The sequence below is a fragment of the Sphingobium abikonense NBRC 16140 genome (assembly GCF_001598335.1).
Lineage (GTDB): Bacteria > Pseudomonadota > Alphaproteobacteria > Sphingomonadales > Sphingomonadaceae > Sphingobium > Sphingobium abikonense.
The window spans coordinates 1-57,671 of the sequence record NZ_BCYT01000010.1; the positions used below are offsets into that span (position 1 = coordinate 1).

Below are 57,671 nucleotides of genomic sequence, written 5' to 3' on the forward strand. Positions count from 1 at the left end.
CGGCTTTGCGGCCTTTGGCGATGATCTCGACGCTTTCCGCGAGGCGGCGCGCGCCACGGATCCTGAAAAGGCGGACAGTTTCGAACTGGGGATGAAGTCGCAGTTCCTCGACAATCGCGTGCGATTTAACCTGACCGGCTTCTACGTTAAATATAAGGATCTCCAGAAGCAGTTGAACGTCCCCATCGTCGTCAACGGTCAGCCCAATCAGGTCACTCTGTTCGTGAATGCCGCCAGCGCGACCGTGAAAGGGATCGAGGCGGAACTGTCGGCGACCCCGGTGGAAGGCCTCACGCTGCGCGGCGTTCTGGGGTATCAGGACGGCAAATATAACAGCTATACCGCTGCCAATGCCGGTTATGACCTGGCGTCAGCGCCGCTCGACCGCGCACCGAAATGGCAATGGACGTTGGACGGCGTTTATTCGGTACCCATTGGCGACTATAAACTCACTCTCAATGCCAACGCTGCCTACACCGGCCGCAATCTTAATACGCAGGCGATTGACGATCCTTTGGGGAATACCTTCCTCAATGCCCGGACGCTCGTAAATGGTTCGATTACGCTCTCGCAGATCGATGACAAATATTATCTGCGTCTGGTGGGCAAGAACCTGACGGACAAACGCTATCGGGTGGGTATCCAGAATGTCGCGGGTTTGTGGCTCAATTCGCAATATGGTCCGCCGCGCTATTTCGGGCTGGAAGCGGGTCTGTCGCTGGGCAGCAAGCGCTAGCCGATGGTCATGCGGCCGGCAACCATGCCGGCCGCACCCTTTTTAAGGATGATATGGTGAAGACGGTACAGCGTCACTCGCGCCGCGTGATAGCGGTTAGTCTCGTTGCGATCCTGCTAGGTTGCAATTCCACCAGCCGCCAGGAAAACGATGCGGCGCGCAAGCCTGAACCATGGGAACAGCAATTGGATGATGCCAGCAATGGCGACGATTGGCCCGCCTTTGGCCGGACCTATGGCGAGCAACATTACAGCCCCTTGACCGATATCAATCTCGATAATGTGAAGGATCTTGGCCTCGTCTGGTCTGTCGATCTTCCGCCCGGCAATCCTGCGACCGGACCGATAGAGGTCGGTGGGACCGTCTATCTCGCGAGCGGCTATTCCGTAGTGCGCGCCATCGATGTCGAAACCGGCAAGGTCAAATGGACCTACGATCCCAAGGCTCCGGAGGCATCAGGCATAAGGCTGAGGCAGGGCTGGGGTAGCCGGGGTATCGCTTATTGGAATCACAAGGTCATTACTGCGACCCAGGATGGTCGTTTGATCGCGCTCGATGAAAATTCGGGCCAACCGGTCTGGAGCGTTCAGACACTGCCGGATGGCGCGCCCATGTTCATTTCCGGGCCGCCGTGGGTGTTCGATGGCAAGGTGATAATCGGAAATGCCGGCTCTGACGAAAGCGCGGTGCGCGGCTTCGTCACTGCTTTTGACGCGGATAGTGGGCGTCCGCTCTGGAAATTCTTCACCGTGCCGGGCAATCCCGCCAATGGGTTCGAGGACGCGGCGCAGGAAATGGCGGCGAAAACCTGGAGCGGCGACTGGTGGAAATATGGCGGAGGAGGATCTGTCTGGAACGCCATCACCTATGACAAGGCCAATGATCAGATATTGATTGGCACCGGCAATGGCGCGCCGTGGAATCACAAGATCCGATCCATGGGCAAGGGTGACAATTTGTTTGTCTGCTCCATCGTCGCCTTGGATGCCAAGACCGGCAAATATAAATGGCATTATCAGGTCAATCCGGGCGAAAGCTGGGATTTCAATGCCGCGATGGATATGGAACTGGCGGACCTCGTCATAGGCGGCAAGCCGCGGCAAGTGGTCATGACCGCGCCCAAGAACGGCTTTTTCTACGTCATTGACCGGAAGGACGGCAAACTCATTTCGGCCGAGCCCTTTGTCGACGTGACCTGGGCCAAGGGCATTGATATCAAGTCGGGCCGACCCATCGAAAATCCCGGTGTCCGTTATGAAAGCGGGAAGACGACATTCCGGCCAACACCCTTGGGTGCGCATAGCTGGATGCCGATGGCCTATAATCCGCGGACAAAGCTGACATATATCCCAGCGATCGACCTTCAGGCGACGTTCGACGATACCGGCATTACGCGGGAAAATTTCGAATTCGCCGGCGGCATGGGCCTGTCACCAGGTGTGGGCTATTCCATCGATGCAGGCGGCAAGAGCGTGACCGGGTGGCTGATCGCATGGGATCCTGTGGCGCAGAAGGCGCGCTGGAAATTGCCAATGGAAACGCATGGCAATGGCGGTATCATGACCACTGCGGGTCAGCTGGTGTTTCAAGGCCGTCCCGATGGCGGATTTTCTGCCTATGACGCGACAAACGGCAAGCGTGTCTGGAATTTTGACGCGCGTGCGGGTGTCGTGGCTCCGCCGATCTCCTATCGCCACAAGGGTCGGCAATATGTCACAGTCGTTGCTGGTATCGGCACCAGCGTCGGTCTGTTCGGACCGATGTTCGCGCAATATGGCATCGATTACCGCACCCAGGCACGCCGGGTGCTGACCTTTGCCATTGGCGGCAAGGAACAATTGCCGCCGCGTACGCCTTATCGGGCCATCGCGTTCAATGATCCCGATTTCAAGCTTGATCCGGCGCTGGCCGAGCGGGGCGAGGGCATTTTCGGCGGACGCTGTGCGGTCTGCCACGGAACCGGCGCAATCGCTGGTGGCACGGCACCGGATTTGCGTGGTTCTGCCGCCGTTGCGGACGCCGATACCTTTCGTCAGATCGTCAAGGAAGGCGCGCTCGTCGCCAACGGGATGCCCCAATTCGGCGAATTTCGCCCTGACCAGATCGAAGCTTTGCGCCATTATCTGCGCAGTCGGGCCGCAATTCTTCGCAGCGGAAAGCCGGATGATGCGGTGGGATCAGCGCACAAAAGTGGGGAATGAAATTGTCATTTGACCATTGCTTTATCCGACCGTCCTGATGGGTCGGTCATGCGGCGCGCCTGCATGATTTTCTTTTGCAATACTGCGAGGTGCTTTAGACAGGCTTCCCGCGCTTCGCCCGTCAGCACGAGAGTCGCGGTCTGTAGGAAACAGGCATGCAATTCCATGCGGCACAGATCGGCATTGCACTGGCCCAATGACCAGCGGCGATAGACCAGAAATTCCTGCATGACATGCGTGTCCACCACATAATCCAGGTCCAGTGCCTCGCAAATGACCCCGGCTTGCTGCTGCAGGGAAAGCCAGGCGCACAGCCGCGACCGGGCGACAGAAGTCAATTCCCGGACCTCTACCTCGCGCGGCTCGGGCGCGAAGACGAAATCTATGACCACTCGGGCATAGAGGCAGTCCCGCTCCAATTCACTGACCATCCAGTCTAGTTCGGCGAACACGACATCAAGCGTGTAGGTCGCCTCGCGACGCGCGATATGGTCGCGCACTTCCACCATTCGATCGATGACAGTCGCGCTCACAACCCCGTCCTTGTCGCCAAACAGGCGATAGAGGGTCCGTTGAGCGACTCCCGCTTCCTCGGATAGTCGTCGGATCGTCAGAGCCGAAACACCCCCTTCGCCCAGCAATCTATGCGCCGTATCAACGATCCGAGTGCGCCGCTCGGTCATGGCAGGGCTGGTATATGGGCGGCGCTGGACCTTTTTTTTCAATAGCTGTTCCTGCACCGCACGATCTTTCCCATTTCGTTATTCTGCCTGAAATTTATGGCGTTTCTAGGCGCTTTTATCCTCGCCGTCGACGGCGGCAAAGCCGCGAATGCTGCATCGCGACAAAACAAATCATACATGACTGTTTTTTATCTCTTCACAAAAATGATCATATGTACTCATTTATACGGGTCGAGCGAAAATGCCGATACTGATTCGAACTGCCACGCTGTGAGATGGCAGTCGGTTGGAGGGGAAGACCATGATCAGCAAGACACAGGTAAATTGCGCCTTCATACCATTCGCCGCAGGCTTGCTCGCCAGCGTCAGCACCACGGCGCTTGCTCAAAGTGAGCCTCAATCGCAAGCATCGGCGCCCCAACAATCTGTTGGACTTGAGGACATTGTCGTCACGGCCCGCCGCGTGTCGGAATCGCTTCAGGATACGCCTGTTGCCGTTTCGGCTTTCACATCGGCGGCGATCGAGAACAAATTTGCCACGGATATTCGCGCTCTTGCCGGGGATGTGCCCAACGTCGTCATCACCAATGTGCCAGGGTTCAATGCAGCATCTATCGGTATCCGTGGCCAGTCGACCGGCGATATCATCCTGACGTTTGAACCGGCAGTCGCTGTGGTCGTGGACGACTTTGTCCTGGCGCATGTTCAGACCCAGCTGTTCGATCTGTTCGACATCGAACGGATTGAGGTCCTTCGCGGCCCGCAAGGCACCTTATTCGGGAAGAATACGGTAGGCGGCGTTGTCAATGTCATCACCAAGCGGCCCGAACCTGGCTTCAGCGGGGAAGTGAGGCTGGGCTATTCCAGTTTCAATACCAAGGACGTGAAGGCTGCGATCAACATCCCCTTTACGGACAATCTCTATTTCCGCGCAGCCGGCTCCTTTCAGGAAAGCGACGGCTTCTATCGTCTGACCAAGAATAATGACGTAGATGGCATCCAGGGCGTGCCGGGACGCGGCCAGCGCTGGCCGGGCACGCGCTATTTCAGTGGACGGGCCAAATTGCTGTGGGAGCCGTCGCCAGATACGGACATCATGCTGACATATGAATTGCTGCGTGATCGCGGCGATTCACCCCCTTCGGTCAACGAAACGCCTGCCGGTTTTCTATTTGATGTCATCGGCTTCCCCGGCATCCAGACGACTGGTGGAAGCCCGTTCGATACCGGGACGACCCTGTGCGAAGGCTCTGCTTCAGCGCCGACATGCGTCGGCACGCTCAGCGGTCACCGCGTTGATGTCGATGGCATCTATCTGCGCGGCGAACATAATGTTGATGGCACCGGCAGTTTCACGATGGTTGGCGGCTGGCGCCGGGTTCGCTCGCAATTGCCGTCTGACTATACCGGCGAAAATGCCTATCTTTTTGTCTCCACGCGTGAAGACACGCGCAAGCAATATAGTCTGGAGGGGCGTTTCAGCTCGGATTTCTCGGACGTTCTGAAATTTACGGTTGGTGCCATGTATTGGGGCCAGACGTTGGATGCCAACGCCACCAGCTTTCTAGGCTTCCTGCGCTTCCTGGGTGATCCGACAGCGTTGACGGACCCGAACCAGTCGACCGCTTATTACAAGGTAGACTCCTACGCGGCTTTTGGCGAAGCGGAATATAAGCTCGCTGACCCGTTGTCGGTGTTCCTCGGTGCCCGCTATACCAAGGAGAAGAAGGATTTTTCGGTTCAGCCACAGGTGCGCCGATCATTGATCGAAACCGGATTCTGGCCCGAATATAGTGACAGCGCCAGTTTCAGCAAACCTACGTTCAGGGCCGGTTATCGCTGGGAAATCGGGCGGGGCATCAACAATTATTTCACCTACAGCCAGGGATACAAGTCCGGCGGCTACAATGAACAGGCGATGTCGGCGACGTCGGCCTTGCCCTTCAAGGCGGAAACGGCGGACAGTTTCGAACTGGGCTTCAAGACCGAAACCGCCGATCGCCGGCTGCGCGTCAATGTCGCTGCATTTTACGTCAAGTATAACGATCTGCAACGCGATGCGGTGGTGCCATTCATCGACCCGATCACCGGATTGCCAGGGCAGGAAACGCGCACGACGAATGCCGGCAAGGCCGAGGTCAAGGGGATCGAGCTTGAAATTTCGGCAGCCCCCACCGCCGGATTGACGCTTGGCGCAGCGGTGGGATGGCAAAAGGCCAAATATAAGGAGTTCAGCACTGACGTGGACGGTGACGGCGTCAATGACGATGCATCGTACCTCAAATTGCGCAACGCGCCCAATTGGACTGCCAGCGCCAATGCCCGCTACGAATTTCCCCCGACATCCTGGGGCACGGTATCGGTGAACGCTGATGTCAATTATCAGTCGGAATATGAATCGACGACGCTGAACGCTGCATTCTCCCAAGGCCAGGCACGCACGCTTGTGGGCGCCAGCATCGGCTGGACCGATCCGACCGAGCGGTATCGCGTGTCCGTGTTCGGTCGCAATCTTCTCGACGAAGTCTATCGCGTCTCCGCCAATTCCGTCGCTGGACTGTTCAACTTCACCAATTACGCCCCGCCGCGCAGTTTCGGCGTCGAAGGCGCGGTGAAGTTCTGAGGCGATGGCGGCGGTGCTTTCCCAGTGGGCAGGTGGGGGACACCGCTCCCGCACCCTCCCCCCGGCCTTGGCCTCTCGCCGGGGGGAGGGTTCATTTCAGACGATGCGGGCGGCCGACGCCTTCGGGTACGAGGTCAAAGGCGAAACTGATCCGCTCGCTATTCCCGCCAAAAGCCAGCGTCGCATGCCAGAGGAAAGACGGGAACAGGATCATGCGCCCCGGCCGGGGACGAATGACCGTCACGTCGCCGCCGCCCCCCAGTTCCGACGGGATCATGCCGATGCCAAATGCCCCTTCGTCTCCTTCGGTGTCAAATGGGAAGCCCGGATAATATACCCCCGACAGCCAATTGGGCGCGTGGATATGCGGGGCGACTTCTCCCCCGGCGCGCAAGATCGTGCCCCACATCGTCACGGACCATTTATCTGGAACCGCTTCCAGAAACGGATGGTCGCGGGGCAGGGCGGCGAGCCGATCTCGCTCCTGCGTCAACCGCTGGGTCACGAGCCCCACCAAAGCACCGATCGCCCCCGTTCGATCCTGCACAAGGTCATCGCTTTGACGCCCCTTTTTCGTCACCAGGCCTTCTGGCTCGAACGTGAGCGATGGATGCGCGGCGAGTTCTGCGACCAGTGCACGGTTGAAGCTATTCATATCTGCATAGCCGGGAACGGCATCGATATCGTGGATCGTCACGAACCGATCCAGAGCCATGAGGCGGGTGCGTTCTTCTGCGTCCTTAAGCCGCGTCAATGCCGCGATCTTGAGAGCCAGGGGCGTGGTCATGCCCGGCCGCGCAGCCATCAGGCGATCGCATATGGCGACGGCCTCCTGAGCCCTGTCCGCCCGGATCAGGGTGCGGGCGAGGTTGACGCCCAGGACGTGGTTGAGCCCGTCCGCGTCAAAGGCCGGCCTCAATATGGCAAGCGCCTTGTCAAAATCGCCCCTCTTCTCCTGCAACAGAGCCAGTTGATTGGCGGCGCGAGGATGTTGCGGATGATCGCGCACGATCGCCGCCAAAAGACCTTCGGCCTCCGCAATTTGGCCGATATGGGTCAGCGCGTCCGACAGATTGATCATCGTATCGACATGGCCCGGCCTCTGTGCAAGCGAGTGCCGGTAACTGGCTATGGCATCGTCCGTCCGCCCCAGTTCCCCCAACGCGATGCCAAGATTTGCAAGCGCGTCGGCATGGTCGCCCGCTTGGCTCAGGACATTAACCGCTTCCTTCGCCCTGCCGCTTTCGATCAAGCACGATCCCAGATTTGCAAGAGTGGCAGGGTGGCCCGGCCGCAACTGCAAGGCCGCGTCAAAGGACGCGCAAGCCGCTTCAAACCGGCCCTGCCTTTTAAGAGCCACGCCCAGATTCTGGTGATAAGCCGGGTTGCCGGGATCGGAGGATACCGCGCGGCTGAAACTGACAATAGCGCCTTCATTGTCGCCCGTTCTTTGCGCCACGATCCCGGCGAGCGTCAGCGCGTTGCCGTCCAAGGGCCGCTCCTCAAGCAGCCGCGCGATCATTCCGTGGGCTGCTGCGGGGTCGGGCCCCTGGGCCAGGCGCGCGGCCTTGTTCAGCAACTCCCCCCACATGACGAAAGGTCTCCCTTATGATTGGTGTCATCATGCATGTTCGCACGAAAGCGGACAAGACAGACGAATTCATCGCGCTGACGACTCAATTGCAACGCGACGTGCGCGACAATGAACCCGAGACGTTGCTCTTTCAGATCCTGCGGTCGCAGGATGACCCGAATATATTTGCTTTCATGGAATTGTTCGTGTCGGAAGATGCCCGCAAGGCGCACGCGCGGCAGCCCTATCATGTCGCCATGTCGGCGGCTGGTTATGCCTGTCTTGATGGTGATCCGGATATCCGCACCTTTGATCCGGTCGGTGCACCGGCTTTCGCAGGAGTTATGGCATGATGGCCGCTCTGGAAGGGCGCGTGGCGCTGGTCACTGGCTGCACGGGCGGGATCGGCAGCGAAATTTGCCGACAGTTAGCCGGCGCTGGCGCGATTGTCGTTGGAGCCGATCTCCCACCCACGCCATCCAGTTGGTCGGGCGCAGGATATCTTCAACTCGACGTTACCGACGAAACATCCTGGCAGGATGCTATTGCCGCTGTCGATCGCGACCATGGGAAGCTCGATATTCTCGTGCATGTCGCGGGCATCGTGGTCGTCGAGAAAATGGAGACAACCACGCTTGCCCAGTGGCGTAAGCAGATGGCGGTCAATGTCGATGGCGTTTTCCTCGGCACCAAAGCGGCGACGGCCTTATTGCGGCGATCGGGCGATGCGCTGCCGCATGGGGCTTCTGTCGTCGTCATTTCATCCGTGGCCGGGAAAATCGGCTCTCCGCTTCATGTCGGCTATTGCACATCAAAGGGTGCCGCCACGCTGTTCGTGAAGGCGTGCGCGATGGAATTTTCGGCGCTCGGCTACAAGGTCCGCGTCAATTCGGTCCATCCCAGCGGCGTGAAGACGGGCATGGTCGACCATATCCTGCAACGGATCGTCGACAATGGTTTCGCCGCGAGTGTCGAGGAAGCAGCGGCCGGACTCGCGCCAGCGCATCCCATCGGCCGGATGGCCGACCCTATCGACATTGCCAAGACCGTCCGGTTCCTGGCGTCCGATGAGGCAGGCTATATGCATGGTTCTGAGCTTATCGTCGATGGCGGGTTCACGGCACAATGAGCAGCGTGTCGGGTCAGGTGGCCATCGTGACCGGGGGGACCAGCGGCATTGGCGCTGCCGTCACCGCGCAACTCACGGCGCAAGGCGCGCGCGTTGCTGTGTTGTCCGACGTGCCGCAGTCTGAACTCAATTCGGAAAAAGCACATGGGCGCATTGCGCATGGCGTGCAGGTAGATATCGCCGATGCTCAGGCGGTGGGCCAAGCGGTTGAGACCGTTGGCCAGACGCTGGGACCAGTGACGCTCCTGGTGAACAATGCGGCGATCTGGGCGCCCAATCCTGTGCCCGAAAGTCCGATCGCCCTGTTCGACCGGCATATCGACGTCAATCTGAAGGGCAGCTTCTACGTCACTCAGGCTGTGCTACCGGGGATGATCAATGCGGGGACGGGAGCGATCGTCTTCATCGGATCGGTCAGCGGGACAGCCGGGCGGGCGGGTGACAGCGCCTATAGCGCTTCCAAGGCGGGCGTTGCCATGCTGTCGCGCACGCTGGCGGCGGAACTGGGGCCGCACGGCATCCGCATCAATTGCGTATGTCCCGGTGCGGTCGCAACGCCATTGACGGCAGGATTGCGCACGGCGGAGGGCGAACAGGCGATCGCAGCCTTGATGGACGGACACCCAAGCCCGCGCCGTAAATTCTTCATGGAGCCCGATCAGATCGCCGACCTGGTCTGCTTCCTCCTCGATGACCGCTCCAGCGCCGTTCACGGTGCAGTGATCCCCGCCGACGAGGGCCTGACGGCCACGATGTAACGACCAATGATGAGAGAGGATTGCACAATGACCATAGCGCATGATCCCGGGAAGACCGGCGACCTCATCGTGAACATCAAGGATTGCCAGGCAGTAACCCTGGGGGCCGGCACGAGCATCCGCTTGCTGCGATACAGCGAGGAAACCGGCGACTGGGTCTTATGGGTCCAGATGGAACCGGGAGCCACATTCGCCCCTCACTGGCACCTTGGCCATGGTCAATATTTCGTGACCAAAGGCGAACTGATTTACGATGTCGGATCGGCGCCGGCCGGCACCTATGGCTATGAACCGATTGGTTCACGTCATAGCGAAGCACGTTGCGAGGAGCCTACCGAATATCTGTTCATGGGCCATGGCGCGGTCGCTTTCACGGACGAAAGCGACGGCATACGCTTCATTCTCAATCATGAATATTTGCGCGATGTAGCGCGCGGCAACGTCACGTCCGACATTTCGAACGACGCGATGGAGGCTGCGGCATGACGTCCTCATCCAATCCGCGCGCCGATCGGATACGCGCCATGATGGTGCGGGAAGGGCTGGACGCGATTGTCCTTAGCCATCCGCACGATGTGCGCTATGCAACCGGCTATCATTCGATCCTGGAGCGCTGGGGTCAGATGGAGGCGATGGCCGCGGCGATTGTCTACGCTGATGCTGAAAAGCCGCTCACCCTTGTGATCCCTGAAGCGAATCTGGGCCTGGTCGCCGTCCTCAATCGGGAGGAGGAGGCTTGCAGCTTTGGCGAGATCCGCACGTTCGACATGCTCAATTTCTGCCAGGTCAGCCGGTTTATCGATCCTGACCGGCCAGTCACCCGGCTCGCGCAGGATGCGACCGCCATGGCATCAGCCATCGCAGGAATTTGCCAGCCAGACATAGCGACTGCTGTGGCCGCCGCGCTGGCCGATCATGGAATGGCGGGCCGGCATATCGGCTTTGACGAACATCGCCTGTCGGCCAGAATCGCGCCCAGCGTTGCGCACCATTACAGCGATGTCCTTGACCTGATGATGCAGGCGCGGGTCGTCAAGACAGCCGATGAGCTGGCGCGATACCGCAAGGTCGGTTTGCTGGCGGACCGCATCATTGATCACGCGGGATCGCTGCTGCGCGAGGGCGCCGACTGGAACGATGTGCAGGCGCGAATTTGCGATTTCATGGTGCGACACGCGGTCATCCCCGTCGACGAAGGCGCAATGTTGTTCGGTGGCGCGTATGAGGCCGATGAATTCATCCCCGATCTTTTCCGCACGCGCGGCAATCGTGCGTTGCGGGCGGGGGACATCGTCATCCTGGAAACCCAGGGCATTCATGATGGCTTCTGGGTCGACATCAACCGCACGGCCGTGATCGGGCCGCCGAGCACATCCTATCGGCGACAGCATGACATATTGCGCGACGCATTCCTGAAGATGGTCGATCAGTTACGGCCAGGGGTTTCGACGGCCAGCCTGCCTCAGATCGGCTATGACCATCTCAAGGCACAGGGCGTCGCTACGCCCGAAAAGCTGCTGGTCGTGGCCCATGGCATCGGCCTCATGCCGCTGGAAATTCCATTGCCCTATCCTGCCGCCGGTCTCGCGGGGGTCAAGGACGGCTTCGTCATGGAGGAAAATATGCTGATCTCTCTCGACAGCCTGTATTTCGGTGCAAAACTCGGGCCGTGTCATATGGAAAATGTCTATGCGATCACCGCGCATGGTGCGGAACCCATGTATGCAGCGCCGCTGGAACTGATCGAAGCCCCCCTGACCCGGGAGCTGGCCCATGCATGACGCGCAATCATCGATTGGCGACAATGACCGCCGGCTCGAAAAATATCGGCGGATGCAGCGTATCCGGCAATTTGAGACCAAGGCCGAGGCCATTCACGCAGCGGGCGAGATACCGGGAGCACTCCATACCTATGCCGGAATGGAGGCGTCAGGCGTCGGCGCCTGCATGGCGCTGCGTCCGGACGACTATATGGTGGGCACCCATCGCAGCCATGGTCATCCGATCGCGAAGGGCGCGATGCTGCGGCCGCTGATGGCCGAATTGCTGGGCAAATCCACGGGCATCTGCCGCGGGAAGGGTGGCTCCATGCATCTCTCGGATTTTTCCGTCGGTAGCCTGGGCGAAACCAGCATCGTGGGCTCAGGGGGTCCCGTGGCCGCCGGCGCGGCGCTGGGCGCAAAGCTCCAGGGCCTCGACCGCGTCGCGCTATGCTTTTTCGGCGATGGCGCGTCCAGTGAAGGCGCCATTCACGAAGGCATGAACCTTGCGGCCGTGTGGAAGCTGCCAGCAATCTTCGTTTGCGAAAACAACCGCTTCGGCATGTCGACGCCAACCAGCGATGCGGTGGCAGGCGAGCATGTGGCCGACAGGGCGCACGGATATGGCATCCCCGGCGTCATCGTCGATGGACAGGATGTCGATGCCGTCGAGCAGGCCGTACGCGAAGCCGTCGATCGCGCGCGTGCGGGCAAGGGGCCTACGTTGATAGAGACCAAGACCTATCGCTATGCGGATCACGCGGTGAACATGGGTCGCGACCTGACGCCGCGTGGCCCCGAACATGACGAGTGGGTCGGCCGCGATCCGATACGTCTGTATCGCGCCAGATTGATCGAAGAGGGTGTGGGGGATGACGCTTTGTCCGCCATCGACGAAGCCGTGAGGCAGGAGGTTGCCGATGCGCTGCAATATGCCCGTGACAGCGCCTACCCCGATTTTGAGGAGGCATTCGACCATGTGTTCGTCGATCGCCTGCCTATCCCTGCCGATGTCCGCGCGCACGCCTGAAACAGGAGACGATAATGGCCAAGATCACCTTTCTGGAAGCGATCCAGCAGGCACAGGCGGAAGAACTGGCGCGGGACCCAAGCGTATTCATGATGGGCGAGGATATACGCTGCAACGTCTTCGGCACGACGACAGGCTTTGTTGAACGCTTTGGCGAAGAACGCATCCGCGACACGCCCATTTCGGAAAATGGCTTCATCGGCGCGGCGGGGGGCGCTGCGATGGTGGGCATGCGGCCGATCGTCGACGCGACGCTGTCATCCTTCCTTTATCCCGCCATGGACCAGATCTGCTCGATCATTGCCAAATCGCGCTATATCTATGGCGGCCAGGCCCGGCTGCCACTCGTCATCCGCTCCTGCATGTTTTACGGCAACAGCAATGCGGCGCAGCATAGCGACCGGCCCTACGCTATGTTCATGAACATGCCCGGGCTGAAGATCATCGCGCCATCGGACCCGCGCGACATGAAGGGGCTGCTGAAAGCCGCTATCCGTGACGATGATCCCGTGCTGTGTTTCGAGGATGGGACCTGCTGGATGGCGAAGGCGGAGGTGCCGGACGATCCCGACTTCCTTATTCCGATCGGCAAAGGCGATGTGAAGCGCGAAGGGACCGACGTGACCATCATCGCCATCGCCGGCGGCGTGCCCACTGCGCTCAAGGCCGCCAAGCGGTTGGAGGCGGACGATATTTCGGCAGAGGTCATCGATCCAAGGACGCTGGTTCCGCTGGACCGGGACCTCATTCTCCGGTCGGTGCGCAAGACGGGCCGGGCAATCTGTGTCGATCCCGCGCATCTAACCTGCAGTGCGGCCAGCGAAATTTCCGCGACGATCGTGGAGCAGGCCTTCGATGCGCTGCGGGCGCCGGTCATTCGCGTGACCACGCCGGACACGCATCTGCCTTTCAGCCCGCACATCGAAAAGCCACTGTATCCGACGGTCGAGCGCATCGTCGATGCCGCCAGGCGCATTGTCGGTGCGCCGGTCGCGCCGCAGACAGTTTGAGGAGAAGGATTTTGGCTGAACATGTGATGGTGCTGCCCCAATATGGCATGGGGATGCAGGATGGCGAAATCGTGCGCTGGCTGAAGGCTGAGGGCGATCGCGTCAGTGAAGGCGAAACCATCGTGGAAGTGGAGGCGGCCAAAACGACGGTGGAAGTGCCCGCACCGGTGGCCGGAACCTTGAAACGGATTGTCGCGGGCGAAGGGGAAACCGTCGACGTACGGGCCGCCATTGCCATCATCGAAACGGCATGATGGCCAACCGGCGATGACGGGCGGGCCTGGCGAAGGACACAAGCGGCGCTGGCCACGATGGCTGATCGGGGTCGTTCTGGTTCTGATCGGCGCGCCCTTGCTCGTGGGCGGTCTTCAGTTGGTCAGCCTTGGCGGATCGCCTTATTATGTGCTTTCTGGGCTTGCCTGCGCAGCCGCGGGCGTTCTCATTGCGCGCGGCAACGCCAGCGGGCTGTCACTTTACGCCGCTATGGTGGTGGGCACGCTGCTTTGGTCCTTGTGGGAAGTGGGCGGTCAGTTTTGGCAGTTGTTGCCGCGTCTGGCCGGTCCGGCGGTCATCGCCCTGCTGTTGGCAGTCCCGGCGGTCCGTCGTTCCATGGCAGGGGCCCCGGTGCCATGGGCGCGCCACGCATGTCTCGCGGCGGGCATCGCCTGTGTCCTGACGCTGGCAATCACTTTCATATTCGTCCCGGTTTTCGATATACAGGAAGAGGCGCCAGAGATTACGGCGCCTGTCAGCGGTGCTCCTACTGATTGGCGCAGTTATGGTGGGACGTTGGCGGGGCTGCGGCATTCCGGTGCAACGCAAATCACGCCTGGGAATGTAAGCGCCCTAAGACCGGTCTGGTCGTTCGAGACTGGCGACACCCGAGCAAAACGACCCGAAGTTCAGAGCATCAGCTTCATGGCAACGCCACTGATGGTCGATGACCGCGTCTTTTTCTGCTCGCCCACTGGCAAGGTTTTCGCCCTTGATGCTGATACTGGGCGTCAACTGTGGCTCCGCGATCCCCATACCGTGATCGGCAACGCTCAAATGCTCAACTGCCGGGGCGTATCCTATCATGCCGATCCTTCAGGCGCCGGCCTTTGTGCGGCTCGGATCATCAGCATGACCGTCGATGGTCGCCTGCTGGCGAGCGACGCAGTCACGGGCCGCCCCTGTCCTGACTTTGGCCAGCACGGAAGCATCAACCTCAACGAAGGATTAGGGACTACCGACCCCCTGCGCTCCTACACATCGTCTCCGCCTGCAATCGTGGGTGATGTGGCGATCCTGGGTTCCTATGTTCGCGATAATTATGACAAGGATGATCCCTCCGGCGTCGTTCGTGCCTTTGACGTGAAAACGGGGCGGCTGCTTTGGGGCTGGGACAGCGGCCGTCCTGACGATGCCCCGATGCCCGGCGCAGGCGAGCGCTGGACGCGCGGATCGGCCAATGCCTGGAGCGTTTTCAGCGCCGACCCGGCCTTGGGTCTTGTGTACCTCCCCACCGGCAATGCCACGCCCGATCATGTCGGCACTCATCGATCCGCGATGCTTGAACGCTATGCCAGCTCGATAGTCGCGCTGGACGTTCGCACCGGCCGCGTGCGCTGGCATTTCCAGACCGTCCGTCATGATATCTGGGACTATGACGTTCCGGCCCAGCCCGTGCTGTTCGATTATCCGGTGAATGGGCGGACCATCGCCGCGCTCGCCGCACCGACCAAGCAAGGGGATATCTATATTCTGGATCGCGCCACCGGGCGGCCCCTGACGCCGATTGTCGATCAGTCGGTACCAAGGGGCGCAATTCCCGGTGAACGCTATGCTGCAACCCAGCCGCGGGTGAAGGGCTTTGCCAGCTTTACGCCGGTTGACCTCAGGGAGGCGGACATGTGGGGCGCAACGCCACTTGATCAGCTCTGGTGCCGCATCCGGTTTCGATCACTTGATTACAAAGGGCTTTTTACGCCTCCATCGGAACGGGGGACGCTGCAATGGCCGGGCACCTTCGGTATCCTCAATTGGGGTAGTGTCAGCATCGATCCGGCCCGACGCCTGATGGTCGTCAATTCGGCCGCCATCCCGCAAGAGGTGCGCTTGTTTCGCCATGGCGCAACGAATGATCGGCCGGCCTTGGCCAAAGATAGTCACGCGCCCGGCTATCTTCCCCAGATCGGCACCGACTATGGCGTCAGCCTGTTGCCGATGCTGTCGCCCTTGGGAATTCCGTGCCAGGCCCCGCCCTGGGGCAAGCTCTCCGCTGTCGACCTCGCCACCGGCGAGCGCGTCTGGCAACGGACCTTCGGCACGAGCGCGGATGTCGCGCCGCTGGGCATAGCGGTCCCCGGCGCGTTCAATCTAGGCGGGTCGGTCAACACGGCCAGTGGACTGACTTTTATCGGCGCCGCGCTCGACAATTACTTGCGTGCGTTCGATACTCGGACGGGCAAGCTGCTATGGCAAGGCCGGTTACCGGCGGGCGGTCAGGCGACACCCATCACCTATGTGTCGCGGCGCACAGGGCGGCAATATGTTGTCATCGCCGCTGGTGGGCACGCCTATATGGGCACAACGCCTGGCGATTTCGTCGTCGCCTTCGCGCTGCCTTAGCCGTCAAAGAGATCGGCGGGGCACCGTGCCGTCCCATTGCGCTGCGGTCGTTCTGATCATGTCAAACATTTCCAGCATTGGCGGCAGGGGAGAGATTAATTCCACAAGCGGGCCAGCTCCATTCTGGCTGGTATCGAGATAAGCGAAGCGCGAGAGGGGCAGACTGCCCTCCAGAACAACTGGCACATTAGCGCTACGGGCATGGGCCATCGCAGCATCATAATCGTCGACAAAAGTCCCCAGATGATGGACGCCGCTTCTGCCGCCGGTCATAAAGTCGCGGTAGGTCGATGGTGCGCTACCTGGCTCGATCAGCTCGATCATCATGTCGCCGCTGTAGCTGACCGCGACACCGTTGAAGATCGGATGGTCGCCTGGCACGGTTTGGCCGTCAACCTTGAGCCAGTCGAATGCCAAGGGTAGCGGAAATTCATAAAATGGCCCCACCCCCATCTGTTGCGTCCAGTAGTCGATGGCGGCGTGTACGTCCGGGACCACATAAGCGATCTGAAACGTGCGCCCGTAAAAACGGCTCATGGCAATCCTCTTTCCTTGCGGCGTGCCTGCGTGCTAATTCCCAGACAGGCCCTTGCACTTCTAATAAAAACAGTCATGATTGTTTTGTGTGATTTGTCCACCCCCTTGCGACGGATTCGGCTCAACGAACCGCCGGGGTATGGGTAGCTAGGAGAGGCAGGGCGATGATGAAGCTCGATTTTGACGACTGGAATATTCATGTCGGAACGCCGCACCCTTTTAATGAACGGGTAAAGCCAATCGATAATGGGACGGGTCGCCCCGACCCAGCCCGCTATCACGACCGTAATTTCATGCGCGCCGAATGGGATAGGGTTTTCGCCCGCAGCTGGCTGCTCGCCGGACCAGCGTCCGATATTCCTGAACCCGGCGATTTCTTCACCTTCGACATCGGGCCGGAAAGCTTCATCATCGTGCGTGGCGATGACGGGGCAATCCATGCGCATTACAATGTGTGTCCGCATCGCGGCAGCCGTCTTGTGACCAGTGAGTTCGGGTCGCTCAATCGCTTTACCTGTCCCTTTCATTCCTGGAAATTCGATCTTGAAGGGCACAATATTTCCGTCACCGATGAAGAGACGTTTCGACCTGAAGTTTTGTGTCACGGGCATGACATGACCTCGGTCCGCTGCGAACAGGCCGTCGGCCTCATCTTCATTTCCATGGACGAGGCGATCGAGCCGCTCGCGCAGTGGCTGGCGCCGATTCTGCCGCAGCTAGAACTATATGACATCGACAAGATGTATGTCGTCCAGCACCGACGGTCGGACTGGGGGGCCAATTGGAAGGGCGGGGTGGATGCCTTTGCTGAAATCTATCATCTCCACGCCGTGCATCCGCAAACCCAATGCCTGATGGATGACCGGACGCAAATCGACCTCTGGCCGGGCGGACTGTCCCGGCAATTTGTCCCATTTGCGCAGCCTGCGGCGCGCTATGCGGATCAGGAAACGGTCAACCCCGGCATCCAGTCGATGCTCCGCGATGCCGGCATCGATCCGGCGTCCTTTACCGGAACGGCCGCAGAAACGCGCCGTGCCGTGCAGCAGGCCAAGCGCAGAAGGTCCGACGAACTGGGACTTGGCTACGAACGTTTCAGCGACAGTCAGCTGAGCGATTCCGTCGTCTATTCGCTATTCCCCAACGCACAGATTGGTTGCCATCCAGAAGCGATATTCCTGCATCGCTTTCTGCCCCATGCCAGCGATCCCAATCAGTTCACTTATGACACCTGCATCTTGTACCGTCATGTCGATGCGCCAGGATATAGTGCGCCGGCTTGGATGGGGCTGGGCGAAGACGTTGACCTGAGTGGTGCCACGCGTCCTGACGTCATTCATACCAGGCTTGGCGAACCGCCCTGTCTGGGTGAAGTGCTTGATCAGGACTCCGAATTGCTGCCGGTGGTTCAAGCCGGATCGCGCTCGCGCGGTTTCAGGGGGCCGCTATGGAGCGAGCAGGAGGGGAGGCTGCGGCATTTTCATGCTGAGCTTGATCGCCGGATGGAGCAGTTCGCATGAACTATGATCCGCGCAGTTGGGCCGTGCATAAAGGGTCCGACCATCCCTTTGATCAGGCCGCGCCACCGATCGACAATGGCGCGGCGCGCCTCGATCCGTCGCGTTATACCTCACGGGCTATCTTTGCTCAGGAGTGGGAAAAGCTGTTTGCGCGGACGTGGCTGCTTGCCGCGCCCGCGAGCGATATTCCGGATGCGGGCGATTGGGTGCGGTTCGACATCGGGCCCGAAAGTTTCATCATAGTGCGGCAGGAGGACGGCTCGGTTGCGGCGCATTACAATGTGTGCCCTCATCGCGGCAGCCGCCTGGTGACTGGAGACATGGGAAGCCAGGCGAGCTTCACCTGCCCCTTTCACAGCTGGAAATTCGGCTTGGACGGCCGCAATCAGCGCGTGACCGACGAAGAAACATTCCGCCCGGAAGTGCTGTGTCACGGCACGGATCTGACGTCCGTGCGGGCGGAAGAGGCGGTGGGCCTTGTTTTCATCTGCATGGACGATAATGCGCCACCGCTGGTCGACTATCTGGCGCCTGTCCTGCCGCTTCTAGAAACCTATCGCATCGATCGCATGCATGTCGTGCAGCATCGCCGGTCCGATTGGGCCGCGAACTGGAAAGGGGGGATTGATGCCTTTTATGAAAGCTATCATCTGCACGCAATCCATCCCCAGACCATGGGCGTGATCGACGATCGCACGCATATCGATCTGTATCCCGGCGGTATGTCGCGGCAGTTCGTGCCGATGGCGCAACCCAATTCGCATTATGGCGATCAAACCGGCATCAATCCGGGCATAGCGGCATTGCTGAAAGACGCGGGTATCGACCCTGAAGATTTTGATGGCACGGCGCAGGATAGTCGCGCGGCCGTCGCCCATGCCAAACGAGAAAGGGCGGCACGGATCGGGTTGGATTATTCGCATTTTTCAGACGCGCAGCTGACCGACAGCACCATCTTTGGCATTTTCCCCAATGCCCAGATTGGTTGCCATCCCGAAGCGGTGTTCCTCCACCGGTTCAAGCCGCATGCTGATGATCCAGAACAGTTCACCTATGAAACGACTATATTATATCGACATGTCGATGCCCCGGGCTATGGTGCGCCAGGATGGATGGGTCTGGCGGACGATGTCGACGTCACCGGCGCGATCAGGCCCGATATCGTTCACACTGGCTTAGGCGAGCCGCCGGGAATGGGAGAGGTCCTCGATCAGGACTCCGACTTGCTGCCCATCGTCCAGGCAGGCGCGCGGTCGCGCGGGTTCAAGGGGCCCTTATGGGGCGAGCAGGAGGCCCGATTGCGGCATTTCCATGCGGAAGTCGATCGCTGGCTTGCGCGGGATTGAGATGATAGGGGCGGACGCAAGTCCGCCCCGTCTCAATAGTGTCAGAACGGCCTGATCGTCACGCCATTGTCGATCACTAATTCCGCTCCGGTGATGAAACGCGATTCATCCGACGCCAAAAACAGGACCAGGGCACCGACATCCTTGGGGTGGCCTGGCGTGCCGGGGGGCAGGACGCCGTCAGGGATCTCCTTGGGTTGATCGACGCGGCCCTCGGCTGTCTGGACCATCGGCGTTTCGATCGCGCCGGGATGCACCGAATTGCAGCGGATTTTATATCCCTTCTCTTGGCACATGACCGCGATGGACTTGGTCATGGACCGCACTGCGCCCTTGGCGGCGGAATAGGCGAAGAAAATGGGATAACCCAGCAAGGCGCCGGTCGAACTCATGTTGATGATCGACCCGCCATCGCCCTTGTTCATCAGCGGAATGGCATATTTGCAGCCCAGGAAAACGCCATCGGTCATGATGGCATTGACCCAGCGAAATTGGTCTAGTGACGTGTCTTCGACGTCAGCGCTCAGTACGACGCCGGCATTGTTCACCAGGATGTCAAGCCGCCCCAGTGTCTCCTCGATACGGTTCATAATCCCGATCCACTGAGATTCGTCCGCCACATCCAGCGCCATCGCGACCGCGCCGTTGCCAATATGATCCGCGACGGCCTGCGCTGCTTCCAGTCGCACATCAGTCACGACAACGGTTGCGCCTTCGCGTGCGAGTGCTTCGCAATCGGCAGCGCCCAGTCCCGATCCACCGCCCGTAACCAACGCGACTTTGCCTTCGACCCGACCCATCTTCTTCTCCTGGCTGATGTTATTTTCTGTCGATGTGGCGCCGCCAATCAGGCCGCACCGTCTTCCCTGAAATAATCGGGCATGCCCGCCGGCCAGATCACGCCCCATTGGGCCTGCCCGCCGTCGATGATGAGCAGGTCGCCATTGATGAACCGCGCGGCTGGTGATGACAGATAAGCGATGGCTTCGGCCACGTCCCACGCATTGCCGCGCATTTTCATCGGATTGGCCTTGTGAAAGCGCGCTAGGGCTTCTTCAGGATACATGCGGAACCCCTCGGTTTCGATCACCCCCGGGCCAATGCAGTTGATGCGTATGTTCCATTGCGCCCATTCGGTGGCCAATGTCTTGGACAGGTAGATGACCCCTGCGCGTGCCGCGCACGTATGGGCCGCCTGGGGCATGCCGCGTTCGACATTGGCAACGATATTCACGATGTTTCCGGGCTTCCCTTCGGCCCGCCAACGCTTGGCCGCTTCCTGCATCATCCACCATGTGCCGTTGAGATTGGTGTCGATGACGGCGAGCCAGCCCTTGCGGGAAAAGTCGATGGCATCCTGCGGGAACTGGCCGCCGGCATTGTTGACGATGGTATCAATGCCGCCGAAATGGTCATGCACCTTCCCGATCAGCGCTTCGACGGCTTCGGGGTCGCGAATGTTGGTCGGAACAGCCAATATGGTCTGTCCAGTCGACTCGCGGATGAAATCTACGCAAGTCTGTAGCTTCTCCGCGTCGCGGCCGCAGATCGCCACCTGGGCGCCCAGCCTGGCGGCCAGATAGGCCGCGGCCTTCCCCATGCCGCTGCCTGCGCCTGTGATCAGGATTGTCTGACCCGCCAGCAGATCATCCCGATATATGGTTGATTGAGCGGTCAGCGCATTTTCGTCCAATCCCCGCGCCGGGCGATCAGGCCCGTCATCTTCTGGGCGGAATATCTTTGGGGTAAAGGTCTTGGAGCTGTCCAACTGTTTGTCCTTGCAAAATTGGGCGCGGGGTGCGGCGAACGCGTCGCGCCTCGACACTGCAAGAAGTTAGTCGCATAAACTCAAAAAGACAAACAAGATTGTTTTTAGTCTCTGACTGCAACCGCCTTGACCGTTTTGGGCATGATCGTGCGGATTTGGTTTTCCAGATAGGTCAGCATTGTCGGCACCTTCTTCTGGTCCATCGCGCCAGTCTGCACGGCAATCGCCATGCCCTCCAGGATGGTTTGGGACAGGCTCATGGCCAGGTCGAACTCGATTGGCGCCTCACGCCATTCGGGGAAAAGGGCATCGGCCTGCGCGTTGAACCGCTCGCGAAATTCCTCCTGCAAAGGCAACAGGATATCGGCCAGTTCCTTGTCCGTGCGAGCCGCCACGGCTAGTTCATGGAACGCGATGAATCCAGGCTTCTGGACCTGCGCCCAATAGGTTTCCACCAGTGTATCGACATCATGCTCTTCAGGACGTTCGGCCGCTCGACGAAAAGCACGCAGGCGCTTTTCGTGCAATTCGGTGATCGTGGCCTTTATGAGTGCGGCTCCATTTTCGAAATGATGCATCATGGCACCACGAGACAGGCCGGCTTCCTTGGCGACGCGGGGCGTCGTGGTATTGGCGTAGCCATATTTGACGATGCATCGCACCGTCGCGTCCAGTAATCGGGCACGAGTCTGCGCTGCCTTTGCGGCTTGCAGCGTGTTCCCGTTTCTGACGGCACTGGTTTTTGCGGCTCCGGTTGATCGGGTGCGGGATAGCGCCATGAGCTTTGCCTGATTACGTCCTGTTCTTTGCCAGATCGTGATTCGCTTACGCCCATGAAGCCGTGCGAAGCAAGCGGCCGATTGAAATGCGCCAGTCGATGCGTCGGCATGATGGACTTGGAGACGCATTTCCATACGCTTAAAACATACATGCATGATTGTATTTTATCACACGCTTGCTAAGCTGCGCTTCAAAGGGGCCTGTGATCGAAACAGCGCCGGTCAAGATTGAGGAGAGCGATGCATGGTTGACGGGCCAATCCTGACGATGGGCGCCATGATCAAGGCTTCGGCGGCGAATTATGCCGACCGGGACGCCATCGTCTTCCCCGACGACCGGCTGACCTATGCGGAGTTGGACCACAAAGCCATGCAATGGGCCAAGGCATTGGTCGCGCTTGGGGTACAGCCCGGCGCCCATGTCGGTATTTTGCTTCCAACCTGCATTGATTTCATCACGGCCTTTTACGGGATCGTCATGGCTGGCGCTGTGGCGGTGCCGATTAACGCGCGGTATCAGGCGTCGGAACTGGGCTATGTCGCCGCCAATGCCGATCTGGTCGCCATCATCACAATCGGCAAGGTGGCCGACGGTCTGGATTTCAGTGCGCGGCTGAATGCGGCGCTGCCGTCTCTTGCTGCCGCGGCTGATCCGCGCAATTTGGCGCTGCCGGAAGCGCCGTGCCTGCGAAGCGTGATTTGTCTCGATGAAAAATGCGCGCCCAGCCTGTTGCGCGCTGAAGACGCATTGACGGCCGGAGCAGACATTCCCGACACGCAGGTGCAGCAGCGTATCGATGACGTTGCCCCAGCCGACATCGCGATGATCCTGTATACTTCGGGGACCACGGCCAACCCCAAGGGGGCGATGATAAGCCATCGGGCTCAGGTGGCCAACAGCCGCAATCTTGGCCGTCGCTATGAATGCGGCGCTGACGATAGGGTCTGGTCACCGCTGCCGATTTTTCATATCGCGGGCATTCTGCCCATGACGATGATCCTGGATCTGGGCGGCGCCTATATGACGATACCGCGGTTCGATCCTGCCGTGGGCCTGCAAATGCTGGGTCGGGAACGGGCAACCATTGCCTATCCCAGCTTCGTCACGATCATGCAGGACCTGATCACCCATCCGAGTTTTGAGGAAACCGATCTGTCTCATTTGAGGGTCATGAACTCCAATTTCGCGGTTCAACCTGAATGGATCAAACATGCTGTTGCCGCGGCGATGCCGCACACTATTCAGGTCGGAACATACGGCCTGACAGAGGCGGCCGGCACCGTGTCGACCAGCCGGCTGTCGGATAGTTATGCGGTGAGGACCGGGCGTTGCGGCGTGCCGCTCGACGAATGGCAGGTCCGCATTGTTGATCCCGAGACGCAGGAGGATTGCCCCGCCGGAAAGCAGGGTGAAATTGTGCTTGGCGGTCCGAATATCCTCATTGGCTATTATAATGCGCCAGAAAAGACGTCCGAAGCGATCCGCGATGGATGGTTCTACACTGGTGACATTGGATCGATCGACGAGGACGGCAATGTGATGTTCCACGGCCGTACGAAGGATATGCTCAAGGTTGGTGGCGAAAATGTCGCCGCTGCTGAAATCGAAGCGATGCTGCAAACCCATGGCGCGGTCAAGCTGGCGCAGATCATCAGCCTGCCCGATGATCGGTATTCCGAAGTGCCTGCGGCCTTTGTGGAACTGGTCGAGGGAGAAGCGGCAAGCGAGGCGGAACTCATAGAGCATTGCCGGGGCCGTATCGCCAGCTTCAAGATCCCGCGCCACGTCCGCTTCGTGTCGCAATGGCCAATGTCGACATCCAAGATACAGAAATTCCGGCTGCGCGAGCAGCTGATCGCCGAGCTGCAATCCGTGTGACCCGGTCGCAGACACAAAAAAGACAGTCACGACTGCTTTTTTCTTGCAAGAAGACGGGGTCATTGTCTAACAAGTTTTCACGGGAAAAGGCATGACTGGCGCGGATAGACAAGCGGCAGTCGCAGGACGAGGATAGGTGAAAAATGGATCTGGGGCTGTCAGGCAGGAAGGCCATCCTTGTCGGTGCCGCGCGCGGGATCGGCTATTCCGTCGCTGAGGTTCTCGCGCGAGAAGGATGCGATATTGCACTGACCGCCCGCAGTGAGGACAGCGTCAAGGACGCGGTCGCCGAACTGTCGAAATATGGGACGAAGGTGATTGGCAAGCCGGTCAACGTGAAGCAGCCGGATCAATATAAAGACTGGATCGATTGGGCGATCGAAGAGCTGGATGGTGTCGACATCCTTGTTCCCTTCCTATCCGCCGGCGGCGGCATGGGTAGCGAAAAATATTGGCATAATGCCTTTGAAACCGATGTGATGGGGCCGGTTCGTGCCGTGGAAGCGGTGCTGGAAACCATGACCCAGCAGCAGCGCGGGTCGATTGTCCTGATCGGCACGACATCGGTGGTCGAAGCCATGGGCGGACCTCAACCTTATAATGCGATGAAGGCCAGCCTGATCACATGGGGCAAGCAACTCGCTCTCTGGCACGGCAAAAATGGCATTCGCGTCAATATCGTGTCGCCCGGCCCCATCGAATTCGAAGGCGGCAATTGGGACATGATCAAGGGCACGATGGAAAAATTCTACCAGTCGCAGCTGCGTCAGCATCCGATGGGGCGGCTTGGCAAGCCGGAGGAAGTCGCCAAAGCGATCGCCTTTCTGGCGAGCGACGCGGCGAGCTGGTGCAACGGATCTCACCTGGTCGTCGATGGCGGCTTTACGAACCGGACGCAATTCTGATGAAGCCGCACGTCATGGGCTGGGACCGGGCAACGATGGACGTGAAACGCGTCGTCGATGTCTATCGCGTCGATCCCGACATGGCGGGCAACGGAACGCCGGTCGAAAAAGCGCCCGATCCAGATCTTGGGACGGATATCATTCCGGCCGCGCGCTATTTTTCGCCTGAATTCATGAAGCTGGAATGGGACCGGGTCTGGACCAAGGTCTGGCTGTTGGGCGGGCGCAGCGATGATCTGCGTGAACCGGGCGATTATATCTGCACCGACATCGGCAAGGAATCGGTGTTGATCGTGCGCCAGGCCGATGGTTCCATCCGTGCCTTTCCCAATCTGTGCCTGCATCGCGGCAATCGGCTTCGTCCGGAAGGCCGCGGCAATGCCGAGCAATTTCGGTGCATGTATCATCACTGGACATACGGGCTGGACGGCAGCCTCGACCATATTCCCGACCTGTGCACCTTCCACCAGGGCGGGCCGCCGGGAATGGCGCTGACCGCCTTGCCTTGTGTCGAATGGAACAGCTTTGTCTGGTTTTCACTCAATCCCGACGTCGAGCCTTTTGACGATTTCATCCATCCGCTGCGCCAGCATCTCGAACCCTATCATCCAGAGCGCATGGCCTGGACGCGCGATATCACCGTGGAATGGGACTGTAACTGGAAGGCGTCAGTCGACGCGTTCAGCGAAACATACCATGTTCAGGGCATTCATCCGCAGCTCAAATGGTATCTCGACGACGTGAATGTGCAGATCGACTGCTATGGTCGGCACAATCGCTATCTGATCCCGTTTGCCGCGATCAGTCCCCGGGTAGCGCTGCCAAGCCAGATCCCGCCGGCAATCTATGAAATCATGGTCAAGGCCGGGATGGACCCGGCCGATTATGAGGGGCGGGTCACTGACATTCGCCGCGACGTGCAGCTCTATAAGCGCGAACACGGCGCTGCGCAGGGGAAGGATTATTCTGAACTCAATGACGAGCAGCTGACGGACGACTACCACTATACCATCTTCCCCAATATTTCGGTCAACGTGCATGCGGATGACATCATGTTGTTTCGCCAGCGCCCCCATCCCACCGATCCCAACAAGATGTTCTACGACATCTGGATGTTTGAACTGGTGCCGCAGGGCGAGGAATGGCCGGAACGGGTGCGACACCAGCATTTCAAGCATGGTGACAAGACCATCGGACAGGTTCTGGATCAGGATGCATTCAACCTCCCGACCGTGCAGACCGGCATGCAGTCCGATTTCTATCCCGGCTTGTGGATCGGCGACCAGGAATTGCGCATCCGGCATTTCCACAAGGTTCTGGACGAATATCTCTACCCCCGTGGCAAGCAGCCCGGCGATTTGTGACGCCAATCACCAAAAGGAAAAGCCTCATGCCGCTCGACAGCGATCAGTTGCTGCACGCTTACCGCCAGATGAAAACGATCCGGCTGTTCGAGGAGCGGTTGCACGATGAAATCAAGACCGGAGAGATCGGCGGCTTCACACATCTCTACGCTGGTCAGGAGGCGGTTGCCGTCGGCATCTGCATGCAACTGACGACCGAGGACAAGATTGTATCCACCCACCGCGGACATGGCCATTGTATCGCCAAGGGCTGCGATGTCATCGGCATGATGAAGGAGATATATGGCCGCGCTGGCGGCCTGTGTAAGGGGCGGGCCGGCTCCATGCATATCGCGGACCTGGATGTCGGCATGCTGGGCGCAAATGGCATCGTCGGCGGAGGCGCCCCCCAGGCTGTGGGGGCGGCGCTGGCGGCGCGCATCGACGGTAAGGGGCGGGTCGGGGTTGCCTTTTCCGGCGATGGCGCCTGTAACCAGGGTACGACGTTCGAAGCGATGAACCTTGCGGTCGTGACCAAAGCGCCGGCCATCTTCGTCTTTGAAAATAATCATTATTCCGAACATACAGGTGACGCCTATGCTGTCGGGACGGCAGACGACATCGCCAGCCGCGCCGAGGCGTTCGGCATGCGTGCATGGCGCGCGGACGGCTGCGATTTCTTTTCCACTTATGACGCCTTTGCCGAATTGCTGGAGCATGTTCGTGGCGGGAATGGCCCGGCAGCGATCGAACTCGATACCGAACGCTATTTCGGCCATTTCGAAGGCGATCCCCAGCGTTATCGCGGCAAGGGCGAACTTGATCGAATCCGCGCTGAACGCGACTGCCTGACCGCCTTTCGGGAAAAGGTGCGCATGGAAGGATCGGTGACGCACGCAGCGCTTGATCAGGTGGATGAGGACGTCGCCGCATTGATTGACGACGCCGTGGCGCAGGCGCGCGCCGATGCCGAACCTGATCCCGCGAACGTCGCCGACGACGTTTACGCTGACTATTTCTAAGCTAGAGGGGAGAGGCAGATGGCCATCATGAACATCCGCGAGGCGATCGTCGCTACCCTACATGCGGAGATGGAGCGCGATCCCGACATTCTTCTTCTCGGGGAAGATGTCGTAGGCGGCAATGGTACGGCTGGCGGCCCCGAAGCCATCGGCGGCATCTGGGGAACCAGCCCCGGCTTGTGGGCCAAGTTCGGTCCGGAACGCGTGATTGACACGCCGATCAGCGAAAGCGCGATCATCGGCGCGGCTGCAGGCGCCGCTCTATCGGGCAAGCGTCCAGTCGCCGAATTGATGTTTGCGGATTTCGTCGGCGTCAGCCTGGATCAAATCTGGAATCAGATGGCGAAATTCCGGTATATGTTCGGCGGTAAGGCCCGGTGCCCCGCGGTCGTTCGGCTTGTCTATGGCGCGGGCATGCAGACCGCCGCGCAGCATAGCCAGTCGGTCTACGCCATGTTGACGGCGATGCCCGGCCTCAAGGTCGTTCTTCCTACGACCCCGGCGGACGCGAAGGGCCTTTTGACAGAGGCGCTGCGCGGCGATGATCCGGTCATGTTTTTCGAGCACAAGACGCTTTATGGCGTGAAGGGCGAAGTGCCAGATGGCGACCATCGCCAGCGTTTCGGGGAAGCGCGGGTCGTGCGTGAAGGGGGCGACGCCACCATCGTTGCATGCGGCCGCATGGTGAATTTCTCGGAAAAGGCGGCGGACAAGCTGGCCGTCGACGGGATTGGCGTCGACCTGCTGGATCTACGGACCACCAGCCCGCTTGATGAAGATGCGATTCTGGAGTCGGTTGAGCAAACCGGTCGATTAATCGTGGTCGATGAAAGCCCGCCCCGGTGCAGCCTTGCGGCCGATATTGCCGCGATGGTGACCGAACGCGCTTTCACCAGCCTCAAAGCCCCCCCGGCCATGGTGACGGCACCTCATAGCCCCGTGCCCTTTGCGCGATCACTGGAGCGGGCATGGGTGCCATCGCCGCAAAAGATAGAGGATGCAGTTCGGCGCGTTCTGGCCTTCCCCGGGAGGAGTGGCCAATGACGACGCTCACGCCCTTCACGATGCCCAAATGGGGGATCGAAATGGCAGAGGGCACAATCGCCGAATGGATGGTGGCCGAAAACGCGCCCTTCACCAGGGGCACGGTCCTGACGCTTATCGAAACCGACAAGATCACCAACGAGGTCGAGGCCGAGAAGGACGGCCGTTTCGTGCGGATCATCGCAGAGGCCGGGCAAAGCTATCCGGTGGGTGCCTTGCTGGCCGTGCTCAGTGATGGCGGTGAAGCCAGTGCAGCGGAAATCGACGCCTTGGTCGCATCGTTTCGCCCTTCGGAATCGGGGTTTGATCCCGAGGCGTCATCGACCCCCAGTCCGCCATCTGCGCCGCCCGCTACATCGGACGCAGCAGCGACAGACATTGATCCGGCATTGGCAAGCCCGACTGCCATTCAGGAGGCGCGGCGGCTTGGCGTTGACTTGGCACAGGTTCAGGGGTCGGGTCGCAATGGCCGGGTCTTTGCGCAGGACGTGCATCAGACGGCCTATCCGTCCCCATCGGTCAGCCTCGCGGGTCCGTTCCCCGCAACGCCGCCTAGCTCGGTCCTGTCGACGCCGGTTGCCCGGCGCTTGGCCGCGCTTAACAGCGTTGACCTGTCGTCAGTTGCCGGGTCGGGGGCGCGCGGCAAGGTGAAGCGTGACGATGTCCTGGCGGTCCTGAAGCAGACAGGCGCGGAGGCCCCTTCACCCCCTGCACCGGATATGTCGGCTGCGCCTGCGGGAGACCACGCGGCGCACTTCGATGTCGTCCCCATGTCATCAATGCGCCGCACTATCGCGCGACGCCTGACGGAGGCGAAGCAGCAGATACCCCATTTTTACGTCCGTCGGCGTGTGCGTGCGGATCGACTGCTTGCGTTGCGTGGCGCAATCCAGGGGGAGCGGCCAAGCGTCAATGACTTTCTCATCCGTGCCTGTGCGCTTGCCTTGATGGAAGTGCCCGCACTGAATATCCAGGTCCATGACAAGGAGATGCATCGGTTTTCCGGCGCTGACATCGCCGTCGCCGTCGCGACTGACCGAGGCCTTGTTACGCCCATCCTGTTTGGCGCTGACGACCTGTCCCTGACCGACATACATGGCCGCATGGCATCGCTCGCCCAGCGCGCGCGAACCGGAAAATTGCGGCCGGAGGAGTTTACCGGAGGCAGCTTTTCCATTTCCAATCTGGGCGGCTTTGGCGTCGAGCAGTTCGACGCCATCATCAACCCGCCCCAGGGCGCGATACTGGCGGTGGGCGCGGCGCGCCCCGAGCCGGTCGACGACGATGGCGCAATCCGGATCGTGCCGGTGCTCCACCTGTCATTGTCCTGCGACCATCGCGCGATCGACGGGGCGGATGGCGGCCGTTTCATGGCTGCTCTCGCCAAGCTGATCGAACAACCCCATTTGCTCTAGAGGCGCGAACGATGCATTTTCAGCTTACCGACGACCAGCGTCAGCTTCAGGAAGCCGCTCGCGCCTTTGCTCGCGCCGAATTACCCGCTATCGCCGCAGAGCTGGAGCGGGATAACCGACCGCCAAGCCGCGATTTGGTGAAACGCTATGCGGAACTCGGCTTTCTTGGCATCAATGTGTCGAGCGATCTGGGCGGGCTTGGCCTTGGCAATATCGAAGCGCTGATCGTTCTTGAAGAATTCGGCAAAATCTCGTCAGCTGTTGGATTTCCGGTATTTGAATCCTCGGTCGGGCCGGTGCGCGCGATTGAACATTTTGCGTCGGACAATTTGCGTAAGCGGATTGTTCCGGCCGTATGCGCAGGCGAACTGGTGGTGGCTGTGTCGATGTCCGAACCCGACGCCGGCAGCGCCCTCACCGATCTCAAGACGAGCGGGACCATCCGTGGCGACCGTGTCATTATCAACGGGACGAAACGCTGGTGCTCCGGCGGTGGACACGCGGATGCCTATGTCGTTTATTGTCGGCTGTCGGACGCGCCGGGCGCGAAAGGTATTGGAGCGGTTCTGGTCGAGAAGGACACGCCCGGCCTCAGTTTCGGGCCGAATGAGCAGCTGATGGGTTTCCGGGGCATTCCCTCGTCCGATCTGCATTTCGACGATTGCGAGGTGCCAGTCGACAATATCATCGTGCCCGCTGACGGCGGTTTCAAGAAGTTGATGGAGGCTTTCGATCTGGAGCGATGCGGCAATGCGACCATGTCGCTGGCGCAGGCGTCAGGGGCATTGGAGGATGTGAGCGCCTATGTGCTGGAGCGCAAGCAGTTCGGAAGACCGATCGCGGAATTTCAGGCGGTGCAACTCAAACTCGCTGAAATGCAGATGAAGGTGGAGGCCGCGCGGCTGCTGATATGGCGGGCGGCGTCTCTTGCGGAGGACGGGCTTCCGTCTGTCTTGCACAGCTCAACTGGCAAATGCTTCGCCAACACGATTGCCCGCGAAGTCACAGGCGACGCCATGCAATTGATGGGCGCCTATGGCTATTCGAAGGATTTTCCGATGGAGCGCCGGCTGCGAGACAGCTGGGGCTGGGGCATTGCCGGCGGGGCTATCGACATTCAGAAAGTGAATATCGCGGGCGCTATGCTTGGTCGGCGTTTCGATCAGCGGCGCTGAATGACCGCGTCGCGATGTGAGGTTTTAATCTCGTAAACGTGGAATGCCCGGTTGTGCAAATCTTCGGATGTAATCAGTGCTCTTGGGCGGCGCGCGTGTAGACCAGGTTGATGCTGGTGAAGGTGACGGCTTCGGTGCCGTCGTCCAGCACAACGGCATAGCGCGTCATCGCAGTCCCCCGGTCGGCTCGCGTCGCCGACGGATTCAGGCTGACGATCCGGCTAGTGACGTGAATGGTGTCGCCGGCCCTGATCGCGCGTTTGAGACGAAGTTCGTCCCATCCGATGCCACAAACCCAGTCGATGTCGCTGTTTATCTCATGATCCATCTGTCGCCACAGCGCTAGCACATGAATGCCGCTCGCGACCACTTCGCCGAAGACGGATTGTTTAGCGCGTTCCGGGTCGGTGTGAAACCATTGCGGGTCATATTGCCGCGCAAAATCGACAATCTCCTCCAATGTGACCGTGCGGGACGTTGAACGGCGGCTTTCCCCAACCGTCAGGTCTTCGAACCGGCGATGGGGGCGGGCGGCGGCATATCTCTTTGTCATATCGCCTCCCCGTTCCTGGCCGACGGCATGGCGATCGTTTCGAACCCGAAGCCGCAGCCGGCATCGACGATTTGCAGCAATTCGACGACATTGCCGTCACAATCCCGGCCGTAGGTCGCGCGGGTCGCCGCCGATCCGCCGGGCGGGCAATGGAATTCCATGCCAAGGCGCGAAAGCCGCTCATATTCGGCGATCACATCGTCGCAATAAAGGCACAGGTGGGTAATGCCGCGATCGCACATGCGCGGGTGAACCGTCCGCGGATCGTTGCTGTCATATTGGAAGACTTCGATATGCAGATTGCCGAGGCGAATCATCTGATAGCGCGCGCTGCTATCTTTTAGTCCGACCATCTGATCGATCCGCTCATTGCCGGGCTGCCATCCGCCTTCCGCGCCGGCCCGTTCGAAGCCGAACCAGCGTTCATAATGATCGACGAACCGATCAAGATCGGCTGTCGAAATGGCGAGATGATGGACGCCCCGGATCACCGCGCCTGCGCCTCGGCCATCCTTGCCTGTTTGACAGCAGTCATGATCTCCGCATTGGTCGGATTTCGGCGCAGCGTCAGCCCGCCATTCACTTGCAGTGTCTGGCCGGTCATGAAACAAGCGTCGCCCGCCAGCCATGAAACGGCTTCGGCAATGTCCTCGCTGGTGCCCACCCGCCCGAGTGGGTATTCCTTTGCGAAGGTATCGATGATGGCGGCGTTCTTTGCCGCTTTTTCCGTCATCGGCGTCGCGGTGAACCCGGGCGCAACTGAATTGGCGCGAATGCCCCGATGGCCAAATTCATTGGCGATGCACCGTATGACATGATCGGCGCCGGCTTTCGTGCCCATATAGGCGGCATGATCCTCCAGCATGATTGACGCCGTCGCGGAGGAAATCTGGATCAACGATCCGCCATCGCGCATCACGCGCAGCATCGCCTGATAGAAAAGGAGCGCGCCGGTAAATTGCAACGCGGTCATCTGCTCTATGTCGGCCTTGCTGGTATCCAGAAAGGGCTTGAGCAGTCCCCAACCTGTTGCGTTGACGGCGATATCAACGCCGCCATGCGCGTTTTTCGCTGTCTCACCCAGTCGGGCCAGATCGCCTTCATTGGTCATGTCGCAATCGCTCACCGCCAGCCCGCCAATCTCCCTGGCAAAGCGTTCCAATTCCTCGGCCTTGCGCCCGGCTACGATGATGTCGGCGCCATCCGATCGCAGCTTACGGGCGATGACCTGGGCCATGTTGCCCCGGTTTGCCGCGCCCATGACGACGGCGGTCTTCCCTGCCAGATGGCCCATATCACTCTCCTGTAACGGACAGGTTTTCTGCCCATCCTGCTTCTTGATCTGCCGCAGTAACGAAGCGCTCATCTTTGAGGACGCTGGTCGTTTAGGCTGCCGATCCTATCGGTCACAATAAAACAGTCAACACTGATGGTTATTTCATGACGGCTTTCTATGCACGGAGGACGTGGTTTCGACCGCACAATTTCGTTTTTTATGATAGTTTTTCCAACTTGGCAGCGGTTCTGGAAAATCAGCGGGCCGTGCTGTTGTATAGGCGCGATTGCGCAAGGGATTGGACAAAATACCGGGATAATCGGCGACCGGCACATAATAGAGGAACCCGATCGTGCGCCGCGCAAATTTCCATCCGTCCGTTGTGCTGCGGTATGTGTCGTCATAGCGGAGGGCGGCCACCATCATCTGGTCGGCGCGCCACAATTCGGCATGACCGCTCACCCGCCCTGTGGCTTCATCGGTGCAATCGTCTGAAAAATCGATCTGAACGTCGTGCATGACATGCTGGCCCGGACCCAAAACATCAAACCGCCCATGATATTGCGCCATGATGGCGTCGATTCCCGACGCATTCATGACACCGTCCCGGGATGTGAGGATGGCATCCTCAACAAACAGCGCGCGCAGGGCGTCAAGGTCGCGATCGTCGATCGTGAAGCTATAGCGAGCAATCAGCTGCCGGATCTGCGATTCCGCCTCCAGGCGCGCGATCCGCTCTTCAAATGTCGGCATGTTCTGGTCCTCTCCCCACGTCGCCCTCCTGGCGCAATATCGGCGCTCAGGCTGGCCGCATCGCCCGGATCTGTTCTTCCAGCATTTTGAGCAGCGGCGGGACCATCGCTTCATCCAGCGCACCGGTCATAATGCTCATCGCCATACCCTCGATCAGCGTCTGCGAAAGCGCCATCGCTTGTGCGAAACGGGCCGGCGCATCCCGCCATTCGGGAAATAGCGCAAAGGCTTCGGTGTTGAACCGCTCGCGATATTCGACCTGTACCACCTGCATGATCTTGGCCAGTTCGGCATTGGTCCGCGCGGCCATGGCCAATTCCTGAAAGGCAGCAAAGGCTGGCTTTTGCGTCTGCTTCCAATAGGCGCTGATCATGGATGCGGGGTCGTGTTGCGATGTTTCCGACGTTCGGCGGAACGCGCGCAGGCGGCGCTCATGCAGTTCGACGACCGTGGCACGGATAAGCGTTGCGCTATTGTCGAAATGATGCAGCATCGCGCCTCGCGACATGCCCGCTTCCATGGCAACCAGCGGCGTTGTGGTCCCAGAATAGCCAACCTTGACCAGGCATCGGATGGTCGCATCGATCAGCTTGCCGCGTGTCTGCGCGCTTTTGAGTGCCTGGCGTGTTGGACTGGCGGATGCCGCTTTTTCGTCGGCCCCCGATCGGATGGCGACGTCCCGCCGTCGGTCATGTGCTGTCGCCAAATCCGTTGCTCCATCCATGACGGGTCGCCAGCAAAAAGGGCATGGCGGCTCGCTTTCCTACAATTTGCCTTCCCGCCTGTCGTCCAGCATGCGTGCCAGCCCCTGCTGACTGACCGTCGCCACGATCTGCCCGTCTCGCCGGAATATATGGCCGCGCCCCAGAGCTACGGCGTCCGATGCGGCCGGACTGTCCATCACGTAGAGCATCCACTCATCGACGCGGAAATCATCATGGAACCAGATCGCGTGGTCCAGACTGCTGCTTTGTAGAAAATCATTCGCCCATCCCATCCCGAGCGGCGCCAGCGCGGTATGGAATATGTGCATGTCGGACGCATAGGCCAGCAGTCGCTGTTGCACTGCTGTTCCCCCATTTTCGGTGCCGTTCAGTCTGAACCACATGGATCGTCTGGCCGGACCGGTATCGCGCTCGTCAAATCGAAATTGTTCGACCGGGCGCCAGTCAAACATTTGCCGGCGCTGCCAGAATGGCCGATGCCGTTCTGGCAGCCTGTCGCCATAGGCGGCGATCAGATCATCCAGCTTCGGCAATTTTTCAGGTGGTGGCACATCGGCCATTGTCACGCTGAAATGCGGGGCACGTTCGCGCAGTTTGAACGACGCCATCAAGTTGACGATCGGGACGCCGTCCTGCGTCATCCGCACCAAACGGTTGGCGAAGCTGCGGCCGTCACTTTCTCGTGTCACCGCAAAATCGACCGGTCGATCCGTCAGGCCAGGTTTCAGAAAATAGGCATGGAGGCTGTGGGCGATCTTGTCGGGCGGCACGGTCTGCTGGGCCGCCGCAAGACTTTGCGACACGACCGCGCCGCCAAACAGGCGTAGAAGGCCGCTCTTGACGGGCGCGACCCGAAACCGGTCTTCGCCGATCGTTTCAAAGGCGAAGGCGTCGCGCCGTTCGATCTCGGGATCGTCAGGGTAGGGGGAGCGCTGGGCCAGGGTCGGTTCTTCCAAAGTTTGTTGGGACCGGACCTGTATCAGCGCAGCATCGCCATAGCGATCCACTAAAAGCGGGCGCGGAACCACAGCGTGCCGGTCAAGCCCCAGAGCGGCCATTCGCGTGTCCATCTGCGGTGCACATTATTCGCCGCTTCGCTTTCACTCGCGCTGCACCCAGTCGCTCAGCACCTGCTCTACCCGCGCATGCTCTGGCACGCGGTTGAGGCCAATCCGGCGATCCAGTTCCTCATGCCAATGATAGAGACGCCGTTCCTGATAGTTGAGCGGTATGCCTTTAAAGCCAGGGCTCTCCAGGGACTCCTGTATTTGGGGCGCATATTGCAAATCTTCGTACAAGATGCGCTCCCAGTTGGACAGGCGGGTGGGCCATAGCGGGTGCGGATTTTCCGGATCATGCTCGGGCGCCAGCCAGCTGGATACGACACGTGTTCGTTTTGGCCCAAGCGGCCAGAATTGCAGGATAGGGATGCCTGTGGGCGCGGGCGGCATCACGAAATTGGGATAAATCTGATAGCTTACATTATTCTTGGCCGGAAACTCCGTGATTGACGGGATTTCCGGCATCCCAATGGTTCCTGGATCCACCCAATCGGGTTTGCGGTTCGGGGTAGCCATGCGGCTGTGCCCATTGGGCCACAACGTCACGATCATCGCCCGATGATCAAGGAAACGATCTACGGTATCGATGTGGATGGATTTGAGGTGATAGACCTCCAGAAATGCGTCGAGCAGAACCTTGACGTTGCAATCCACCTCATAGCTGCGACTGTCGACCAGTCGCAGCTTATCCAGTTCGAACTGTTCCAACTGCGCCGCCATCGGTCCGATATGTTCTATCAAAGGCTGGGCATCGGCATCGCGATTGATGAAGATCAGCGTTCCCAGCAGTTCACAGCGCACCTGCACCAGCGACCTGCAGGAAAAGTCGAGATCGACAAAATCCCGTTTGTCGCGGACCGCAGTCAATTTGCCATCCAGCGTGTAGCTCCAGCCATGATAGCCACAAACAAAGCCGCGGCTTTCGCCAGCCTCTTCCGTGACAAGCGGAGCGCCACGATGCTGGCAGGTATTGTAAAATGCCTTGATTTCACCAGTCAGCGTGCGCGTGACAATGATAGGCGCACCGGAATTGCGTGTCAGGAACCAGCTTCCTGGATTGGGCAGTTGGTCGGTGTGCCCCGCATAAAGCCAGGCGCGATCCCACATCAGTTCGCGTTCCAGCCGCAAAAATTCAGCATCTGTGTAGCGCGACCCAGGAATGTCAGGGAGTTTGGGAAAACCCTCCGGAGGCGATTTGCGATCGCGCTCATACTCCATGCGCGCGAAATCATTTGCGGGCCTCTGATCCGCTGCCAGATCCAGCATCGCTCTTCTCTCCCAAAATTCAGACTGGCCGGCACCGTAGCCGACGTCTGTACGTCATCCTTTGCGCGCCGAATCCGGCCACTTGCTGTAATAGGATCATCCTAGACGCAACAATAAAACAGTCAACCATGATTGTCTTTTTTATGCGTCGGAATGTTTGTCGGGCAGGCCTGCATAGGCCGCTATGCCCGCGCGGCTTGCTGCGCTGTCGAGAGTGGCCTTCCCCCATGCGTTCCCAAGGGCAAGCGCATGGTTGACCTCCATGCCGGCGGACAACTCATAAAGCTGCCGGCCGTTGTTTATGGCCTGCCAGTCATTGTCCAGCATGGTTCCAATGACGTGCAGGGCGCGATCCAATAATAGCGCGTGCGGAACAACCTCTGTGATGATCCCCAGGTCATAGAGGCGCTGAGCCGGCACCAATTCGCCGGTCATGATCATCGCCAGTGCGCTGGCGCGAGGCATTTGTCTTGCCAGGCGCTGGATGCCGCCAGCAAAGGCAAATAATCCCCGTTTGACTTCGGTCAGGCCAAACATCGCATGATCGGCAGCAAAAACGAGATCGCACGCCAGAACGATCTCGAACCCGCCAGCCACAGCAGCGCCATTGACAGCCGCGATCAGTGGTTTGGTCCGCCGTCTTTCGGTCAAACCTCCAAAACCCCTGCCTGGCACCAGCCCGTGGCCAGCGCCCATGCGGGCAGCCTCCTTGATGTCCATGCCCGAACAAAATGCCCGGTCGCCTGCGCCGGTCAGCAGGATCGCACCGATGGAGGGATCGGCTTCGGCCTGCGTGACGGCTTCGTCCAGCGCCCTCGCCGTCGCCGCGTCGAGAGCATTGCGAACGGCGTCGCGATTGATCGTGAGCAAACAGACAGGTCCGCGCCGTTCGATCAGAAGTCCTGTGTGCGTCATAGGCTGTCCAGGCTCCCCAGAATGACGGTGGCCTGGGACGACAGCGTGCCGCCATTGCCATGCGCCAGCGCGACATGCGTTCCAGGCTGCTGATTGGCTGCGTCGCCCCGGATCTGACGCGCGGCTTCGATGATCGCGAACAGGCCGTACATGCCGGGATGACAACAGGACAGGCCACCGCCGTTGGTATTGACGGCAATCGACCCGCCCGGCGCGATCGAACCGCTTTCGACAAACGGACCGCCCTCTCCCTTGGCGCAAAATCCCAGATCCTCAAGGAAGAGGATCGTGTTGATGGTGAAGGCGTCGTAAAGCTGGGCGACTTTTATGTCAGCCGGCTTCACGCCCGCCATCGCCATCGCGCGGGCACCCGATTCCCGCGCCGCCGTGACCGTCACATCGTCTGCCTGCGCGATGGCGTTCCACCAGGTCGCCGCCGCAGCGCCGAGCAACGGCACCGGTGGTTGGGCGAGGTCGCGGGCGCGGTCCGTGCGCGTCATGACGATCGCCGCCGCCCCGTCGGTGACGAGGCAGCAGTCGCGGGTCGAAATGGGCGAACTGATTATTCGCGCGGCCAAGCAGTCTTCCAAAGTGAGCGGGCCACGTGCAAAGGCTTCGGGATTGGTATTTGCCCATGCCCGCGCCGCCAGCGCCACCGATGCCATTTGCGCGCGGGTGGTGCCATAATCGTGCATGTGCCGCGCCGCTGCGAGCGCATAGCTGGTGACGGGGAAAAGCGGGGCATAGGGCGCATCCCATTGATTGTGGGTAATGCGGGTCGCCAGCTTCCCGCCCGCGCTCCGCTGGTTGGATCCATAAGCGATCAGCGCGCAGTCGATATAGCCGCAATCAAGCATCATCGCCGCAACCGCCATGTGGCTCATGAAGGCGGAACCGCCCGTCCGGTTATTGTCTGTATAAGCCGGTCGCATGCCCAGATGCTCGGCGAATGACAGGCCGGCAAAAAAATCGTCGGGCTGACATATGAACAGCGCGTCGACGTCGCCCAGCGTCAATCCTGCGTCGGCGACGGCGCGCGTCGCTGCCTCTGCGGTCAGTTCCATGGCGGAATAGCCCGGCTTCTCGCCGATCCCGAACGTCGCCAGCCCCGCAATGGCGGCGCGCCCCCGGGGGAAGTTATCGCTCATTCCTCCTGCTCCCGTCGAAACAGCAGCAGCGGTGCGCCATCACTCTCGCCAATAAATGCCTTCACCCGCTGCCCGATGGCGAGCGCTTCGGGCGTCGCATCAAGCACACGGCTCATCAACCGCGCGCCCTCATCCAACGTGATCAATGCGACATGATAGGGTGGGGCAGGGGGACGCGGATATATCCAGGACACGCTGTAGATGGTGCCGCGGCCCGATGCCTCGATCCATTCCAGCGGGGTGCCGGAACCCGGCGCTACGGCGCGGGGCGGGAAAACGGCTTGGCCATCATCTGTGCGCTGCAAGAGAAACCGTCCATTGGCCAGAGCATCTCGCCACAGCTCTTCCGGCCCCGTCATGCTAAGGCCCCGATTGCTCCGGCATCCTTCAACGCCGTGACATCTGCCTCGCTAAACCCAGCTTCGCGCAAAATTTCCTCGCTCTGCTCGCCCAGAGACGGCCCTGGATCGCCAATCGCGCCGGGCGTCTGGGAAAAATGAGTCGGTATGCCCGGGAAGCGCAAAGTGCCAAGCTCAGTCTGGCGTTCCTGCCAGAACCCGGTCTGGTCCAGATGCGGATCCTTCAGCAGATCGGTCAGAGTCGCAATGGGGGTGGCGGGAATATGCGCGCGCCTGAACAGCGCCATCCATTCGTCCGTCGTCCGCGTGATCATCACATCGGCAACACGCGCCAGCACTGCACCGATATTTTCGGTTCGGGTGCGCATGGATGCGAAGATCGGATCGGTCGACCAGTCAGGGTGGCCCAGCTCTTCGAAAAAAGCGCGCCAATGTTTGTCGTTGTAGATCATCACCCCGATATGCCCGTCGGATGTCTGATAGGGTCGACGCGCGGCCGATGTGGCGCGGGGATATTCGGGTGGTCCCATTGGTGGCTGGAACAGCGATCCGCACAAATGCTCGACCATGGTGAAGGACACCAGGGTTTCGAACATGGGCACTTCGATTTCCTGTCCGGTCCCGGTCTTTTCGCGCGCGTAAAGCGCCGCCATCACGGAATAGGCGCCGGTGAGACCCGCGACCTTGTCGGCGATCACGGTCGCCGCATAGGTCGGTTGGCCCCCAGACAATCGGGCCTGCAAATCGACGATGCCCGATGCGGCCTGGACGATGTCGTCATAAGCGGGATGATCGCGATAGGGGCCGTTGCGGGCAAATCCGTAGAGATTGGCATAGATGATGCGCGGATTGACTGCGCTGATCGACTCATACGTCAGATTCAGCCGCTCCATCGCGCTCGCCCGCATCGAATGAATGAAGACATCCGCGCTTTTGGCGAGAGTGAGCAGAGCAGCGCGCGCTGCCGGCTGTTTCAGGTCCATGACGATGGATCGCTTTCCCCGGTTGACGTTCAGGAACATGGCGCCGCGCGCAGCGTCCGGCCCGGGGGGGATGAACCGCGTGGTATCCCCCTGCGGGCTTTCGACCTTGATCACGTCCGCGCCCAGATCGGCAAAGATCTGCGTGGCATAAGGCCCCATCAGCACGCTGGTCAGGTCGAGCACACGGACACCCGCCAGAGGTCCTTGCGCACGTCCGCTCATGCCGCGACCTTCCTCATCTTCAACTCCCTTGTTGCCATCCTGATTATCGGTCCTACCCTCGCCCGCACATGCGCATAGGCGCACAGGGAAGAGGGGATTTGATCGCAATGCACGTCCATCTGATCGCCGCCGGCAAATTTCACGACATTGACTTTGCGCGTCTGGAACTGCTCAAACTCCTTGCCGAACAGCCACATATCCGCACGTCGGTGGCGTCGGACTATGCGGACACGGCTAGTCTGGCTGCCAGCGATCTGCTGATCACCTATACCTGCGACCTGCTTCCTGAAAACGACACGCAGATCGCCGCTCTCGACACGTTCCTGCGTCGCGGCGGGCGCTGGCTTGCACTGCATGGAACCAATGCAGTGCTGCGTTTCGGGCAGGACGGTGTTGTCGACACACCCGATCTGGTGCCCGCCTTCAGCAACCTTCTGGGTACACGCTTTGGCGGCCATCCGCCGATCGCGCCATTCAAAGTCTTCGTCACGCGAAGCGACCATCCCATGACGCAGGGACTGAGGGATTTCCGCGTCGAGGACGAATTGTACCTGACGCACCGGACAGGTGATATCGACATCCTGCTGCATACGGCCTTCACCGGCCAGTGCGACGAGTTTCGTGATGCCGACTGGGATGAAGCGCAGGTCCCCGTCCTGTACGAACGGCGCGTCGGCGCAGGATCGATCCTTTATCTGACGCTTGGGCACTGCAGGGGCCATTATGATCTTCAGCCGGTCGCCGATTTCTGGCCGCATCCACAGCGTTGCGCCTGGAATTATCCGATTTTTCATGAACTTCTGCGCCGCGGCATAGCGTGGGGACATCCTGCCAAGGAGTGAGGCATAACGGGCTGATGATACGCCGCTGTCCTCTTCGCGCTGCCCTTAGGCACATGCTGTGATCGATCAGTGAGCATAGGGTTTATGACGCGCCTCTCCTTGGCAGCGGGCTTTTGCCAGCCCTGCCCTGTAGCCATCCTAGCGCAGGAAAAATAAAAAGACATCCATGACTGTCTTTTTATTTCGATATGACGTAGGTGGTTTTCATGGAAGCAGCGAAGACGAAAAGGGAAACATGCGCGCTATCGCTGCACCAGCTGACGGTTCTTGACGCGACCCCTGCGCGCCTTGTTGAACTTGCCGCGCGGACAGGCTGCCCGCATATTTGCCTCTTCACATTTGTGCCCGCTGCCGCGCAGGGGCGCTATCCGCTCGTTACCGCCGGTGACGTGCCGGCGCTCAGAGCGCAGATGGCGCATGCGCAGGTGACGGCGGCCAATCTCGAAGTCTTCCCCCTCGATGGTCGCGAGGATTCCGATGCTTTCGCACGCGCACTTGATGTCGGCGCACATTTAGGCGCGACGCGTGCAACGGCTCATATTCATGACATTGCCGACATAGATCAGGCGATTGAGCGGTTCGCTGCCTTTGCCGCTTTGGCGAAGCGCTTCGAGATTGTCGCCGGACTGGAATTCATGACCTTTTCGGCCATCAGCGGGATCCATGATGCAGCCCATATCATACGCCAAGCAGGGCAGGGCGCGCTGGTCTGCGACGCCCTGCATTTTTTTCGCGGCGGTGATACGGTTTCGGATGCTGCCGTGAACGCCGATCTTGTCTCCTATGTCCAGCTTTCTGACGGTCCTGCGCAATGTCCCGACGATGAGCGCTGGGCAGAAGCCGTCAAGACACGCCAATTGCCTGGCGAAGGCGCGCTGCCACTTCATGATCTGATGCGCGTGCTTCCGGGCGTCGCGCTGGTCGAGGTGGAAGTGCCGCGACTGGTTGACCGTCTGGCCGGAAAGTCAGACCTGGATCGCGCGCAAGACGCCGTTGACGCCTGCCGAGCCGTACTGACCTTGGAGGCGTGAACGGGAGAGACGGGCGCTGATATTCAATCCGACGGCGTGGCCTTCGCTGGAAGTGCCTTTTCGGGGCTGGTGCCTGGTCCGGTAAACGGGGTGAAGCGAAAGGCGAAGCCCAAAGGCTTGCTGGCCGTGCGATAAGCGGCCATGGGCTTGCCGAACTCGCTCCAGGCGGTGTCGCCGCCCACGCCCCATTGGGCCGCGTCGATCAACAGCGTACCGTCGCCATGGGGGCGAATGTCCGATGATTTCCAGCTTCCCGGCGCATGTCGGTCAAGATCGCTGTAGGGAAAGGCGAGTGCGTTCATCATCATCGGCTGTGCGCCTTGGACGCGCAGCCCTGCGCCATCGCCTGACATTTCCATCCAGCGAACATCGACCTTGTTTCCCGTTTCCTGCGGCCGGATATAGTCGTGATGCTGATCCGAAATCGCGCCGCGCCACAAGCCAATTGGCGCAGACGTCTTGCGATCGACATAGCTTTCATGCGGGCCACGGCCGTACCATTGGACCGTGTCCATGGTGCTTGGCACAGAGAACGCCATACCGATGCGGAACGGGGGTGGCAGGTCGTCCTTGACCAGCTCAAGCTTGCCGCTGACCGATACGGATCCATCGCCACCCATGCGATAGATACTGGTAAAGTTCGCTGCGCCGTCGCCGAGGGCATAGCGTATTTCCACAGAACGGCCGTCACCTTGCGCTGGAAGAATCCGAATGGCGGCGACCTTGCGCTGTTCGCTCATCGTCTTCCAGACCGCTAACTGCTTGGCTGTGCCAATGCCGATATCATTGTCGGTGACGGCTCGCCAGAAATGCGGTTCGCCGCCGCGCGCCAGAAGGCGTGCCCCTTTGCTGTAGGCCCGCACAAGCCCACTCGTCCGCTCGATGGCAAGCGTGGCGTCACCGGCACTCAGGCTAATTATCCCGCCCGTATCGCGGACTGCCACCGGGCCTGCGACGACAGGGGGCAGGGCAGGGGCGCCTTGCTGCAGCGCAAATTGCTCCCACCCCATCAGCGTGTCAGCGGCCACCAGGGGGATGGTGCCGGCCTTGGCCCGGACGTTGATCGTCACGAAATATTCCGATCCGGTGCGGCGTGGCACGGCATCAATCGGTACCGTCATCCCTACCGCGCCGCGCGCCGGCACGTCCGGTGTCGCCAGCGCCCCGCGCGCGACCTCGACGCCATTCTCCATCACCGCCCAATCGAAACTGAACCCCGCCAGATCGATGAAGTCATGCCGGTTACGAATGGTGACTTGCCCCGTGGCTGGGTCGAACCCGTCGAATTGGACGGGCGCATAGACCTTTCGCAATTCATAGAGTGCCGGGTTGGGGGTGCGATCGGACTGGAGCAATCCGTCGCCAAATTCTATGTCTCCGCCCAGATTTGGACCATATTCGCCGCCATCACCCCAATAACGCGTGCCGTCCTTGGTGTATCGATACATGGATTGATCGACCCAGTCCCAGATGAAGCCACCTTGCAGCTTGTCGGGATGAGCGTAGATGGTGTCCCAATAGTCCTTAAGATTGCCACCACTATTGCCCTGCATATGGGCATATTCGCACTGGATCATCGGTTGCTTGAAATTCCAGTTGGTGGCATAGTCGACCAGCTTAGCGACCGGGTCGTACATGGGCGCGTAGATATCGGCATAGAAATTGGGCCGATGGTCGCCGATCCCGTCCCATGTGCCCCATCCCAGATAGCTGATCAGCCGGTCGGGATCGCGGGCCTTTGCAGTCGCGGCGGCCGCCGCGAAATTGGGGCCTATGCCCGCTTCGTTGCCCAGCGACCAGAAGAGGATGGAGGGATGATTCTTGTCGCGCTCCACCATGTTGGCGACGCGACTGACATGCGCGTCCTTCCATGCCGGATCGAAACCAATCTGATATTTCGCGCGCTGATCGCCGTGCCGATTGCCATAGTCCATATAGGCATGGCTCTCGATATTCGCTTCGTCCATGACATAAAGGCCGTATCGATCGGCCAGGTCGTAAAGGCGCGGATCATTGGGATAATGGGACGTGCGGATCGCATTGACATTGTTGCGCTTCATCAACTGGATGTCGCGCTCCATCGACTCCAGCGAGATGACGTGAAAAGTTTCAGGATCATGTTCGTGGCGATTGACGCCGCGAATGGTGATCGGCCGGCCGTTTACGGTGACGACGCCGTTCCGGATCGCGACCGTGCGAAAGCCGATCTGCGCGTCGCTGGACTGAATGATACGCCCCTTAGCATCATAAAGCTCGACCAACAGCCGGTAGAGGTTGGGCGTCTCCGCTGTCCATGGCTTCACATTTTCTAATCGGCCGGTCAGCGTCACGCTGCGCTCGGCATCGCCCGCGGGCACCGTCTGCTGCCCCTCCAGCACGGTCCGCGCCCCGTCCATCACGATATAGCGGGCGCTCGTCGCCGCGCCCGGCGTCACGGCGACATCGACCGCCAGCATGCCCGCGCCGGACACTTCGTCGAACCCTGCATGCGCGAAGAAGTCGCGCACCCGCGTCTTGGGGGCAGCCATGAGGAAAATCTCGCGCTCGATGCCGGATACGCGCCAGAAATCCTGATCTTCCAGATAGGAGCCGTCCGACCAGCGATAGACCTGGATGGCAATGCTGTTGCGGCCAGGATGGAGGAAGCGAGTGACGTCGAATTCTGACGGCAATTTGCTGTCCTGCGCATAGCCGACCTTCTGGCCATTGACCCACACATAATAAGCGGATCCGGCGGCGCCGATGTGCAGCACGATATCCTGCTCGCTCCAGCCCGCCGGTATGTCGATATCGCGGCGATAGGACCCGACCGGATTTGTCGCATGGGGAATGAGTGGCCGGTTCGCGGGGAAGGGATAGGTGATATTATTGTAGCGGGCCTGGTCATACCCTTGCGCCTGCCAGTCTGCCGGGACAGGGATGGTTTTCCAGCTCGACACGTCGAAATCGGGGCGCTCGAACCCTACCGGCAATGTGTTTGCATCGGGCGAAAAGACAAATTTCCAGGGGCCGTTCAGCGAAAGAAAACGGCGGGATCGGGAACGGTCGCCAATTAGCGCTGTCTCGCGGCTCTCGAACGGGAAGGCAGTCGCGCGCGCAGGCAAGGTGCCGATAGCGAAAATGGCCGGATTCTCCCAATCCGGTCGCGATGGATCGACCTGCACCGCTTGCACCTGCGGCGCGTTACCCTGCGCCATCGCCATGCCGGACAGGGCGGCCAGACTGATCGCCGCCAACGTCCTGATCCGTGCGCGCATTCTCATCCCCCTCCAGCCGGCAATTTATGGCGGACATTCGTTACCGCCCTATTTGTAGGACAAGTTGACCCTGCCACAATATGGCTGTGTCGTTCAACATATGTAATCAAGGAGGGTTAGGCGCGCTATGCGTCGGCGGCTTGCACAGTCCTCGCCAGCACGATCGCATCGATTCGGCGCAGCATCGCAACCAATTGCGCCCGTTCCGCTTGGGTGAACGAACCGAATATCTGCTCTTCCAGTGCAAGCGCCTGGGGGACGATCGCCCGGTACAGAGCAGTGCCGGCGGTGCTCAGCATCAGCAGGTGCGACCGCTGATCGGCTGGGTTTGGCGTCCTTTGCAACAGGTCGCGGTCGATCAGGGCGCTTGCGGCGCGGCTCACCGTCACCTTGTCCATCCGCGTTTTCAGACCGATTGCCTGCTGCGTCACGCCATCGGGATGTTCGGCCACCACCGCGACCACGCGCCATTCGGGAATGCGCAGCCCGAACGCCTCCTCATAGGCGCTGGCGACCGCGTCGCTCACCAGATTGGTCGTGAACGACAGGCGATAGGGCAGAAAAGCGTCAAGCCGCAAGGAGGCGATGGTCATGACCAAGGCTATCATTTGACACACCTCCCGCAAAGCCTATATTGGTTGCATATGAAACTATAGGAGAGGGCGATGCTCAGTCCGGATCCAGATGGCATATCGGCCGGGATGACCCCCGGCTTTGCCAATCATGTCGTGATGGAGGCCGTGTCCGGCGCTGTCCCGGTCGGCCGCAACTCACCGCAAAAGACCCCCTTCGGCCTCTATGCCGAGCAGCTTTCCGGCACGGCCTTCACCGCCCCGCGCGCGGACAACCGCCGTAGCTGGCTTTATCGTTTGCGACCCACGGCTCAGCATGGGGCCTATCGTCCTTATCCTGGCGCGCGACATTTCGCCTCTGCGCCTTTCTCCGACCTGCCGCCTTCTCCCAATCGCCTGCGCTGGGATCCGCTGCCGATACCAGCCGAGCCGACGGACTTCATAGACGGTATCGTCACCTATTGCGGCAATGGTGATGTCACCGCAGCCGCCGGCTTCGCCGTCCATCTTTATGCCTGCAACCGTTCGATGGACGCTCGCGCCTTCTTCAATGCCGATGGCGAGATGCTGATCGTCCCGCAACAGGGCACTCTGCGGATCACCACCGAACTTGGCCGGCTCGAGGTCGCGCCGCAGCAGATCGCGCTTATCCCGCGCGGCGTTCGCTTTCAGGTCACGCCCCTGGACGGAGTGGCGCGCGGCTATATCTGCGAAAATTATGGCGCGCTGTTCCGTCTGCCCGAATTGGGGCCAATCGGCGCCAACGGCCTTGCGAACGCCCGCGATTTCGAAACCGCGGCCGCCTGGTTCGAAGATGTCGACGCGCCGTTCGAACTGATCCAAAAATTTCAGGGCCATTTATGGGCGACGCGCTTGCCCCATTCCCCGTTCGATGTGGTTGGCTGGCACGGCAATCTTGCTCCATGCCGCTATGATCTGCGCCGTTTCAACACCATCAACACGGTCAGCTATGATCATCCCGATCCCTCGATCTTCACGGTGCTGACCAGCCCCAGCGATACGCCTGGCGTGGCCAATTGCGACTTTGTCATCTTTCCGCCGCGATGGATGGTGGCCGAAGATACGTTCCGCCCGCCCTGGTTCCATCGCAATGTGATGAGCGAATTCATGGGGCTCGTGACCGGCGCCTATGATGCGAAGGCCGGTGGGTTCGCGCCGGGCGGCGCATCGCTGCATAACCAGATGGCCAGCCACGGCCCCGACCGCACCAGTTACGAAAATGCCGTCGCCGCGTCGCTCGCTCCGCATAAGATAGAGGCGACCATGGCCTTCATGTTTGAAGGCCGCCTGCCTTTCCGCCCCACCCGCTTCGCCGCCGAGGCCGATTTCGCGCAGCGCGATTATGACGCCTGCTGGTCGGGCTTCGCCAAGGCGCGCCTGCCCGTCCAAGGAGACAATATGTGACCGCCATTGACGAAACCCACGCCATCGACCTGCCATGCTGGGTCGACAGCGCCATCGGCCATCCAGATTTTCCGGTGCAAAATCTGCCGCTCGGCATTTTTTCTCTGGGCGATGGCGCAGCCCGTCCCGGCGTTGCGATCGGCGACCATATTCTTGATCTTTCCGCTATAGGCGATCGACTGCCCGACGCCGTTAAGCCTTTGCTCGACGATGACAGCCTGAACCGCATATTGGCGCTGCCAGTCGCGGACCGGGTCGCGCTGCGCCATGCGCTTTCGCGCCTGCTCTGTGATCGGGACGCGCAACCTGCCTTTACGCCGGCGCTTCACGCCCAGGCGGATTGCATCCTCCACTTGCCCGCTCGCATCGGCGATTATACCGACTTTTATGTCGGCATTCATCATGCCACCAATGTCGGCACCTTGTTCCGCCCTGACAATCCGCTGCTGCCCAACTATAAATATGTGCCGATCGGCTATCATGGGCGTGCGTCTTCGGTGCGGCCATCAGGCGTGCCGGTGGTGCGGCCAAAGGGTCAGTCAAAGGCCCCCGATGCCGCCGAACCGCGGTTTGGCCCGAGCGCGCGGCTGGACTATGAACTGGAACTGGGCATCTGGATCGGGCAGGGCAATGAACTGGGTGATCCCATTCCGGTTCAGAACGCGGCCGACCATATTGCGGGCTTCTGCCTGCTCAACGACTGGTCGGCAAGAGATTTCCAGGCGTGGGAATATGTGCCGCTCGGGCCGTTCCTCGCCAAGAATTTCCATTCGACCATTTCCCCTTGGGTGATAACACCCGAAGCGCTCGCGCCCTTCCGTCAGGCGCAGCCCGCCCGGCCGCAGGGCGACCCAGCGCCCTTGCCCTATCTGCTCGACGCGCAGGATCAGCGTCATGGCGGACTGGCGCTTGACCTCGCCGTCTCCATCCGCACTGCGAAAATGCGGGACGCCGGAATGCCGCCCTTCCGCCTCAGCCAGAGCCGGGCCGAGGCCATGTACTGGACGGCGGCGCAGATCGTCACCCACCATGCCTCCAATGGTTGTAACCTGACGCCGGGCGACCTGCTGGGCACCGGGACGATCTCGGGACCGGACCAGGGATCGCTTGGCAGTCTGCTGGAGGTGACTCAGGGCGGCAAAACGCCCGTCACCCTGCCGTCCGGCGAACGTCGCAGCTTTCTGGAGGATGGCGACGAAGTGCTGCTGGAGGCGCGCGCCCATCGCGAGGGGTTTGCGTCCATCGGCTTTGGGGAATGCCGCGCCACCATCCTGCCCGCCCGCGCATAAGAAAATGGCTCCACCGGCATGTGCCGGCGGAGCCGAGGTTCAGGGAGGGTCACTCCAAAGGGGGGAAGGAGTGACGGGGTTACAATAGCCGCCCAGCATGAATGTTCCATGACTGCCGCGATCGGCATGGCGCACCATCGTCATTTTGCGGTCTGGCGCCTGTCATCGCGCTGACTTCGACCCGTCATCAAAATGTATGGCCGCCTTTCTAGATGGCCGCGCATGAACCTGTCGAACCTCGCAATGCGCAAGAGTGTGTCGAGCCTGTCCTGGACCCGGCTACGCTCCCAGGTCGCGCGCATGACGCGCCGCGACGATGCGGAAGATTTGTTGCATGACGCCTGGGTCGCAAGCGCTTCGCGCGACGCCGGCCCTGACAATGCTGACGCCTTCATCGCCCGAACGGCGGCCAATCGCGGTATTGACGCCTATCGCCGCGAACAGCGTTGGGGACTGGTGGGGGATGACGCCTTCGCCCTCATAGCCGACCATAGTCCCTTGCAGGACGAAGTGCTGATCGCGCGCCAGCGCTTGGAACGCGTGCGCGCCGGCGTCGAACAGCTTAGCCCCCGCACACGCCAGATTTTCTTGATGTATCGGCTCGAGGGTCGTAAATATCGCGAGATCGCCCAGCAATTGGGGATCAGCCAGAGCGCCGTGGAAAAACATATTGCGCGGGCCATGGCCCATCTGGCCGAGTGGATGGAGAATTGGTGACGTGATGTTCCGCGGCAAGCCGGACACGGTAGACCGGCAGGCGGCGAACTGGCTGGCGCGTCTTCACGCCGACACCCGATCGGCGCAGGATGAAGCAGGGTTTCGCGCATGGCTGGCCGCCGATGCCACACACGCGCGCGCATTCGACCGGGCCTCCGCCATCTGGGACGCTGTCGGCGGTCTGCGCGCCGACCCGCCCCGCCCGCATGTGGCGCGAGGCATGTCACGCCGCGCCGTCATGGCCGGCGGCGTAGGACTGATGCTGACGGGCGGCCTGTCCCTTGGCTGGCAACAGGCGCGCGCCGGTGTATTTGAAACAGGCGTGGGGGAACAGCGTCGCTTCATCCTGGATGATGGCACGCGCATCATGCTCGACACCGATACTCGCGTCCGGTTTCGCGCCCGAGACAGCGAGCGTCGCCTGTCTCTGCAATCCGGCAGGGTCAGCCTGGACATTGCGCGTGATCCTCGGCCATTCGTGATTGACGCCGGTTCTCGTAGCGCCGTTGCGCAAGCCGCCAAGCTGGACGTGCGACGGGACCAGGATCAGGTGGCATTCACGGCCCTGCAAGGCAGCGCGCGCGTAAATGCGCCGGTCCGTCCGGTCCTGTTGGCTGCCGGACAACGGATCGCCATGGCGCAGGGACGGGAGGATCGGCTCGATCGGCCGGAGCTTGACGATCTGACCGCCTGGCAAAGCGGTCGCTTGGCTTTTCGCGACGAAACTCTGGCGCAGGCGACGGCGGAAATGAACCGCTACGCCGACCGACCTCTGCTGGTGTCCGATCCGCAGGCGGCCTCCCTGCGCCTGAGCGGCGTCTATCGCATCGGTGATCCGGATGCCTTTGCGCGCTCCCTCGCCCTTTTGCTGCCGGTTGACGTGTCATCCGAAAAGGACGCGATCCGAATTTCGGCTGCTCGATAAAAAATTTTCCCGATCAGGTGGGGAATCTCCGACCTCAGGCGACGAGGGAGGAGAGGCGCTCGCGGGGAGCGCCCGAACGGGGACATATTGCATGATCAACTCCAAACGGCAGCTCCGCCGATCGGCGGAGCTGGCCCTGACCCTTTGCGCCATCGCCATCCCGGCCGCCGGCCAGGCCCAGCAGGCGGATCGGCGCGTGCAGGTCCGCATCGCGGCGCAGCCGATGGATCGCGCGCTTGAACAGCTTGCACGCCAAAGCGGCCAAGACATCCTCTTCACCCGCGCGGCCGTGGCCGGCCGCACCGCGCCGGCCCTGTCGGGCGTCTATGATGCGCAAACCGCATTGCGCCGGCTCACCGCTGGCACCGGACTGACGATCGTGCAGGATCGCGCGGGGGCGCTGATCGTGCGCCCTCAGTCGGCGGCGGCCGCTCAAACGCCGGCAGGCGCGACTGATATAACGGCGCAGGGTAGCGATATCATCGTCACCGCACGTTTTTCCGACGGTGTCGGCCGCTCGCTGGACGTGAAGCGCAATGCGGATTCGATCGCGGATGCAATCGTCGCTGCCGACATTGGCAAGCTGCCGGCCTTCAACGTTGCCGAGGCGCTGCAACGCGTGCCGGGCGTCACCATTGTGCGCGAAGCGGGCGAAGGACAGTTCATCAGCGTACGGGGTCTTGGCCCCAACTTTCAGGCCGTGACCTTCGACGGCATGCCGCTCGCCTATAATGAAAATATTCGCAATTCTGGCCAGTCCGGCCGCCAGTTCCGGCTTCAGGTGCTGCCCGCCACCCTGATCGACAGCATCGTCGTCATCAAGTCGCCCACCGCCGACCTGGTGGAAAGCGGCATCGGATCGACCGTTGATATCCGCCTCATCAACCCGCTCGATCGCGACTCCTTCATCGCGGCCAATGCCTACGGCGGCTATGAGGAGCGGACCGACACGCTGAACCCCAATGGCACGCTGTCGGCCGGCTGGCACAATGCAGACAAGACGTTCGGCCTGCTGGCCGGCGTCTCCTATTCCAAACGCAAGGTCCAGTTCGACCGGCTGCGTTTTGGCTGGCAGGACGTCGATATCGAAGGGCTGGGCACAGTGCGCGCGCCCGGTGATATTCAGCCCTATCTGGAAACCGAGGATCGCGAGCGCATCAGCGCGGTTCTGGGCATGCAATGGCGACCCGCGTCCAATGTCGAAGTCGACATTGACGGGCTATATTCCAAGTTCAACAATCAAGTGACCGAACGGCGCCTGAGCTATTATATCGGCAGCCAGATCGCCAACCTTGATGTGTCGAGCGCCGTGGTCGAGGATGGCCGGCTCGTAGCGGGCACGATCAATGGCGCGCGTATTCGCAACTACAGCGAATATATGGATCAGTCGCACGAAAATCTGCAACTCAATGCCAAGCTGAAGCTCGACCTGGGCGGCTGGCAGGTCGAGCCGCGCGTCAGCTATGCCAAGGCCCGCAGCGATCTCGATACCCCGATCCAGCGCGTTCAGTATCGCACGGCCAATGGCGCGGGCGGCAACCTGACGTTCGACATCAGCAACGACGTCGTTGGCGACAAGCGGATCACTTCGCTCTATTCCGACCTTGATCTGACCGATCCCTCCGCAATGCCGTTCGAAAGCTTCGCGGTGCGGCCGATCAATTCGGTGGATGAAGACAAGAGTTTCGTCCTCAACGTCAAGCGCGACCTCGATTTTGGTCTTGGTGGTTTTCGCCTCACCAAATTGCTTTTTGGCGGCCAGCTGTCGGATCGGTATCGCGATTATCAGCGCCGCGATCGCAGTGGCACTGTCTTGCGCGATGGCTTCGATCGGACCGACGCTTTTCTGCAGTATCCCGTCCCGTCCAACGCCTTTGACCAGTCGATCGTCAATCGCCAGCCCTGGAGCAATGTCGACTGGTCGTTGTTCAACGCTGCCTACACGCTGGGCAGCGAATATGACGGCGTCAGCCCCGATGCCTATGATCTGGAACCGACCGCCGCCGATCTCCAGAATTCCTATCGTATCGATGAGGATATTGCGGCGGGCTATGGACGACTCGATTTCGAATCCATCGTGGGCAACGTGCCTGTCACCGGGAATATCGGCCTGCGCTATGTCCGCACCAAGACGCAGGTGCGCGGCACGACGATTTCGCCAGTCCCCGATGGCGAAGGCGGGGTGACCACCGAAGTCACGCCTGTCACGACCCGCGCCAGCTATGCCGAATTCCTGCCCAGCGCGAACGCGACGTTCAAATTCACCGACAATGTGCAACTGCGCCTTGGCGTCGCGCGCACCATGACCCGGCCGTCGCTTTCGGAACTGCGCAATTCGATCAACACCAACAGCGTTACGGTCACGAACATCTATAATCTGGGCGCAGCCGCGCTGGATGACCCGGACCTCAACCTCACCGCCGCTGCCGGCAATCCCAATCTGCGACCCTATACGTCGTGGAACTTCGACATGTCGTTCGAATGGTATTTCGACAGGTTCGGGGCCTTCACCGCCGCGGCCTTCCACAAGGACATCAGCGATTATATCGCATCGGACTTCGAAACGCGCACCTTGGCCTTTGCGGTCAACGACGGATCGACGCTGCCGGTCGACATATTGGTGGCGACGCCCACCAATGTGGGCGATGCGACAATCACCGGCATCGAATTTGGCTATACCAACAAATTGCCCTTCGGCCTTGGTGTGACCGCAACCGCGACCTTCGCCACCACGAAGCTGGAACTCGATACATCGACTGTGGGAACCCAGTCGGCCGGTATCCAGGGGGTGTCCGACGTCAGCTATTCGATCACCCCCTTCTTTGAATCCGGGCCATTCGAATTCAATGTCAGCTACACCTATCGCAGCAGCTACATGACGGATTCGGGCGCGAATGTGACATCGCTGCCGACAGCGGAAGACGTCGTGGCCTATTATCAAAAGGGCTTTGGCATCGTTGATCTGGGCGCAAGCTACCAGTTGCGGCCCAATGTCGAACTGTTCCTCCAGGCGGTGAACATCCTTGACGAGCGGCAGGTTTCCTATGCCGGAACGGCAGCGGAGGTCAGCGAAATCCACACGTTCGGCCGCACCCTGAATGTGGGTGTGCGGGCGAAATTCTGACGCGACTTGCCCATGCGGCCCCGGGCATCACCTCGCCGGGGTCGCATGACGCTGGGAGATTTCATGAGATGATGCTGCGATCGCTGCTTGCCTATGCCCTTGCCCTGGGGCTGACTTCTCTCTCGTCAGCGTCCGCCCAGACGAAGATCGAACGTCGCTGGCTGGCCGGCGACCATCATGTCCATAGCGTGTACAGCGCGCGCTATCGGATCGATCCCGACCATCCCGACCATGCGCCCGACCCCATCATCGGTGGCGATTCCCGGCACAGCATCCTTCTCAATGCGCAGAAGGCGCGACAGTTCGGGCTGGACTGGATGGTGGCGACCGATCATGGCGGGCCGAACCATTCCGCACTCAATCATGCGCGCGCCTGGCCGGACGTCGTGGCGGCGCGCCAGGCTCAACCCGATCTCATTCTCTTCTATGGCATGGAATTTGACGTTCCGGGCGGTGAGCATGCCAGCCTCATCCTACCCCATGGTCCGGCCGAAGGGGACATGCTGCGCGACCTGGAATCGCGCTTTGCTGAGCGCGATGTCTTTCCGGCCGATCCGGCGCGCGATCAAAAACCGCGCATGATCGCCGCGCTGCGCTACATGAATGGCTTGCCGGAAAAGCCCGTGCTGATCGCCAATCATCCCTCACGCACCGCGACAGGCAAGGGCATTTGGGGTCTGCATGCGCCGGACGAATTCCGGCTCTGGCACGCCACTGCGCCCGACATCGCGATCGGCATGGAGGGCGCGCCCGGCCATCAGGCCGCCCGACCCAAAGCCGGCCTTGATGCCGCACATGGTTCACGGGGCCTCTATGGAGGATATCCCACCATGGGCGGTTTCGATCAGATGGTGGCAACCCTTGGGGGCGCATGGGACGGGCTGTTGGGGCAGGGGCTGCACTGGACGATCACCGCCACATCGGATTCCCATGGTCACTGGAGCGAAGGCGGCGCCGATTTCTGGCCGGGCGAATATGCAAAGACCTGGGTTTTTGCGGCACCGGACGCGGCGGACATCCTTGGCGGCTTGCGCCAGGGGCGGGTCTTTGCCGTCACCGGCGACCTTATCGACCGGCTGGATGTCAGCGTCGCCGCTGGCGATGCTCCGGGGCGCTCTGCGTCAACGGGTGAGACGCTGGATGTGCGACCGGGGGAGGATATGCATGTCGTCATCCGGGTTCGCCCTGCCCAAAGCGCCAATGGCGGTGGCGACATTCCGGTGCTCGATCATGTCGACCTTATCTCCGGCGTGGTGGGGGCGCCCAGCGCAGGGCATAATCCGACCACGCATGTCGTGCGCCGCTTCACCGCCCGGGATTGGCGCCATGATGGGGCCTTTCTCGTAATGGAGCATCACATGAAAGCACCGGACCGGCCGGGCTATATTCGCGTGCGCGGCACGAACAGGACGGAAGGGGAGCCCAGCCCCGATGTCGTTGGCGAAAATCCGTGGCAAGATTTGTGGTTCTACGGCAATCCCGTCTATCTGAGAGTGAGGCCATCGGACACAGCAGCTAAGGGGTTGCCGCCGCGGCCCGTCAGGGATTAGCCCCACTCAGTCTTTCTTCGCTAAACTTCGGACAGCGCGCCAAACCATCTGCCGGTTCGTTCTGCTATCGGAACTTTCAATCAGCCTGCGCGCTGTTCCGGCGGAGGTTTCCCATGGCAGCACGCGCATATTGGCAGGGTCAGATTCGGCTGGCCCTTGTATCCATACCGGTGGAAATCTATCCCGCCACCAAGTCCGGCGCTGCGGTCTCCTTCCGCCAGATCCATGAGCCAAGCGGCAAGCCCATCAAATATGAGAAGGTCGTGAGCGGCGTCGGGCCGGTCGACCCCGATGAAATCCTCAAAGGTTATGAACTGTCCAAGGGCAATTATGTCCTGTTGCAGCAGGACGAGATTGAAGCGGTGAAGATCGAGAGCCGCAAGACGCTGGAATTGGTCCAGTTCGTCGAAGCCGACGCCATCGACGTGCTCTATTATGAAAAGCCCTATTTCGTGCTACCCGCCGATGACCTGGCGGAAGAGGCCTATGCGGTCCTTCGCGATGCGCTGCGCCGCACCAAGAAAGTGGGCTTGGGCCAATTGTCGGTGCGCGGCCGCGAACAACTGGTGTCTCTCAAGCCTTGCGGACGGGGTCTTGTGCTCGAAGTGCTTCGCTACGCCGATGAAGTGACGCGCGCGCAAACCTATTTTCGCAGCCTTCCCGACATGGAAGCCGATGCCGACTTGCTCGACCTGGCGACCACGATCATCGAAAAAAAGACCGGACTCTTCAAGCCGGAGGAATTTCACGACCGCTATGTTGATGCGCTGCATCAGCTGATCGAAAAGAAGAAGAAAGCCAAGGGCAAGCGCGTGATCGAAGATGTCGAGGAAGACGCCCCTTCGCGCGGCGCCAATGTCATCGACCTGATGGCCGCGCTCAAAAAATCGGTGGGTGACGGTAGCGGATCTTCAAAGAAAAGCGCGACCAAGAAAGCGACATCGCGGAGCACGGCCAAATCCAAGCCCTCGCGCAGCCGCGCCACCACCGCTCGAAAGAAGAGCGCCTGACCCCATGATACTGAATGCCGCCACGCCCTTGCACATGATCGATGGTCCGATCCTGTTGCGCTTGGGCGCCGCGGCTTTCTTGGGTCTGCTGCTCGGCCTTGACCGGGAATTGCGCGGGCATGCCGCCGGTCTGCGCACCCACGGCATATTATGTTTCACCTGTGCGCTGATGACGATCAGTGCGATCGCGCTTCATAATCAGCTCGGCCTTGATGGCAATATTGATCCGCTGCGCATCTTTGAGGCGTCCGCAGCTTTTACCGGGATCATCGCGGCGGGGCTGATCGTGTTCAATCGCGGCGAAGTCAAGAATCTGACGACAGCAGCCCATATCTGGCTAGCCGCGATGATCGGCATTGCCTGCGGCGCGGGGCAATGGCCGCTCGTCATCAGTGCGGCGATCGTGGCGGTGGTGATGCTGACATTGCTCGGCGTTGCGGAGGATTATTGGCTCAAAAGGGTTCGTCAGGGGGATGACCGGTGACGCGTGCCAAGGACCCGCTCGCAACCTATAATGCCAAGCGTGATTTCAGGCGCACGCGCGAACCCAAAGGCGCTGTCGCCAAAAGGTCCGGCAACAGCTTCGTCGTGCAGAAACATGCCGCCACACGTCTCCATTGGGACTTCCGTCTCGAAATAGACGGCGTCCTCAAAAGCTGGGCCGTTACCAAGGGGCCGAGCCTGGACCCTGCCGACAAGCGGCTTGCCGTGCGCACCGAGGACCATCCGCTCGACTATGGGGATTTCGAAGGCGTTATCCCCAAGGGAGAATATGGGGGCGGCACGGTGATGCTCTGGGACCGGGGGCGCTGGGAACCGGTGCCGGGCAAAAGCGCAAAGGACCTCGACAAGGGGCATTTGCATGTCATCCTTCATGGCGAACGGATGAAGGGGGAATGGCTGCTCGTCCGGATGAAAGGGCGCCCCGGTGAGAAGCGCGAAAACTGGCTGCTGCGCAAGGTCGAGGATGATGCCGCCGGTCCGTCCGAGGCCTTGGTGGACAAGGCGCTGACAAGCATCCTCACCGGCCGATCAATGGCTGAAATCGCGGCGGACAAACAGGCGAGCCACTCGCTCGCCGGCGCCAGGAAAGACGATTTTGCCAAGTCGATGCAATCGGCGCGGGATCATAACGCCGACGTCAAACGTAAGACGAAGCGAAGGGCCCCGCGGGCCCCGGCCTTTGTGGCCCCGCAATTGGCCACGCTGGTCGACGATGTGCCGACCGGCAATGACTGGCTGCATGAAATCAAATTTGACGGCTATCGCTCCTTAATCTCTGTCGCGGGGGATAAGGTACGGGTCTTCACCCGCAACGGCCTCGATTGGACCGAGAAGTTTCCCGCCCTGGTGCGCAGCCTTGCTGCGCTCGACTTGCCGCCAGCCCTGATCGACGGCGAAATCGTCGCCTTTGGCACGGACGGCAATCCCAGCTTTTCCTCGCTCCAATCCGTCCTGAAGCGCGGTCATGGCGCTGAGCAGGAGAATGCGCCGCTCAACCTCTTTGCCTTCGACCTCCTCTCGCTCGACGGCATGGACCTGCGGCCCTTGTCGACGATCGAGCGGAAGGAGCGGCTGGAGGCGCTGCTGCACGATGCTGCGCCACCTGTCCATGTCGCTGACCATGTCATAGGCGCTGGCGAAAAACTCTACCGCTCCATGTGTGACGCCCATCAGGAAGGCATCATCGCCAAGCGGGTCGATGCGCCCTACCGATCCGGGCGCACGCGCAGCTGGGTCAAGGTTAAATGCACGCGGCGGCAGGAATTCGTCATAGTCGGCTGGATCGAAAGCGACGCCAAGGGTCGGCCCTTCCGAT

Annotated in this window: 51 protein-coding genes (1 of these 51 running past the window's edge); 32 read left to right on the forward strand and 19 right to left on the reverse strand. The window is 60.5% G+C overall.

Features of this window, described 5'->3' with window-relative positions; translation table 11 throughout:
- Both SAB01S_RS12080 and SAB01S_RS12085 read left to right on the forward strand, forming a co-directional pair.
- Positions 1-736, forward strand: a 736-nt coding sequence (locus tag SAB01S_RS12080) for a TonB-dependent receptor domain-containing protein (protein ID WP_157078337.1), incomplete at its 5' end; no start/stop codon positions are given.
- A 53-nt stretch (positions 737-789) separates the two neighbouring features.
- On the forward strand, positions 790-2,937 hold the full coding sequence (locus tag SAB01S_RS12085) for a PQQ-dependent dehydrogenase, methanol/ethanol family (protein ID WP_062733307.1): 2,148 nt from the start codon (positions 790-792) through the stop codon (positions 2,935-2,937).
- A 5-nt stretch (positions 2,938-2,942) separates the two neighbouring features.
- Here the strand turns inward: SAB01S_RS12085 and SAB01S_RS12090 are convergent, their stop codons facing one another.
- On the reverse strand, positions 2,943-3,677 hold the full coding sequence (locus tag SAB01S_RS12090; protein ID WP_062733308.1) for a TetR/AcrR family transcriptional regulator: 735 nt from the start codon (positions 3,675-3,677) through the stop codon (positions 2,943-2,945).
- A gap of 244 nt (positions 3,678-3,921) precedes the next feature.
- Between SAB01S_RS12090 and SAB01S_RS12095 the strand changes: the two genes are divergently transcribed.
- Positions 3,922-6,243 (forward strand): TonB-dependent receptor, encoded by a 2,322-nt coding sequence (locus SAB01S_RS12095; protein ID WP_062733309.1) that lies wholly within the window; start codon positions 3,922-3,924, stop codon positions 6,241-6,243.
- Positions 6,244-6,334: 91 nt separating this feature from the next.
- On the opposite strand, the gene SAB01S_RS12100 is transcribed toward SAB01S_RS12095, so the two are convergent.
- On the reverse strand, positions 6,335-7,834 hold the full coding sequence (locus SAB01S_RS12100; protein ID WP_062733311.1) for a tetratricopeptide repeat protein: 1,500 nt from the start codon (positions 7,832-7,834) through the stop codon (positions 6,335-6,337).
- A 17-nt stretch (positions 7,835-7,851) separates the two neighbouring features.
- Here SAB01S_RS12100 and SAB01S_RS12105 point away from each other — a divergent pair, with 17 nt between their 5' ends.
- From SAB01S_RS12105 to SAB01S_RS12145, 9 genes are read left to right on the forward strand one after another with little or no spacing between them, the layout of a single operon-like run.
- On the forward strand, positions 7,852-8,169 hold the full coding sequence (locus SAB01S_RS12105) for a putative quinol monooxygenase (protein ID WP_062733313.1): 318 nt from the start codon (positions 7,852-7,854) through the stop codon (positions 8,167-8,169).
- Positions 8,166-8,945, forward strand: coding sequence for an SDR family oxidoreductase (locus tag SAB01S_RS12110; protein ID WP_062733314.1), 780 nt, complete (start codon positions 8,166-8,168; stop codon positions 8,943-8,945). Before SAB01S_RS12105 ends, SAB01S_RS12110 begins: the two co-directional genes overlap by 4 nt.
- Positions 8,942-9,703, forward strand: a complete 762-nt coding sequence (locus tag SAB01S_RS12115; protein WP_062733316.1) for an SDR family NAD(P)-dependent oxidoreductase — start codon at positions 8,942-8,944, stop codon at positions 9,701-9,703. The genes SAB01S_RS12110 and SAB01S_RS12115 overlap by 4 nt, the downstream gene beginning before the upstream one ends.
- Before the next feature lie 27 nt (positions 9,704-9,730).
- On the forward strand, positions 9,731-10,189 hold the full coding sequence (locus SAB01S_RS12120; RefSeq protein WP_062733317.1) for a cupin domain-containing protein: 459 nt from the start codon (positions 9,731-9,733) through the stop codon (positions 10,187-10,189).
- On the forward strand, positions 10,186-11,484 hold the full coding sequence (locus tag SAB01S_RS12125) for a M24 family metallopeptidase (RefSeq protein ID WP_062733319.1): 1,299 nt from the start codon (positions 10,186-10,188) through the stop codon (positions 11,482-11,484). The genes SAB01S_RS12120 and SAB01S_RS12125 overlap by 4 nt, the downstream gene beginning before the upstream one ends.
- Positions 11,477-12,493 (forward strand): thiamine pyrophosphate-dependent dehydrogenase E1 component subunit alpha, encoded by a 1,017-nt coding sequence (locus SAB01S_RS12130; RefSeq protein ID WP_062733320.1) that lies wholly within the window; start codon positions 11,477-11,479, stop codon positions 12,491-12,493. Before SAB01S_RS12125 ends, SAB01S_RS12130 begins: the two co-directional genes overlap by 8 nt.
- Before the next feature lie 14 nt (positions 12,494-12,507).
- Positions 12,508-13,503: an alpha-ketoacid dehydrogenase subunit beta gene (locus SAB01S_RS12135; RefSeq protein WP_062733322.1), complete on the forward strand. Its 996-nt coding sequence runs from the start codon at positions 12,508-12,510 to the stop codon at positions 13,501-13,503.
- A gap of 11 nt (positions 13,504-13,514) precedes the next feature.
- Positions 13,515-13,757, forward strand: coding sequence for a biotin/lipoyl-containing protein (locus SAB01S_RS12140; RefSeq protein ID WP_083951318.1), 243 nt, complete (start codon positions 13,515-13,517; stop codon positions 13,755-13,757).
- A 13-nt stretch (positions 13,758-13,770) separates the two neighbouring features.
- On the forward strand, positions 13,771-16,116 hold the full coding sequence (locus SAB01S_RS12145; RefSeq protein ID WP_062733323.1) for a membrane-bound PQQ-dependent dehydrogenase, glucose/quinate/shikimate family: 2,346 nt from the start codon (positions 13,771-13,773) through the stop codon (positions 16,114-16,116).
- Positions 16,117-16,119: 3 nt separating this feature from the next.
- On the opposite strand, the gene SAB01S_RS12150 is transcribed toward SAB01S_RS12145, so the two are convergent.
- Positions 16,120-16,653, reverse strand: a complete 534-nt coding sequence (locus SAB01S_RS12150) for a VOC family protein (RefSeq protein ID WP_062733325.1) — start codon at positions 16,651-16,653, stop codon at positions 16,120-16,122.
- 167 nt (positions 16,654-16,820) lie between these two features.
- On the opposite strand from SAB01S_RS12150, the gene SAB01S_RS12155 reads away from it, so the two are divergent.
- Together SAB01S_RS12155 and SAB01S_RS12160 are read left to right on the forward strand one after the other, a co-directional pair.
- Positions 16,821-18,173, forward strand: a complete 1,353-nt coding sequence (locus tag SAB01S_RS12155; protein WP_062733396.1) for an aromatic ring-hydroxylating oxygenase subunit alpha — start codon at positions 16,821-16,823, stop codon at positions 18,171-18,173.
- Positions 18,170-19,519: an aromatic ring-hydroxylating oxygenase subunit alpha gene (locus tag SAB01S_RS12160; RefSeq protein ID WP_062733327.1), complete on the forward strand. Its 1,350-nt coding sequence runs from the start codon at positions 18,170-18,172 to the stop codon at positions 19,517-19,519. The genes SAB01S_RS12155 and SAB01S_RS12160 overlap by 4 nt, the downstream gene beginning before the upstream one ends.
- 41 nt (positions 19,520-19,560) lie before the next feature.
- Here the strand turns inward: SAB01S_RS12160 and SAB01S_RS12165 are convergent, their stop codons facing one another.
- The 3 genes from SAB01S_RS12165 to SAB01S_RS12175 form a co-directional block, all read right to left on the reverse strand.
- Positions 19,561-20,319 (reverse strand): SDR family oxidoreductase, encoded by a 759-nt coding sequence (locus SAB01S_RS12165; protein WP_174525648.1) that lies wholly within the window; start codon positions 20,317-20,319, stop codon positions 19,561-19,563.
- 47 nt (positions 20,320-20,366) lie between these two features.
- The gene (locus SAB01S_RS12170; RefSeq protein WP_062733399.1) at positions 20,367-21,287 is read right to left on the reverse strand and encodes an SDR family oxidoreductase; all 921 of its coding nucleotides are present in this window, start codon (positions 21,285-21,287) and stop codon (positions 20,367-20,369) included.
- A gap of 104 nt (positions 21,288-21,391) precedes the next feature.
- Positions 21,392-22,066, reverse strand: a complete 675-nt coding sequence (locus SAB01S_RS12175; protein ID WP_062733328.1) for a TetR/AcrR family transcriptional regulator — start codon at positions 22,064-22,066, stop codon at positions 21,392-21,394.
- Between the two features lie 244 nt (positions 22,067-22,310).
- Between SAB01S_RS12175 and SAB01S_RS12180 the strand changes: the two genes are divergently transcribed.
- The 7 genes from SAB01S_RS12180 to SAB01S_RS12210 all read left to right on the forward strand — a co-directional run bounded on the left by SAB01S_RS12180 (position 22,311) and on the right by SAB01S_RS12210 (position 30,849).
- Positions 22,311-23,945 (forward strand): class I adenylate-forming enzyme family protein, encoded by a 1,635-nt coding sequence (locus SAB01S_RS12180; protein WP_062733329.1) that lies wholly within the window; start codon positions 22,311-22,313, stop codon positions 23,943-23,945.
- A 143-nt stretch (positions 23,946-24,088) separates the two neighbouring features.
- Positions 24,089-24,850, forward strand: a complete 762-nt coding sequence (locus tag SAB01S_RS12185) for an SDR family NAD(P)-dependent oxidoreductase (protein WP_062733331.1) — start codon at positions 24,089-24,091, stop codon at positions 24,848-24,850.
- Positions 24,850-26,214 carry an aromatic ring-hydroxylating oxygenase subunit alpha gene (locus tag SAB01S_RS12190; RefSeq protein WP_245646473.1) on the forward strand — a complete coding sequence of 455 codons (1,365 nt, stop codon included), beginning with the start codon at positions 24,850-24,852 and terminating at the stop codon, positions 26,212-26,214. Before SAB01S_RS12185 ends, SAB01S_RS12190 begins: the two co-directional genes overlap by 1 nt.
- Before the next feature lie 26 nt (positions 26,215-26,240).
- Positions 26,241-27,215, forward strand: coding sequence for a thiamine pyrophosphate-dependent dehydrogenase E1 component subunit alpha (locus tag SAB01S_RS12195; protein WP_062733332.1), 975 nt, complete (start codon positions 26,241-26,243; stop codon positions 27,213-27,215).
- An 18-nt stretch (positions 27,216-27,233) separates the two neighbouring features.
- A complete protein-coding gene (locus SAB01S_RS12200) occupies positions 27,234-28,259 on the forward strand; it encodes an alpha-ketoacid dehydrogenase subunit beta (protein ID WP_062733334.1) in 1,026 nt (341 codons plus the stop codon).
- The gene (locus SAB01S_RS12205) at positions 28,256-29,674 is read left to right on the forward strand and encodes a dihydrolipoamide acetyltransferase family protein (protein WP_062733335.1); all 1,419 of its coding nucleotides are present in this window, start codon (positions 28,256-28,258) and stop codon (positions 29,672-29,674) included. The genes SAB01S_RS12200 and SAB01S_RS12205 overlap by 4 nt, the downstream gene beginning before the upstream one ends.
- Before the next feature lie 11 nt (positions 29,675-29,685).
- Positions 29,686-30,849 (forward strand): acyl-CoA dehydrogenase family protein, encoded by a 1,164-nt coding sequence (locus tag SAB01S_RS12210; RefSeq protein WP_062733337.1) that lies wholly within the window; start codon positions 29,686-29,688, stop codon positions 30,847-30,849.
- A gap of 73 nt (positions 30,850-30,922) precedes the next feature.
- On the opposite strand, the gene SAB01S_RS12215 is transcribed toward SAB01S_RS12210, so the two are convergent.
- The 11 genes from SAB01S_RS12215 to SAB01S_RS12265 all read right to left on the reverse strand — a co-directional run bounded on the left by SAB01S_RS12215 (position 30,923) and on the right by SAB01S_RS12265 (position 40,110).
- Positions 30,923-31,402, reverse strand: a complete 480-nt coding sequence (locus SAB01S_RS12215) for a MaoC/PaaZ C-terminal domain-containing protein (protein ID WP_062733338.1) — start codon at positions 31,400-31,402, stop codon at positions 30,923-30,925.
- Entirely contained in the window at positions 31,399-31,893 is a 495-nt protein-coding gene (locus SAB01S_RS12220; protein WP_062733340.1) for a VOC family protein, read from the reverse strand. Before SAB01S_RS12220 ends, SAB01S_RS12215 begins: the two co-directional genes overlap by 4 nt.
- Positions 31,890-32,696 carry an SDR family oxidoreductase gene (locus SAB01S_RS12225; RefSeq protein ID WP_062733341.1) on the reverse strand — a complete coding sequence of 269 codons (807 nt, stop codon included), beginning with the start codon at positions 32,694-32,696 and terminating at the stop codon, positions 31,890-31,892. The genes SAB01S_RS12220 and SAB01S_RS12225 overlap by 4 nt, the downstream gene beginning before the upstream one ends.
- A 144-nt stretch (positions 32,697-32,840) precedes the next feature.
- Positions 32,841-33,431, reverse strand: coding sequence for a nuclear transport factor 2 family protein (locus tag SAB01S_RS12230; protein ID WP_062733343.1), 591 nt, complete (start codon positions 33,429-33,431; stop codon positions 32,841-32,843).
- A 46-nt stretch (positions 33,432-33,477) separates the two neighbouring features.
- Entirely contained in the window at positions 33,478-34,137 is a 660-nt protein-coding gene (locus SAB01S_RS12235) for a TetR family transcriptional regulator (RefSeq protein ID WP_245646474.1), read from the reverse strand.
- A 57-nt stretch (positions 34,138-34,194) separates the two neighbouring features.
- The gene (locus tag SAB01S_RS12240) at positions 34,195-35,112 is read right to left on the reverse strand and encodes an acyl-CoA thioesterase (RefSeq protein WP_245646475.1); all 918 of its coding nucleotides are present in this window, start codon (positions 35,110-35,112) and stop codon (positions 34,195-34,197) included.
- Positions 35,113-35,256: 144 nt separating this feature from the next.
- Positions 35,257-36,435, reverse strand: coding sequence for an aromatic ring-hydroxylating oxygenase subunit alpha (locus SAB01S_RS12245; RefSeq protein WP_245646476.1), 1,179 nt, complete (start codon positions 36,433-36,435; stop codon positions 35,257-35,259).
- A 189-nt stretch (positions 36,436-36,624) separates the two neighbouring features.
- On the reverse strand, positions 36,625-37,398 hold the full coding sequence (locus SAB01S_RS12250) for an enoyl-CoA hydratase-related protein (RefSeq protein ID WP_062733346.1): 774 nt from the start codon (positions 37,396-37,398) through the stop codon (positions 36,625-36,627).
- Positions 37,395-38,546, reverse strand: a complete 1,152-nt coding sequence (locus SAB01S_RS12255) for an acetyl-CoA acetyltransferase (RefSeq protein ID WP_062733348.1) — start codon at positions 38,544-38,546, stop codon at positions 37,395-37,397. The genes SAB01S_RS12250 and SAB01S_RS12255 overlap by 4 nt, the downstream gene beginning before the upstream one ends.
- On the reverse strand, positions 38,543-38,905 hold the full coding sequence (locus SAB01S_RS12260; RefSeq protein WP_062733350.1) for a Zn-ribbon domain-containing OB-fold protein: 363 nt from the start codon (positions 38,903-38,905) through the stop codon (positions 38,543-38,545). Before SAB01S_RS12260 ends, SAB01S_RS12255 begins: the two co-directional genes overlap by 4 nt.
- Positions 38,902-40,110, reverse strand: coding sequence for a CaiB/BaiF CoA transferase family protein (locus SAB01S_RS12265; RefSeq protein ID WP_062733352.1), 1,209 nt, complete (start codon positions 40,108-40,110; stop codon positions 38,902-38,904). The genes SAB01S_RS12260 and SAB01S_RS12265 overlap by 4 nt, the downstream gene beginning before the upstream one ends.
- Positions 40,111-40,217: 107 nt before the next feature.
- On the opposite strand from SAB01S_RS12265, the gene SAB01S_RS12270 reads away from it, so the two are divergent.
- The gene (locus tag SAB01S_RS12270; protein WP_062733353.1) at positions 40,218-40,952 is read left to right on the forward strand and encodes a ThuA domain-containing protein; all 735 of its coding nucleotides are present in this window, start codon (positions 40,218-40,220) and stop codon (positions 40,950-40,952) included.
- A 206-nt stretch (positions 40,953-41,158) separates the two neighbouring features.
- Entirely contained in the window at positions 41,159-41,983 is an 825-nt protein-coding gene (locus SAB01S_RS12275) for a sugar phosphate isomerase/epimerase family protein (RefSeq protein ID WP_062733355.1), read from the forward strand.
- 23 nt (positions 41,984-42,006) lie between these two features.
- On the opposite strand, the gene SAB01S_RS12280 is transcribed toward SAB01S_RS12275, so the two are convergent.
- A complete protein-coding gene (locus tag SAB01S_RS12280; RefSeq protein ID WP_062733357.1) occupies positions 42,007-45,240 on the reverse strand; it encodes a glycoside hydrolase family 2 TIM barrel-domain containing protein in 3,234 nt (1,077 codons plus the stop codon).
- 125 nt (positions 45,241-45,365) lie between these two features.
- Positions 45,366-45,833 (reverse strand): MarR family winged helix-turn-helix transcriptional regulator, encoded by a 468-nt coding sequence (locus SAB01S_RS12285; protein WP_245646477.1) that lies wholly within the window; start codon positions 45,831-45,833, stop codon positions 45,366-45,368.
- A gap of 72 nt (positions 45,834-45,905) precedes the next feature.
- On the opposite strand from SAB01S_RS12285, the gene hmgA reads away from it, so the two are divergent.
- From hmgA to ligD, 9 genes are all read left to right on the forward strand, one after another.
- On the forward strand, positions 45,906-47,237 hold the full coding sequence (gene hmgA / locus SAB01S_RS12290) for a homogentisate 1,2-dioxygenase (protein WP_439646672.1): 1,332 nt from the start codon (positions 45,906-45,908) through the stop codon (positions 47,235-47,237).
- Positions 47,234-48,526: a fumarylacetoacetase gene (gene fahA, locus SAB01S_RS12295; protein WP_062733360.1), complete on the forward strand. Its 1,293-nt coding sequence runs from the start codon at positions 47,234-47,236 to the stop codon at positions 48,524-48,526. Before hmgA ends, fahA begins: the two co-directional genes overlap by 4 nt.
- Before the next feature lie 222 nt (positions 48,527-48,748).
- The gene (locus SAB01S_RS12300) at positions 48,749-49,243 is read left to right on the forward strand and encodes an RNA polymerase sigma factor (RefSeq protein WP_083951324.1); all 495 of its coding nucleotides are present in this window, start codon (positions 48,749-48,751) and stop codon (positions 49,241-49,243) included.
- Between the two features lie 4 nt (positions 49,244-49,247).
- Positions 49,248-50,168 carry a FecR family protein gene (locus SAB01S_RS12305; protein WP_157078339.1) on the forward strand — a complete coding sequence of 307 codons (921 nt, stop codon included), beginning with the start codon at positions 49,248-49,250 and terminating at the stop codon, positions 50,166-50,168.
- A 91-nt stretch (positions 50,169-50,259) separates the two neighbouring features.
- The gene (locus SAB01S_RS12310) at positions 50,260-53,292 is read left to right on the forward strand and encodes a TonB-dependent receptor (protein WP_062733363.1); all 3,033 of its coding nucleotides are present in this window, start codon (positions 50,260-50,262) and stop codon (positions 53,290-53,292) included.
- A 68-nt stretch (positions 53,293-53,360) separates the two neighbouring features.
- Positions 53,361-54,842, forward strand: coding sequence for a CehA/McbA family metallohydrolase domain-containing protein (locus SAB01S_RS12315; protein ID WP_245646478.1), 1,482 nt, complete (start codon positions 53,361-53,363; stop codon positions 54,840-54,842).
- A 113-nt stretch (positions 54,843-54,955) separates the two neighbouring features.
- Entirely contained in the window at positions 54,956-55,852 is an 897-nt protein-coding gene (gene ku, locus SAB01S_RS12320) for a non-homologous end joining protein Ku (protein ID WP_062733365.1), read from the forward strand.
- Between the two features lie 4 nt (positions 55,853-55,856).
- On the forward strand, positions 55,857-56,336 hold the full coding sequence (locus tag SAB01S_RS12325; protein ID WP_062733366.1) for an MgtC/SapB family protein: 480 nt from the start codon (positions 55,857-55,859) through the stop codon (positions 56,334-56,336).
- Positions 56,333-57,671, forward strand: partial view of a DNA ligase D gene (gene ligD, locus SAB01S_RS12330; RefSeq protein WP_062733368.1) — the 5' portion only. 1,169 nt of this gene lie beyond the right edge of the window; only the first 1,339 of its 2,508 coding nucleotides appear in the window; its start codon is at positions 56,333-56,335; its stop codon lies off the right edge, out of view. The genes SAB01S_RS12325 and ligD overlap by 4 nt, the downstream gene beginning before the upstream one ends.

What these genes read in the sequence shown, in the direction of transcription:
- SAB01S_RS12105 (WP_062733313.1), top strand. Translation starts at nt 7,852, where the DNA reads ATGATTGGTGTCATCATGCATGTTCGCACGAAAGCGGACAAGACAGAC.
- SAB01S_RS12155 (WP_062733396.1), top strand. Translation starts at nt 16,821, where the DNA reads ATGAAGCTCGATTTTGACGACTGGAATATTCATGTCGGAACGCCGCAC.
- SAB01S_RS12325 (WP_062733366.1), top strand. Translation starts at nt 55,857, where the DNA reads ATGATACTGAATGCCGCCACGCCCTTGCACATGATCGATGGTCCGATC.
- SAB01S_RS12190 (WP_245646473.1), top strand. Translation starts at nt 24,850, where the DNA reads ATGAAGCCGCACGTCATGGGCTGGGACCGGGCAACGATGGACGTGAAA.
- SAB01S_RS12165 (WP_174525648.1), bottom strand. Translation starts at nt 20,319, where the DNA reads ATGGGTCGGGTCGAAGGCAAAGTCGCGTTGGTTACGGGCGGTGGATCG.
- hmgA (WP_439646672.1), top strand. Translation starts at nt 45,906, where the DNA reads ATGCTCAGTCCGGATCCAGATGGCATATCGGCCGGGATGACCCCCGGC.
- SAB01S_RS12180 (WP_062733329.1), top strand. Translation starts at nt 22,311, where the DNA reads ATGGTTGACGGGCCAATCCTGACGATGGGCGCCATGATCAAGGCTTCG.
- SAB01S_RS12275 (WP_062733355.1), top strand. Translation starts at nt 41,159, where the DNA reads ATGGAAGCAGCGAAGACGAAAAGGGAAACATGCGCGCTATCGCTGCAC.
- SAB01S_RS12255 (WP_062733348.1), bottom strand. Translation starts at nt 38,546, where the DNA reads ATGAGCGATAACTTCCCCCGGGGGCGCGCCGCCATTGCGGGGCTGGCG.
- SAB01S_RS12130 (WP_062733320.1), top strand. Translation starts at nt 11,477, where the DNA reads ATGCATGACGCGCAATCATCGATTGGCGACAATGACCGCCGGCTCGAA.
- SAB01S_RS12250 (WP_062733346.1), bottom strand. Translation starts at nt 37,398, where the DNA reads ATGACGCACACAGGACTTCTGATCGAACGGCGCGGACCTGTCTGTTTG.
- SAB01S_RS12095 (WP_062733309.1), top strand. Translation starts at nt 3,922, where the DNA reads ATGATCAGCAAGACACAGGTAAATTGCGCCTTCATACCATTCGCCGCA.
- SAB01S_RS12260 (WP_062733350.1), bottom strand. Translation starts at nt 38,905, where the DNA reads ATGACGGGGCCGGAAGAGCTGTGGCGAGATGCTCTGGCCAATGGACGG.
- SAB01S_RS12225 (WP_062733341.1), bottom strand. Translation starts at nt 32,696, where the DNA reads ATGGGCCATCTGGCAGGGAAGACCGCCGTCGTCATGGGCGCGGCAAAC.
- SAB01S_RS12150 (WP_062733325.1), bottom strand. Translation starts at nt 16,653, where the DNA reads ATGAGCCGTTTTTACGGGCGCACGTTTCAGATCGCTTATGTGGTCCCG.
- SAB01S_RS12175 (WP_062733328.1), bottom strand. Translation starts at nt 22,066, where the DNA reads ATGGCGCTATCCCGCACCCGATCAACCGGAGCCGCAAAAACCAGTGCC.
- SAB01S_RS12285 (WP_245646477.1), bottom strand. Translation starts at nt 45,833, where the DNA reads ATGACCATCGCCTCCTTGCGGCTTGACGCTTTTCTGCCCTATCGCCTG.
- SAB01S_RS12265 (WP_062733352.1), bottom strand. Translation starts at nt 40,110, where the DNA reads ATGAGCGGACGTGCGCAAGGACCTCTGGCGGGTGTCCGTGTGCTCGAC.
- SAB01S_RS12115 (WP_062733316.1), top strand. Translation starts at nt 8,942, where the DNA reads ATGAGCAGCGTGTCGGGTCAGGTGGCCATCGTGACCGGGGGGACCAGC.
- SAB01S_RS12315 (WP_245646478.1), top strand. Translation starts at nt 53,361, where the DNA reads ATGATGCTGCGATCGCTGCTTGCCTATGCCCTTGCCCTGGGGCTGACT.
- SAB01S_RS12110 (WP_062733314.1), top strand. Translation starts at nt 8,166, where the DNA reads ATGATGGCCGCTCTGGAAGGGCGCGTGGCGCTGGTCACTGGCTGCACG.
- SAB01S_RS12135 (WP_062733322.1), top strand. Translation starts at nt 12,508, where the DNA reads ATGGCCAAGATCACCTTTCTGGAAGCGATCCAGCAGGCACAGGCGGAA.
- SAB01S_RS12230 (WP_062733343.1), bottom strand. Translation starts at nt 33,431, where the DNA reads ATGCCGACATTTGAAGAGCGGATCGCGCGCCTGGAGGCGGAATCGCAG.
- SAB01S_RS12145 (WP_062733323.1), top strand. Translation starts at nt 13,771, where the DNA reads ATGACGGGCGGGCCTGGCGAAGGACACAAGCGGCGCTGGCCACGATGG.
- ku (WP_062733365.1), top strand. Translation starts at nt 54,956, where the DNA reads ATGGCAGCACGCGCATATTGGCAGGGTCAGATTCGGCTGGCCCTTGTA.
- SAB01S_RS12125 (WP_062733319.1), top strand. Translation starts at nt 10,186, where the DNA reads ATGACGTCCTCATCCAATCCGCGCGCCGATCGGATACGCGCCATGATG.
- SAB01S_RS12300 (WP_083951324.1), top strand. Translation starts at nt 48,749, where the DNA reads ATGAACCTGTCGAACCTCGCAATGCGCAAGAGTGTGTCGAGCCTGTCC.
- SAB01S_RS12185 (WP_062733331.1), top strand. Translation starts at nt 24,089, where the DNA reads ATGGATCTGGGGCTGTCAGGCAGGAAGGCCATCCTTGTCGGTGCCGCG.
- SAB01S_RS12280 (WP_062733357.1), bottom strand. Translation starts at nt 45,240, where the DNA reads ATGCGCGCACGGATCAGGACGTTGGCGGCGATCAGTCTGGCCGCCCTG.
- SAB01S_RS12245 (WP_245646476.1), bottom strand. Translation starts at nt 36,435, where the DNA reads ATGGAGTATGAGCGCGATCGCAAATCGCCTCCGGAGGGTTTTCCCAAA.
- SAB01S_RS12305 (WP_157078339.1), top strand. Translation starts at nt 49,248, where the DNA reads ATGTTCCGCGGCAAGCCGGACACGGTAGACCGGCAGGCGGCGAACTGG.
- SAB01S_RS12215 (WP_062733338.1), bottom strand. Translation starts at nt 31,402, where the DNA reads ATGACAAAGAGATATGCCGCCGCCCGCCCCCATCGCCGGTTCGAAGAC.
- SAB01S_RS12100 (WP_062733311.1), bottom strand. Translation starts at nt 7,834, where the DNA reads ATGTGGGGGGAGTTGCTGAACAAGGCCGCGCGCCTGGCCCAGGGGCCC.
- SAB01S_RS12120 (WP_062733317.1), top strand. Translation starts at nt 9,731, where the DNA reads ATGACCATAGCGCATGATCCCGGGAAGACCGGCGACCTCATCGTGAAC.
- SAB01S_RS12310 (WP_062733363.1), top strand. Translation starts at nt 50,260, where the DNA reads ATGATCAACTCCAAACGGCAGCTCCGCCGATCGGCGGAGCTGGCCCTG.
- SAB01S_RS12195 (WP_062733332.1), top strand. Translation starts at nt 26,241, where the DNA reads ATGCCGCTCGACAGCGATCAGTTGCTGCACGCTTACCGCCAGATGAAA.
- SAB01S_RS12200 (WP_062733334.1), top strand. Translation starts at nt 27,234, where the DNA reads ATGGCCATCATGAACATCCGCGAGGCGATCGTCGCTACCCTACATGCG.
- SAB01S_RS12210 (WP_062733337.1), top strand. Translation starts at nt 29,686, where the DNA reads ATGCATTTTCAGCTTACCGACGACCAGCGTCAGCTTCAGGAAGCCGCT.
- SAB01S_RS12160 (WP_062733327.1), top strand. Translation starts at nt 18,170, where the DNA reads ATGAACTATGATCCGCGCAGTTGGGCCGTGCATAAAGGGTCCGACCAT.
- SAB01S_RS12270 (WP_062733353.1), top strand. Translation starts at nt 40,218, where the DNA reads ATGCACGTCCATCTGATCGCCGCCGGCAAATTTCACGACATTGACTTT.
- SAB01S_RS12205 (WP_062733335.1), top strand. Translation starts at nt 28,256, where the DNA reads ATGACGACGCTCACGCCCTTCACGATGCCCAAATGGGGGATCGAAATG.
- SAB01S_RS12085 (WP_062733307.1), top strand. Translation starts at nt 790, where the DNA reads ATGGTGAAGACGGTACAGCGTCACTCGCGCCGCGTGATAGCGGTTAGT.